Raw genomic sequence first — 56614 nt, 5'->3', positions numbered from 1 at the left:
GTCGAGCAGCCGCAACCGGGTGGCCTGGAGTCGGTCTGCGATCAGCGCCGCGCAGCGCAGCATCAGCTCGTATCCGAGCTCCGTATCGGCCATGCACAGCTCACGCACCTCGGCAGCGGGAAACTCCCACGTCCGCACGGCCCCCAAGGCGCGGGCGCCCAGATGCCAGCGGTACGGCGGGAAGATCCACGACCATCCGAGCTGCTGCCGCGACCCGAGGGTCTCCACCACCTGAGCCCGACGGCCGGGGACGTACACATCCAGGGCGACCTCACCGGAACGGATCAGCCAGAACCGGTCGGCGATGCCGCCCTCGTCGAACAGCGTGCTGCCCGCAGAGAAGTCCCGCTCGTCGGCGAGCGTGAACAGCCTGTCGCGCTGGACCCGCGGAAGGCTCTCCAGCAGCAGTGGCCACCCGGTCATCGTGGCTCGTCCTCAGCACGCCGGGTCCAGTCGTGCAGGGCCGCGGCCTCCTCGGTGATGTCGATGGCGACCGGACACCAGACGATGCACCGCCCGCAGCCCACACATCCCGAGGACCCGAACTGGTCGTACCAGGTGCCCAGTTTGTGGGTGAGCCACTGCCGGTAGCGGCTGCGCGGCGAGGCGCGTACGGGTCCGCCCGGCAGATAGGAGAAGTCCAGGTCGAAGCAGACGTCCCAGACCCGCCAGCGCTCGGCGTGGTCCCCCGTCAGGTCGGTGACATCCTCGGTGGTGGTGCAGAAGCAGGTCGGACACACCATGGTGCAGTTGCCGCAGGTCAGGCACCGAGAGGCGACATCGTCCCAACGGGGCGCTTCCAGCGTCTCCGCCATCAGCCGCTGCAGGTCGGTGTCCGGCATCGTGCGGCCCATCCGGTCGGCGGCGGACGCGACGGCGCCCGCGGCGGCCCGGCAGACGGCCTCGGAAGCCGGTTCGCCCGGCAGCTCCGCCAGGATCTCGGCCCCCTCGGAGCTGCCACTGCGGATCCAGAACCGGTGCCCCTCGTCGTCGACCAGCTCGGTCAGCACCAGGTCGTACCCGGGCCCGGCGGCCGGGCCCGTGCCCATTGAGACACAGAAGCAGGTCCCACCGGGCTCCGTACACTCCACCGCCACCAGAAACGCCCCGGACCTCCTGCCCCGATAGACCGGGTCGGAGTGCGGCCCGGCGGTGAGCACCCGGTCCTGGACGGCGATGGCCCGCAGATCGCAGGAGCGGACACCGAGGAACGCGAAGCGGGGAGGCGGGGTGACGTCCGGCTCGATGACCAGCTCTCCACCCGCTCGTTCGGCCGTCCACTGGCGGACCCTAGCGGGGTGCAGAAACGTCTTCCACGACTGCGGGCCGGCCGCATTGGCGAAGGCCGCACCATCCGTACGCGACCGCAGCCGGTACTGTCCAGCTTCCAGATCGACGCCCCATCCGTACGGCAGCTGAGCCGCGGATTCCAGCTCCTCCAGGACGATGGCACCGTCCCGCACCGTGGGGCCGACCACCGTGTATCCGCGCACCCGCAGAACATCGACCAGGGCGGCCAGACCAGCCTTGCCGATGATGGATCCCTCGGCCGAAGGAAGAGTCTCCGCGCTCACACAGCTCACCCCGGTCATCGGCCTGGCACTGGGCCCACTCTGTGCACACATCCGGTCGTGAGGGTGGGAATTCCGGCCCCGACACGGGGGTGGTCGACCGAATGCGCACACCCGCACCGCTGTGCGGGCGTATGCGGGCCGGACATCGCTGCCGGGCAGCGGGTACCTCTCCGGTCCGGGGACGTACCCGCGGATCGCACAGCGGAACTCGCGGCTGAGCTGGAGCCGCTGCCAGTCGCGCTGAAGGAGGCTCAGGCCGAGACGCGGCTCATCCCGCCGCCGTGCAAGGCCGGGCCCACTTCTCAAGGTGCTGACGCCGAGGAGCCGAGCCGATGAACGACAGACCGAGGGAGTCCCTCACGACGACGGGCGGAAGCGAGAGCGCTCCGCTCATCCTTGTGGACCATCCGCGCCAGGCGGCACCGAGGAGGCCGCCTGGGCAGAGTCATCAGGACGGCGGCAGCGGCCGTGGTCAGCGGCGTAGGCGGCGAAAACCTCCGTCGGTGTGCCCCCCGTATGGAGAAAACGCTGGTCAAGGGTAGTGGCGAGGTCTTCCAGCGCACGAGCGAGCAGGTCACCGGCCAGAGACGCGTCCGGACGCCGAGCTGCCTGCCCGCGCTCAGCGAGGGCAGCGGCATAGCCCACCATGGCCGCGAGAGACGCGTGGTCCTCCCCATCATGGAAGTAGTAGGCCTCGGCGTACTGGGTGAAGTCGATGCGGACGCGCACGATGTCAGTGGCCAGACTGTCCAGCAGCAGAGCCCCCACAGCGCAGTCGAGCTGCCCGGCCGTCGGGTTCGAGCCACGCAGTAGCGCCAGCCGGATGGCCAGGACCCTCCTGCGAGTCAGCGCCGGGTAGATCTCGAGCATCCAGGAGACCGTGGCGGTCAGGAGAACGAAGCCGATGAGCGCTTCCAACGGCGAAACCAGTCGAAGCCAGCCTTCGGTGGGCACGACGTCCCCCAGCCCCAGAGTAGCGATGGTGACAAGCGACAGGTACACGGAGTCGAGCAGCGCCGACTGCTGCGCCGCCTTGGAACCAGGCGTGAAGGTGAATGCCTCTGGCATGTAAGGCCAATAGACGATGGCCCATCCCAGGATGATGATGACGGCCCACATGCCAATCACCGTCACCATGGCGAGCGGCCCGACGAGCCCAACCACACGCCTGCGTGCCCGGACATGCCGCGCCAGCCTCCACAGGGCCGTCATGACGAGGCGGCTCAGACCGCCATGGCGGGTGGGGTGCCAGAGGGTGTGGAACAGGTCTCGCAGAGCAGCCATGACCAGCCCGACGCCAACCAGCGAGACCAACCACTCCATACATGGCTCCCATGGCCCTGTCGCCTGAGGCCATCTCGACGGCCTCAGGCAGCCTGGGCCACCGTCAGCAGCTCCTACCGACCACGCTGACCCAGCTCTCGAAGCCTAATCGGGCGACAGCACCCCACAGCGTCGAATCGCCGTGCCCAGATGCCGGTACGGTCACGATCCCTGTGGCAGAAGGCCGCCCACGGCTGAGCCTCCCGCTACCGATACGGGCCGTCGTGACGCCGGCGAGCATCCCTCTGACCACGTATGTCGGCGAGCGGCCGGACGCTCACGTCGGCGGCGGCCCACTTCGAAGTTGAGGCAGTCCTCAAGCAGAGCGCCCACGCCGGAGGCGCGGCACTCCATACGAGAGCGCCCACATCCCCCGCGAACTCCCCCTTGAGCGGCGGGTCCCACTAGACGGCCGGGCGGCTACCGCCTACCGAAAACGGGTCTTCCTGGGTGATTCCGCGCCTGAAACGGGGCGAAGAAGTCAATCGCGGGGAACAACCGCGACCGGGCAGGCCGCGTGGTGCACCACAGCCTGTCCGACAGGCCCCAGCCGGGGCCCGAAGCCCAGCTGGCGCCGACCCCGGCCAACAACGATCAGTGCCGCCCCTGCCGCGGCGCCCACCAGTCGCCGGGGCGGGCTGTCCGCCGTGACCTCCGCGAACACCCGCACATCGGGGAACTTGTGCCGCCACCGCGCCAGCACCTCGCCCAGCGCCCACTCCGCCCCCTCCCCCACGCCGCTCATCCCCACCTCGACCTCCCAGGGCACCGAGTCCCGGATGGCAAGGCATCTGCTGGCGTACACGGCCCGAAGCGCCGCGCCACGCCGGGTGGCAGCCTCGAATGCGAACGCCAGCACATGGTCGTATCGGCCCTCGAGCTGGACACCCGCAACCACATCACCGTGCCGAGTGGCGACGCCCTCTGCCCGGACCAAAGTGACAGGACAGGCGGCGCGGACAGCGACCTCCAGGCCGACGGAGCCGAGAAAAAACCCGGCGACCGGCCCGATCGCGTGGGAGCCGACCACCAACACTTGGGAGCTTTCCGCCTCGGCCAGCAGCACACGCGCGGGGTAGCCGGAAATCTGCGCGGTGAGAATCTCCAACTCCGGATCATCGGTGCCCAACTCGGCCCGCACAGCCCTCAGGGCTTGTTCGGCCCAGTACTGCCAGGCCACCTTCCGGCCCGGGGTCAGCGCCGGCTGATCGGGGCCCGGCCACGCGTTCACCATGCGCAGTGGCGCGTCGCGCAACCGCGCCTCACGGGCCGCCCAACCGGCCGCGACCAGGCTCTCGACTGAACCGTCGAGTCCCACGGTTACAGCTCGCACCATCGGTGCCTCCTCTGGCGCCGGGCGTCAGGCGACCGCACCGTATCCACGCTCTCCGGTACGCCGCCCTCACCCCATGGAGCACCAATCCACACCGGCGACCGAGTGGTCCATGGACGAACCGGTGCAGCACTGGCCGCGCGCCAGCCAGAGAGCCGGGCAATCGCCGAGTGCGACCCGTTATGCAGGTCGATCATGTCCTCGTTCTCGAGCCTGGGCTTCAGAGCGCAAGCCCCTCGGGGGAGCCCCGCCCATACGTCCCCGGGTAGTAGCCCGGACCTGCTTTCGGGCGCCTCGCCACACGGCGCGGTGCAGCCGTCGACCAGGGCGACAAAGCCTCCGCAGCCGCTCGACGACCGGGGTCGTGGCCGCTGACAGGTCCGGTCCCTGGTGGATGTCCGGCGCTCGCTTCCCAACCCACGATAAGAATCCCGTGCCGTCACCGCATGTCGTGGGCGTGTGGAGGACGAAACCGCGTCCCCCACCGCCCCTGCGACCGGGCCATCCGACGGGAGTCCGTCCTGCTTCGATGACCGAGGTCGCCCTGTCGACTGGCAGTTCCGCGAGGCCGCCGCGGCGGCTCAGCGGCGCACCCGTGGCATCCCCAGGCCGATCCAGGAGATGATCTCCCGCTGGATCTCGTTGTTGCCGCCGCCGAAGGTGAAGACGACGCTGCTGCGGTAGCCGCGCTCCAGCTCGCCGTGGAGGACCTCGCCCGCCGAGCCCTCCTTGAGCGGACCGGCGGCGCCGACGATCTCCATCAGCCAGGCGTAGGCGTCGCGGCGCGCCTCGGAGCCGTACACCTTGACGGCGGAGGCGTCCTGCGGGGTCAGGGTGTCGCGCTGGAGGGCGTCCACCATCTGCCAGTTGAGCAGCTTCATGGCGTCCAGCCGGGCGTGCGTACGGGCCAGCCGGCCGCGCACCCAGGCGAGGTCGATCACCCGGCGGCCGTCGGGGAGCTTGGTGTCGGCGGCCCACTGGCGGACGCCGCGCAGGGCGCGGATGGCCATGGTGCCGTGGGCGGCGAGGGTGACCCGCTCATAGTTGAGCTGGGTGGTGATCATGCGCCAGCCCTCGTTCTCGGGGCCGACGCGGCGGGTGGCCGGGACGCGGATGTTCTCGTAGTAGCTGGCGGTGGTGTCGTGGGAGGCGAGGGTCTTGATGAGGGTGGCGGAGTAGCCGGGGTCGTCGGTCGGGACCAGCAGGATGCTGATGCCCTTGTGGGGTTTGGCGTCGGGGTCGGTGCGGACCGCGAGCCAGACCCAGTCGGCGGTGTCGCCGTTGGTCGTCCAGGTCTTCTGGCCGTTCACGGTGTAGTAGCCGGAGGCGGTGTCGCCGTCGCGCACCGCGCGGGTCTTGAGGGAGGCGAGGTCGGTACCGGCGTCGGGCTCGCTGTAGCCGATCGCGAAGTCGATCTCGCCGGAGAGGACCTTGGGCAGGAAGTACGCCTTCTGCTCCTCGGTGCCGAACCGCATGATGGTGGGCCCGACCGTGTTGAGCGCCATCAGCGGCAGCGGCACGCCGGCCTGGGCCGCCTCGTCGAAGAAGATGAACTGCTCGGCCGGGCCGAGCCCGCGCCCGCCGTACTCCTGGGGCCAGCCGACCCCCAGCCAGCCGTCGGTGCCGAGCCGGCGGATGGTCTCGCGGTAGAACCGCTTCTGCCCGGTGGAGTCGGCGTAGCGGGCGTAGGCGTCGTCGGGGACCAGTTCGGCGAAGTACGCGCGCAGCTCATCGCGCAACCGCCGCTGATCAGGGGTGTATTCGAGGTCCACGGCCCCTCCTGGAGTCTCGCGTGCGCCGTGACGGCGGTCTGGGAGCGTCCTGGGATCGAGGGGCACGGTAGAACGTGTTCCAACAATACGGAAGGGCCATGGACCGGGCCCGTCGACCCGGTCCACGACCCGGGCCTCAGCTCGCCACCCGGGGCGGGCTGTCGTCGGTGCCGCGCCGTACGACCTGTACCGGCTGGCCCGGACGCCAGGTTCGCAGCACCATCTCCCCGTTCTCCAGGGCGGTGTGCACCACCTCGGTCAGCTCGGCGCGGTAGAGATGGAAGGGCTCGGGCGGCCGGACCTCCTCAGCGAAGCGGGCGACCGTCTCGGGGTCGGTCACCTCGACCGCCCGGCCGCTCACCCGCACATCGCCCTCGGTCAGCCCCTCGCCGGGACCCGGGTTGGCCTGCACCGAGAACCGCGGATCGCGGCGCAGGTCCAGCGCCTTGCGCGAGTCGGGCATCATGCCCAGCCACAACTCGCCGGAGAGGAAGTTGACTTCGAGCGGTGTCACCCGCGGGGAGCCGTCCTGGCGCAGGGTGGCCAGCACATGGTGGCGGTAGCGGCCGAAGCGGTCCTGGGCGTAGTCGGCGAAGGCGGGCTCGGCCGCCGCGAATCCGGCCCAGCTGGTGGTCGGGTAGGTCATCGTCATGGCGCCCATGCTCGGGCCGTTTCCGGACATCTCCTGTCGGGGTTTCCCCGCTTCCCACTCCCGTGCCTGATCCGGTGGCAGATACGCGTTCCACTCGGTGCCCGGCAGCGGATAGCCGACCCAGGTCCGGGCGTAGGACGGCGGCCGGGTCTGACCGCGGCGCAGCAGCAGCGCGGTGGGTTCACGGGCGGCGCGGCGCAGCAGCGTGGGCAGGGTGGTGGACCGGTTGTTGCCGCTGGTCTGCGCGGAGGAGCAGCCCGCGTGGTACGCGACGGGCAGGGCGCGGTCGCCGGTCACCAGACAGGGCGGCCGCAGCCCCAGCCGCTGCAGCCCCTGCGCGGCGGTGCGATAGCGCCCGGTGGTGTGGTCGGACTGCTCGGCGGTGTGGTTGAGGATGACGAACTGGCTGGCCAGATGGAGTGTGATGACCACCCCGAGGGCGACCGCCAGGTGCTGCGGTGAGCGCGCGGCCCGTACGGCGCGGAACACCAGCCCGGCGATCGGCAGCGCCAGCAGCGCGTAGGAGGGCATCAGGAAGCGCGGTGCGGAATAGCCGATGAGCAGCAGATACGGCAGGGCGAGGGTGGCCGCGCAGACAATGGGCAGCATGGTCAGCGGTACGGCGGGGAGCCGGGCGGCCGGTCTGCCCAGCCCCACCCGCACCCGGCGCAGCTCTTGGCGGTCGCGCAGCGCGCCATGGACGCACAGGAGGGTCAGCACGGGCAGCGCCAGCCACCATACGGTCAGCTCCGGGTGGCGCAGCGGCACCTCGCAGGGGCGGCACAGCTGAGGTCCGTTGAGGCTGCGCAGCGCGGCCCCCACGCTGAAGTGGAGGCCCATGCCGCCCTCGACGTCGCTGGAGACGTTCAGCCGCTCGCCGATGCCGCCGAAGCGGTCGTACGCCTCGCCGATCCACTGGGCGGCGCCGAGCAGCGGCCCGCCGATCAGCGCGGGGAGGGCGGGCCGCCAGGTGCGCACCCCGATCGCGCCGATCAGCAGCGGCAGGGTGAGCCATCCCCCGTCGGGGGTGCGCACCAGTGTGACGCCCGCGAGGACGGCGGCCAGCCACCAGCGGGCGTTGGGCTCGTGGGGCGCACGGAGGAACCAGCCGACGGCGGCGACGGCCCCGATCGCCACCCAGAGGTTGGGCATCACCGCGGGCCCGCTGATCTGGGTGATCCACAGTCCGGAGAAGAGCAGCGCGGCCAGGGCGACCTGGGCCGGGGGCAGCAGCCGGGTCCAGACCCGGAAGGCGGCGTAGAGCGCGCCCGCGGAGACCAGCATGAGCAGGATCCGCAGCGCCGGAATGGAGTCGGTCGCGGCGACGAGGGGCGCGACCAGGAGACTGACGCCGCGCGAGCGGGGTGCGCTGAAGTACGCGGGCGGGGTGCGCGGATCGACCTGGGAGACGTACACGGACTCGTCCCAGCCCAGCGCGTGGCCGGTGTGCGGGATCACCATGGCGAGCTGGACCACGGCGTATCCGATGGCCACCAGCCCGAGCCAGGGGGCCGGGCGACGGTACCGCCGCGGCTGGCGTGGCTGGGGGCGCGGGGGCAGGACGGCGGCCGCCGGTGCGGCAGTATTCTCCATGCGCGCACCATATGATATCTATGTACCTTTTTCGTCCTATTAGGCCATCCGGCTCAGTGTCCAAGGGGTGCCATGGACGCGACGGATCCGTAGGCTGTTGCAGCGGTGCACAGCCCCCATCCGGCGGAGGACGGACACACCCATGAAGATGCTCATCAACGTCCCCGAGACGGTGGTCGCCGACGCGCTGCGCGGAATGGCCGCCTGCCACCCCGAACTGATCGTCGACGTCGAGAACCGGGTGATCGTCCGGCGGGACGCGCCGGTCGAGGGCAAGGTGGGGCTGGTCTCCGGCGGCGGATCGGGACACGAGCCGCTGCACGGCAGTTTCGTGGGGAGCGGCATGCTCGACGCCGCCTGCCCCGGCGAGGTGTTCACCTCCCCCGTGCCGGATCAGATGGTGCGCGCCGCGGCGGCGGTGGACAGCGGCAACGGCGTGCTGTTCATCATCAAGAACTACACGGGCGATGTGCTCAACTTCGACATGGCCGCCGAGCTCGCCGAGGACGAGGGCATCCAGGTCGCGAAGGTCCTGGTCAACGACGATGTGGCGGTGACCGACAGCCTCTACACGGCGGGCCGGCGCGGCACCGGGGCCACCCTGTTCGTGGAGAAGATCGCGGGTGCGGCGGCCGCCGAGGGCGCACCACTGGAGCGGGTGGAGTCGATCGCCCGGCGGGTGAACGAGCTCTCGCGGAGCTTCGGCGTCGCGCTCAGCCCCTGTTCCACCCCGTCCAAGGGCGGCCCCACCTTCGAACTGCCCGCCGGGGAGCTGGAGTTGGGCGTGGGCATCCACGGCGAGCCGGGGCGTGAGCGGCGGGCGATGATGACCTCCCGCGAGATCGCCGACTACGCCGTGCAGGTGGTGGTCGAGGACCTGCGCCCGGAGAACCCGGTGCTGCTCCTGGTCAACGGCATGGGGGCGACCCCGCAGCTGGAGCTGTACGGCTTCGCCGCCGAGGTGCACCGGGTGCTCGGCGAGCGGCAGGTGGCGGTGGCGCGTACGCTCGTCGGCAACTACGTCACGTCACTCGACATGGCGGGCGCTTCGATCACGCTGTGCCAGGTCGACGAGGACCTCCTGCGGCTGTGGGACGCGCCCGTGCGGACCGCCGGGCTGCGCTGGGGTGCCTGAGGCCGGCCGGCCCCCGATACGTACGCTGTCGCCGTTGGCTACGACCGAGGAGGCGCCTGTGTCCAGCAGTGAACCCGCCGTCGATGACACGCTCGACACCCCCTTCTTCCTCCGATGGCTCACCGCCGCGGCCACGTCCGTGAGCCGTGAGGCGACCCGCCTCACCGACCTGGACTCCGCGATCGGCGACGCCGACCACGGCACCAATATGCAGCGCGGCTTCGCCGCCGTGGCCGAGGCGCTGGAGAAGGAGCCGCCGGGCTCGCCCGGGGCCACGCTCATCCTGGCCGGGCGCCAGCTGATCTCCAAGGTGGGCGGCGCCTCCGGACCGCTGTACGGAACGCTGCTGCGGCGGGCCGGCAAGGCGCTCGGCGACGCCGAGCAGATCACCCCGCAGCAGCTGGCGGACGCGCTGCGGGCCGGGGTGGACGCGGTGGCGCAGCTCGGCGGCGCCGCGCCCGGCGACAAGACGATGCTGGACGCGCTGCTCCCCGCCGTCGAGGCGCTGGGCGGGGCCACCGGGTCGTTCGCGGCCGCGGGCGAGGCCGCCGAGAAGGGCGCGCTGGCCACCGCGCCCATGCTGGCGCGCAAGGGCAGGGCCAGCTATCTGGGTGAGCGCAGCGTCGGCCATCAGGACCCGGGCGCCACCTCGTCGGCGCTGCTCATCGCGGCACTGGCGGAGGCGGCCCGATGACCGACGAGGGCGAGAAGAAGCTGGTCGGCATAGTGCTGGTGTCGCACAGCGCGGCGGTGGCGGACTCGGTGGCCGAGATGGCGAAGGGGCTGTCCGGCGGTGGCGCGGCGCCGGTCCGCGCGGCGGGCGGCACCGCGGACGGCGGGTTCGGCACCAGTCCGGAGCTCATAGCGGAGGCGGCCCACGCGGTCGACCGGGGCGCCGGAGTGGCGGTCCTGGTGGACCTGGGCAGCGCGGTCCTGGCCGTCAAGGCGCTGCTGGCCGAGGGCGATGAACTGCCGGAGGGCACCCGATTGGTGGACGCCCCGCTCGTGGAGGGGGCGGTCGCGGCGCTCGTCACCGCCTCCACCGGGGCGGATGTGGACGGGGTGCTCCAGGCGGCCTCGGAGGCGTACGACTACCGCAAGGTCTGACACCGCGAGGTCCGACCCCACAAGATCGGGCTCCACAAGGCTATTGAACGGGGCTCCGCCGGGGAAGGCGGAGCCTCGTTCGATCTTCAACGAACCCTCTGCCGCAATATTGCGCGGCCGCTTATTCCGCTGATACTCGCCGCGTACGGGGCGAGTTGCCCGTTTCGGACCGCACCCGGCGCGGCGAGACCTCCCCGGCCCCCCGCCGTCAAGTGATAGGCGCGATACCAGAACGGGCTTCCGAATCCGTCGATCTTGCGTCTAGACTGCTGATGTCCGAGTGGGGGGACCGGCGGCACTCAGGGGGAATAAATGGGCGTAATTGAGTGTGCCCGCGCACATCTGGCATCCATCGAACCGATGATGCCGACGCGGGTGTCGCACCGGCCGGGGCCCCATTGCGGGCTGGCTTGGATTCCACGCGCGGAAATGACCCGACCGCGCCGATCTCATGGTCCCCTGAGCGTCTGATCTTCGCGCCCGTCGCGGCGCGTTCGACCCATCGACCATGGGGCAGCGGTCACATCCCGCTTCTGCCTTCATGGTGCCGTACACAGCACACACGGCAATCCATCTTTTCCAGAGAAACAAGGGTTTCCGCGTGCCTGTTTTCTTCTCCTTAATCAACGGATTTCGACATTTCGACGTGGAGGAGTCAGTCGCATGACCACACCCACGCTCAGCCCCGGTCGCTTGGATGCGGATACCGTCCGCGAGTCGGTGGACGTCGTACTCGAAGACTTTCTGACAGCCAAGGCCCGCACCACTCCGCAACACCATCTGCCGTATCTCTCCGGACTGCTCAAGGATTTCCTGTCCGGCGGAAAGCGCATACGGCCCCTGTTGTGTGTCACCGGCTGGCAGGCCGTCGGCGGCGGTGAGGACACCGACGCGGTGTTCCGGGTGGCCGCCTGCCTGGAGATGTTCCACGCCTTCGCGCTGATCCACGACGACGTCATGGACGACAGCGACACCCGCCGCGGCCGGCCGACCATCCATCGCACCCTGGCCGCGCTGTGCGCCGCCGACCGCAGGCCGGATCAGATCGAGCGGTTCGGGGTCAGCGGGGCGGTGCTGCTCGGCGACCTCGCGCTCACCTGGTCGGACGAGCTGCTGCACTCGGCCGGTCTCACCCCCGCCCAGTTCGACGCCGTGCTGCCGCTGCTGTCGGAGATGCGCACCGAGGTGATGCTGGGCCAGTACCTCGATCTGCAGGCCACCGGGGAGCTGACGGACGACGTCGAGGCCACCCTCACCGTCAACCGGTACAAGACCGCCAAGTACACCATCGAGCGTCCGCTGCACGTCGGAGCCGCCATCGCGGGCGCCGCCCCGGAGGCCATGGAGGCGTTCACCGCCTACGCCCTGCCGCTCGGCGAGGCGTTCCAGCTCCGCGACGATCTGCTGGGCGTGTACGGCGATCCGGAGTCCACCGGCAAGTCCCAGCTGGACGATCTGCGGGCCGGGAAGAACACCACCCTGATCGCGCTCGCCCTGCGCGGCTCCGACAGCGCCCAGGCGGCGCGGTTGCGCAGCCTCATCGGCAATCCGCTGCTCGACGAGTCGGACGCCGTGACCATTCAGGAGATCTTCGCCGCCACCACCGCCCGGGAGGCCGTCGAGCAGATGATCGACGACCGCCGGACACAGGCCCTGCGGGCCCTCGACGACGCCCCATTCACCGCGGACGCGGTCAACGCGCTGAAGCTGATCGCCCGCATGGCCACTGTGAGGAACTCATGACGACAGGACTTTCCACGGCCGGGGCCCAGGACATCAGCCGGAGCAGCGTCCGCCCGTACCTGGAGGAGTGCACCGGGCGCTTCCAGGAGATGTTCGACCGCTATGTCGTCACCCGGCCCACCAAGGTCGAATTGACCGACGCCGAACTGCGCGAGGTCATAGACGACTGCAACGCGGCGGTGGCCCCCCTCGGTAAATCGGTTTCCGATGAGCGCTGGATCTCCTATATGGGGGTGGTGCTCTGGTCCCAGAGCCCCCGCCATATCAAGGACATGGAGGCGTTCAAGGCCGTCTGCGTCCTGAACTGCGTGACGTTCGTGTGGGACGACATGGATCCCGCACTGCACGACTTCGATCTCTTCCTGCCGCGGCTGCGCGCGATCTGCGAGAAGTACTACAGCCCCGAGGACGCGGAGGTCGCGTACGAGGCCGCGCGCGCCTTCGTCACCAGCGACCACATGTTCCGCGACTCGCCCATCAAGGCGGCGCTGTGCACCACGTCCCCGGAGCAGTATTTCCGTTTCCGGGTCACGGACATCGGCGTCGACTTCTGGATGAAGATGTCGTATCCGATCTACCGGCATCCGGAGTTCACCGAACACGCCAAGACAAGCCTGGCCGCGCGCATGACCACCCGCGGCCTCACCATCGTCAACGACTTCTACTCCTATGACCGCGAGGTCTCGCTGGGCCAGATCACCAACTGTTTCCGGCTCTGCGATGTGAGCGATGAGACGACGTTCAAGGAGTTCTTCCAGGCCCGGCTCGACGACATGATCGAGGACATCGAGTGCATCAAGGTGTTCGACCAGCTGACGCAGGACGTCTTCCTCGATCTGATCTACGGCAACTTCGTCTGGACCATCAGCAACAAGCGCTACAAGACGGCCGTCAACGACGTCAACTCGCGCATTCAGTAAGGGAACGGGGAACCGTGACTTCCACGAAGAGCTCCGCACAGCCGGAGCGCTCCTGGACCACCGGCACGGCGCCCGGCTCGGTGCCGCTGCTGGGGCACACTCTGGCGCTCTGGCGCCGTCCGCTGCAGTTCCTGGCCTCCCTGCCCGCCCACGGCGATCTGGTGGAGGTCAGGCTGGGGCCCAGCCGCGCTTATCTGGCCTGTCATCCCGAGCTGGTCCGCCATGTGCTGCTCAATCCCCGTGTGTTCGACAAGGGCGGGGTCTTCGACAAGGCGCGGCAGCTGCTCGGGAACAGCCTCTCGGTCTCCCGGGGCGAGGATCACCGCACTCAGCGGCGGATGATCCAGCCCGCGTTCCACACCCCGAAGATCGCCGACTACACCGCCGCGGTCGCCGATGACACCCGCGCCGCGATCGGCTCCTGGGAGCCGGGGCGGACCCTGGACCTCAGCGACACCATGCACGCCCTGCTGATGCGGGTCGCCGCGCGGACGCTGTTCTCCACCGGGATCGACGAGGCGACGATCGACGAGGCGCGCCACTGTCTGCGCATCGTCTCGCACGGCATCTACAAGCGCACCATGGCGCCTTTGGGGATCATGGAGAAGCTCCCCACCCCGGGCAACCGCCGCTATGACCGGGCCAATGCCCGGTTGCGGGAAATCGTGGAAGAGATGATCCGCGACCGCCGGCGCTCCGGCGCCGACCACGGCGATCTGCTCTCCACGCTGCTGCGCGCCGAACACCCCGAGACCGGCGAGGGGCTGGACGACGGCGAGGTCCTCGACCAGGTGGTCACCTTCCTGGTCGCCGGGAGCGAGACCACAGCCTCGACGCTCGCCTTCGTCTTCCATCTGCTGGGCGCCCACCCGGAGGTGGAGAAGCGGGTGCACGCCGAGATCGACGAGGCCCTCGAGGGCCGTTCGCCCACCTTCGAGGACCTGCCGTCCCTGGAGTACACCCGCGGGGTCATCACCGAGTCGCTGCGGCTGTATCCGCCGTCCTGGATGGCGATGCGGGTGACGGCGGCCGAGACGGACCTCGGCGGCCGCACCATCCCGGCGGGCACGATGATCCTGTACAGCGCCCAGGCGCTGCACCACAACCCCGAACTGTTCCCCGACCCCGAGCGGTTCGACCCAGAGCGCTGGCTCCCCGACCGTGCCAAGGAGGTGCCCCGCGGGGCCCTGCTCCCGTTCGGCGCGGGCAGCCACAAATGCATCGGCGACGTCTTGGCGCTGACCGAGACCGCCCTCATCGTGGCGACGATCGCGAGCCGGTGGCGTCTTCGCCCGGTGCCCGGGACGACGTTGCGCCCCGAGCCGAAGGCGACGCTCGAACCCGGCCCGCTGCCGATGGTGTGCGAGCCGCGCTGACGACGTCCGGTCCGGGGTCCGCCCCGGACCGGACGCCCATACCTTCCCTACCCCACCTCGCGAGCGAAGGACTTCTTCCGCATGAGGACCGCGCAGCAACCGGCGACGCGCCACTGGCGGCACGCCCTCGCCCCCGGCGGGCTTCCGCTGGCCGGCCATGCCCTGCTGATGGGCCGCAAGCCGCTTCAGTTCCTGGCTTCCCTGCCCGCCTACGGCGATCTGGTCGAGCTCCGGCTGGGGCCCCGGCCCGTCTTTCTGCCCTGTCATCCGGAGCTGGTCCAGCAGGTGCTGGTGAACGCGCGGATCTACGACACCGGCGGGCCGGTCAAGGAGAAGGCGAAGCCCATCCTGGGCAACGGCCTGATCACCTCCGACTGGGCGGACCACAGACGGCAGCGCCGGCTGGTACAGCCCGCCTTCCAGGCCGCCCGGATCGCCAGGTACGCCGAGGTGATGGAGCGGGAGTGCGAGGCCGAGTCGACGGCGTGGACGGCGGGCCGTCCCATCGACGTCAGCCATGAGATGCTCGCGCTCACCGCGCGGGTGACGGCCCGTGCGCTCTTCTCGACCGATATGGCGCCGCATGCCGTGGCCGAGATCCAGCACTGTCTGCCCATCGTCGTGGAGGGCGCCTACCGGCAGGCGATCGACCCCACCGGGCTGCTGGCCAAGCTTCCGCTCGCGGCGAACCGGCGCTTCGACGACGCGCTCACCCGGCTCAACCAGCTCATCGACCGCATGATCGACGACTACAAGGCGGCGGACGACGGCGACCGCGGCGATGTGCTGTCCGCTCTCTTCGCCGCACAGGACGACGAGACCGGCGGCACGATGTCGGACCAGGAGATCCACGACCAGGTCATGACCCTGCTGCTGGCCGGGATCGAGACCACCGCCTCCGCGCTGACCTGGGCCTGGTTCCTGCTCGGCCGCAATCCCCGGGCCGAGGCCGCGCTGCACGCCGAGGTCGACGAGGTGCTGGGCGGGCGGGCCCCGCGCTACGCCGACGTCCCCCGGCTCGCCTACACCCAGCGGGTGTTCAGCGAGGCGCTGCGGCTCTTCCCGCCCGCATGGCTGTTCACCCGGACCACCACCGAGTCCACCGAGCTCGGCGGGCGGCGGCTGCCCCCGGCGTCGGACGTGCTGATCAGCCCGTATGTGCTGCACCGCGATCCGGCCCTCTTCCCCGACCCGGAGTCCTTCGACCCCGACCGCTGGCTCCCCGAGCGGGCCAAGGATGTGGCGCGCGGTTCGTATCTGCCGTTCGGCGGTGGCAGCCGCAAGTGCATCGGCGATGTCTTCGGCATGACGGAGGCGACACTGGCCCTGGCCGCGATCGCGGGCCGCTGGCGGATGCGCCCGATTCCGGGGACGAAGATCCGGCCGAGGGCGCAGATGAGCCTCACCACCGGTCCGCTGCGCATGATTCCGGAACCACGCTGAACGCCCTGGCCCTCGGACCGCGGTGGGCGCTCACCGCGGTCCGTCGAGCGTGCCGGGCCGGGGCGGCCCGTCGAGCGTATCCGGCCGGGGCGGGCGGGGGCTCAGGCGTCCGGAGCCGGAGTTCAGGCGTCAGGAGTGGGCGTGAACCGTACCGGCAGCCGGCGCAGTCCGCGCAGCATCAGGCTGGGCCGCCAGGCGAGTTCGGCCGGATCGGCGTCCAGCGCGAGATCGGGGCAGCGCTCCAGCAGGGCCCGGAAGGCGACGGCTCCTTCGAGCCGGGCCAGCGGGGCGCCCAGGCAGTGGTGGACCCCGTGCCCGAAGGCGAGATGGCCGCGCGACGAGCGCCGGATGTCGAAGTGGTCCGGCTCGGCGAAGCGATGGGGGTCGCGCGACCCGGCGGCCAGGGCGACCGCGACCGGCTCCCCGGCCGGAATGGCGGTACCGGCGATCTCCACCGGCTCCTTGGTGAAGCGGAACGCGGCGCTCTCCACCGGGCCGTCGTAGCGCAGCATCTCCTCGATCGCGCCCTCCAGCAGCGACCAGTCGGCGCGCAGCGCGGCCAGCTGCTCGGGGTGGCGGAGCAGGGCGAGGGTGCCGCTGGAGATCAGGTTCGCGGAGGTCTCGTAACCGGCGACCAGCAGCACGAACGTCATGCCGAGCATTTCCTCGTCACAGAGGGCGTCACCGTCCTCGTCCATGGTGCGGACCAGGGCGCTGAGCAGATCGCCGCCGGGAGCGCCGCGCTTGGACTCGATGAGCTCCGCGAAGTACCCCGTAAGGGCCTGGGCGGCGGCACCGGCGGCCTCCGGGCGGGTCATGTCGGTGCTCTCGAGGTACCAGTCGTGGAACGCCTTGTGATCCGTCTCCGGGACGCCGAGCAGCTCGCATATGACGGCCAGGGGCAGCGGCAGCGCGTAGTCCTCGACGAGATCGGCCCGGCCCAACGGGACCATGGCGTCCAGGAGTTCGTCCGCGATCTGCCGCACCCGCGGGCGCAGTGCCTCGATCCGCCCCGGGGTGAACGCGCGGGCCACCAGCCCCCGCAGCCGGGTGTGGTGAGGCGGGTCGGTCTGTACCATGTTCCGCCCGATGGCGTTGCCGCCGTCGTCCTGCCACGCCGCCGAGTGCCGGACATCGTTGCTCAGCCGGGGATCGGTCAGCGCGGCGCGGGCCTCTTCATGGCCGACGACGAGCCAGAACTCACCGGAGGCGTCGGTGCGCACCCGGTGGACCGGGCCCCGTTCCCGCAGGCGTGCGTAGACCGGATACGGATTGACGACGAAATCCGCGCCGAGCGCGGACAGATCCTGGGGCATGCGATCCCCTCAGTCGGACGGCGGCTTCCCCCGAAGCCAGAATCGGGGACAGTTCCCCGCTCCTTCGATGATCTTAACACCTAACCGGAGAGATTCCCCCGGTTAGTGTTAGGGTTGCGGGCCATGGGCAGCCGTGTGGAGAAAGAGACACCGTTGCGCCGAGACGCACGGCGCAACCGCGAGATGCTGATAGCTGCCGCCCGGGAGATCTACACGGATCAGGGTGTGGACGCCCCGCTCGACGACATCGCCCGTCGGGCCGGAGTCGGCAGTGCCACTCTCTACCGGCGGTTCGCCGGCCGGGCGGAACTCATCGAGGCGGTATTCGGCGAATCCCTACGGGAAATCCTGCGGGCCGCCGAAGAAGCCCGCTCGGCGCCGGACGCCTGGGGCGGCCTGACAGCCTATCTGGAGCGCATATTCGGACTGCTCGCCGCCGACCGGGGCACCAACGACCTGATGACCACCGGCATCCAGGGCGTCCCCTCGCTCGACGCGCTCCGTAAGGAGAACCACAAGACGCTCGACGTCCTTCTGCGCCGCGCTCAGGAGCAGGGCGCGGCCCGGAAGGACACCACGGCGGAGGACCTGCTGTTCCTGCTGGCCGCGCTCGGCCGCGCGGTCCCGGGCTCGACCGTCGCCGCACCGCTGGCCTGGCGCCGCTATCTGGCCCTGCTGCTCGACGGGCTGCGCCCCGAGGGGTCCCACCCGCTCCCGGCCCCCTCGCTCACCGGGGACCAGCTCGGCGCCGCCATGCTCCAGCTCGGCAAGGTGCGGCGGCCTCGTACGGGGCGGGCCGACTAGGGGGCATTCGGGGCGAGAGGCGCCGACCCGGGGCATGTTGGACGGGGCCGTGCCGACTCGGGGGCACCCTGGGCGGGGCGCGTCACCACAGTGGCCGGGCGAAGTGTGTCGCCCGCCTACATATCCGAGCCGAAGTGCGCATTTCTACGGTGTGGCAACACAAAATCGTCCCCGCACCCCGCTCGGAAGTGGTGACCCATGACCACCCCGGATTCTCCGGCCTCCGCTCCCCCGACCCCGCCCGGCTCACTGCGCCGCATCGTCGCCGCGAGCCTCATCGGCACCACCATCGAGTGGTACGACTTCTTCCTCTACGGCTCGGCCGCCGCCCTGGTCTTCAACAAGCTCTTCTTCCCGGACTCCGATCCGCTCGTCGGCACGCTGCTGTCGTTCCTGACCTACGCGGTCGGCTTCGCCGCCCGGCCGGTCGGCGCCCTGGTCTTCGGCCATTACGGCGACCGGCTCGGCCGTAAGAAGCTGCTGATCCTGAGTCTGCTGCTGATGGGCGGCGCGACCTGCGCCATCGGGCTGCTGCCCACCCACGCCACGGTCGGTTCGGCGGCGCCCGTACTGCTCACCGCGCTGCGTCTGATCCAGGGGTTCGCGCTCGGCGGCGAATGGGGCGGGGCGGTGCTGCTGGTGTCGGAGCACGGGGACCCGCGGCGGCGCGGGTTCTGGGCGTCCTGGCCGCAGACCGGCGCCCCGGCCGGGCAGCTGCTGGCCACGGGGGTGCTCTCCGCGCTCACCGCCCTGCTCTCCGACAACGCCTTCGAGGCGTGGGGATGGCGGGTGCCGTTCCTGCTCTCGGGGGTGCTGGTACTGGTCGGCTTGTGGATTCGTCTCTCTGTCGATGAATCGCCGGTGTTCAAGGCGGCGCAGGCCCGGGCCGAGGCCCGTAAGGCGGCCGCGGGCGAGGCGGCCACCGAGAAGATGCCGCTGGTGGCGGTCCTGCGCCACCACTGGCGGGATGTGCTGATCGCGATGGGCGCGCGGATGGCCGAGAACATCAGCTACTACGTCATCACCGCCTTCGTCCTCGTCTACGCGACCTCCGACCATGTGGACCTCGGCAAGCAGACCGCGCTCAACGCCGTACTGATCGCCTCGGCCGTGCACTTCGCGGTCATCCCGGCATGGGGCGCGCTGTCGGACCGGATCGGGCGCCGCCCGGTGTATCTCCTGGGCGCGGTCGGCGTGGGCGCGTGGGCCTTCCCCTTCTTCCTCCTCATCGACACCAAGAGCTTCCCGGCGCTGCTGCTCGCCGTGACGGTCGGGCTGATCTTCCACGGCGCGATGTACGCACCCCAGGCGGCTTTCTTCTCCGAGATGTTCGCCACCCGGATGCGGTATTCGGGGGCGTCGATCGGCGCGCAGTTCTCGTCCGTCGCGGCCGGTGCGCCCGCCCCGCTGATCGCCACCGCGCTCCTGGCCGACTACGACAGCGCCACCCCGATCGCGCTCTATGTGATCGCGGCGGCCCTGCTCACCCTGGTGGCCGTGGGCGTCGCCAAGGAGACCCGGGACCGCGATCTGGCCGCCGTCGAACCGACCTCGGCCCCGTCCCCGCGCCCCGCACCGGATGCGGCGGAGCGAACGGCCCGTTCGGCCTCGGCTCAGTAGCCCACGGCCGAGGCCAGGCGGTGCAGCCGCAGGGCGAGCTGGATCTCCAGGGAGCGGGCGGGCGACTGCCAGTCGGGGCCGAGCAGCCGCCCGACCCGCTCCAGCCGCTGCGCCACCGTATTGACGTGTACGTGGAGGGCGTCCTTCGTACGGGCCGGGCTCATCCCGCCCGCGAAGTACGCGTCGAGGGTGCGGATCAGTTCGGTGCCGCGCCGCTCGTCGTAGTCGATGACCGCGCCCACGGTGCGGGTCACGAAGTCCTGGACGCCGGTGCCGTCCGGGGCGCTCTCGCGGGTACCGGCCAGCAGCAGGCCGAGAAAGCCGAAGTCCTCGGCGGCGGCGCCCTGTCCGGCCCGGCCCAGCACCCGCAGGGCGGCCAGACAGCGCCGCGCCTCGGCATAGCCCGCGGCGACCTCCCCGGGCCGTGCGGCGGGCGCGGGGACGGGTGCGGAGGCGCCGACGGTGACCGCGGCGTGTACGGCGGTGCCCAGCTGCCGGGCGGTGCGGCGGGCGAGGGCGTCGGCCGTGTCGCCGTCGGCCAGCGGCAGCAGCAGAACCGTGCCGCCGTCGCGGGCGGCGGCCAGACCGTGCCGGGTGACCGCCAGATGGGAGGCGGCGGACCACAGCCGCCGACGGCCCTCGGCGTCCTCGGCGGGCGCGCTACCGGAGCCGCCGCCGGGTGCGCCGCCTGACCTGCTTCCGGGTGTGGCGCCGGGGCCGCTTCCGGGTGTGCCGCCGGGACCGGCGGCGGGGGTGCCGGTGTCCGGAGCCTCGATGCCCGCGGCGAGCACCACATGGGGCGTGTCCAGGTCCGCCCGGAGCCGCGCGGCGCGCTCGCGCAGCAGCCGGGGCTCGCGGTCGGGGGTATCGAGGAGGTCGTCCAGGAGCTCACCGCGCACCCGCTGTTCGGCCTCGCCCGCCGAGCGGCGGGCGAGCTGCAGCAGTGAGGTGACCATCGCGGCGCGCTCCAGGGTGCGCTGGTCCATGGGGTCGAGCCGGGGGTGGCCGCGCAGTACGAGCGCGCCGAGCAGCTCACCACCCGCAGAGACGGCGGCGACCCAGTCCTCCTCGCCGTCGCGCACCGCGTGGCCGTCGACCCGGGACCGGTCGACGGCCGCCGCGGACGCCTCGTCGACCTCGAGGAACTCCACGGAGCCGCTGAGCACCTCGGCCACGGCATCGGCCACGTCGTGCACCCCGCCACCGCGCAGCACCAGCTCGGTGAGCCGGTCGTGGACCTCGGAGGCGCGCTCGATGACCCGGCTGCGGTCCCGGATGATCTCGTTGGCCGCCTCCAGCTCGGCGAGCGCCGTACGGGTCTCGGCGAGCAGATGGGCGGTGTCGATGGCCACGGCCGCGTGGGCGGCGAACGAACCGAGCAGGGCCGTCTGCTCGCGTTCGAACACCCGGGCCCGGCGGTCGGCCGCGAACAGCACACCGATGACCCCGCTGCCGAGCAGCAGCGGCACCCCGAGGATAGCGACGAGTCCCTCGTCCCTGACCCCCGCGTCGATGGTGTGGGTGTGCTGGAATCGCGGATCGTGGAAGTAGCTCTCGGTCACATAGGGGCGGGCGGTCTGGGCCACCAGACCGCCGAGCCCCTCCCCCATGCCGAGCCGAAGCTGCTGGAAACGGGCCGAGACCGAACCGTCGGTGACCCTCATATAGGTGTCACCGGCCGTCGGATCGTTCAGCGTCAAATAGGCGACCTCGGTGCCCAGCAGGGAGCGGGCGCGCTGCACGATGGCCTGGAGCACCGCGTCCAGATCGCGCAGCCCCGCCAGGTCGTGGGCGGTCTCGTAGAGGGCGGACAGCTCGGCCTCGCGCCGCCGTCGCCCCTCCAGCTCACCGCGCACCCGCAGCGCGAGCAGCTTGGCGCGCTCCAGGGCCGCCAGCCGGTCGGCCGGGGCCTTGTCGGCGCGGGCGCGCAGCACCGGGCGCTCGTACGCCTCGGCGGGCGCGCCGCGTACGAGCAGTTCCAGGTAGGGGGCCTCCGGCCGGTCGTCGGACATGGGCACAGGCATACTCCCGCCGGGCCCGGCGGCGCCAGCCGTAAGGCGGCCCAGTGCTCCTTCGACGGGGCGGCCGGGCAGTACGCGGTCCAGTGGCTGAGCCAATGGGCCACCGTCCGTCGATGGCTGCGCCAATCCGTCCGCCAGTGGCTGAGCCAATCGGCCACTGTCCGCCGACGGCTGAGCCAATCCGTTTTCGTGGCCCGGTGGCTGATCCGATCGGCCGTCGTCGCCCGGTGACCGATCCGATGGGCCGCTCAGTGGGCGGTCCATCCGCCGTCCATGCTGAGTGAGGCACCGGTGACGAAGGACGTGTGCGGACCGCAGAGATACGCGACGGCCTCGGCGACCTCCTCGGGTTCGACCAGCCGCTTGACCGCCGTATCGGCCAGCATCACCTCGGCGACGACCCGCTCCGGCGAGATCCCGTGGGCCTCGGCCTGGTCGGCGATCTGCCGTTCGACGAGCGGGGTGCGCACATAGCCGGGGTTGACGCAGTTGGAGGTCACCCCGTGCGCCGCGCCCTCCAGGGCGGCGACCTTGGAGAGCCCCTCCAGACCGTGTTTGGCGGCCACATAGGCCGACTTGTACGGGGAGGCGCGCAGTCCGTGCACGGAGGAGATGTTGACGATCCGGCCCCAGCCCCGCGCGTACATATGCGGCAGCGCGCCGCGCACCAGCCGGAACGGGGCCTCGAGCATCACGGTGAGCACCCGGGAGAAGACCTCGGGCGGAAAGTCCTCGATGGGCCGGACGAGTTGGAGCCCGGCGTTGTTGACCAGGATGTCGACGCCGGCGGCGGCCCGTTCGGCGGCGTCGAGGTCGGTGAGGTCGAGGGGTGGGCCTCGACCGGGCCGGGCAGTCCAGCGGCCGCGGCGAGCAGGTCGGTGAGGCCCTCGGCGTCCAGATCGACGGCCCGCACCCGCGCCCCGGCGGCGGCCAGCCGCAGCGTGCAGGCCCGGCCGATGCCCCCGGCGGCGCCCGTGACGAGTGCGGTACGGCGGGACAGATCGAGGCCGTCGGACGGCCGGGGGCCCGGGCCTGGTGTGGTGGACGCGCTCATGAGGGGCACACTAGGCAGCCGCCGGGCCCGGTCCGATGTGGGGGCGGCACATACTTCACTCCGCGACGGTGGGCTCGAACCATGTCGGGCCGTCCTGGAGCGCCTGCTTGATCCGGGACAGGGAGAAGTCCTCCATCTCGGGCAGCGCGTCGAGCGGGAACCAGCCGACGTCCAGTGACTCGTCGTCGTTCACCCGCGCCTCGCCACCCACCGCACGGCAGCGGAAGCAGACGTCCACGAACTGGCACCGGTCGTCGTTGGGGTAGGTCACCGGCGCCAGGGTCCGTACGAGCACGATGCGTTCGGGGACACAGCGCACCGCGGTCTCCTCCTCCACCTCGCGGACCACCGCCGTGGCCGGCTGCTCACCGGGTTCGGGGATGCCGCAGATGATCGTCCAGCGGCCGTTGTCGGCCCGGCGGCCCAGCAGCACCCGTCCCTGGTCGTCGAAGACCACGGCGCTCACGCCCGGCAGATAGAGCAGCTGGTGACCGATGGAGGCCCTGAGGTCACGGATGAAGTCGGGGGTCGGCATGGGCCGAGGGTATCGGGCGGAAAAGGGGGCGCGCACGGCGGCCGAACGGCGCCCTCCACGGCGGGCGTTTCACGACCGACTCATCGTTTCTGCGCACCATATACACATTCCTTACGACAAGCGCTACGGTTTCGGGTGTCATGGCCCGCACGACGGCCGTAAGGCGTGTCGGTGCGGTGCCCGTCACGACGGGGGGTCGGCGGGATGACGTCATCAGTGGTGGAGCCTGTCGTGCAGGACCACGGCAGACCGGCCGACGGAGGCGCCGGCGCGTCCGATATCGCGGGGGTCCTGATCCTGGCCGGCTGCGCCGTCTGGGCCCTGATCGCGGCCATGGGGCGGCCGGCCCGCCCCGAGGGGGTGCTGCTCGCGGTACTGGCGGTGGCCGCCGGTTACGCCTGCGGCCGGATCGCCGGATCGCTGCTGCCGGTCGCCGCGACGGCGGCAGCCGGGCTCGCGGGGTTCGGCCTGGCCTGCGCCTCGCCGTACGGGCTCACCGGTCATGAGGGGGCGGGCGCGGGCCAGCTCACCCTGGCCACGGGCGCGATCTGCTGTGCGGCCTGGGCCGCCCCGCGGGCGCTGCGCCCGGCGCTGTGGCTGCTGGCCACGGCGATCACGCTGACAGCCGTGGTGGCCGGCCCGACGGCGGGCTCGGTCGCGAGCGGCGCCGTCCTGGTGTGCTCGCTCACCGCCGCCCGGCACCGGCACCGGCTGCCAGCGCTCGCCGCGTGCGCGCTGATCGCGGCGGTCGCGGTCGGCGGCACCTGGGCGGTGGCCAAGGACGCGGTCCCGGGCGGGCTCCAGCCGGCCCTGCGCGCCCATCTCACCGAGCACCGGATCCGGCTGTGGCAGGACGCGGCCCGCATCGGGGAGACGGACCCGCTGCGCGGTGCGGGCCCGGACCGCTTCGGCGAGCTGAGCCCCGCGGCGGCCCAGCCGCAGGGCCCGGAGGCCAAACCCCATTCGGCGCCGCTGCAGCAGGCGGCCGGTCAGGGGCTGCCGGGGGTGGTCCTGCTGGGCGCCGCCTTCGGCTGGATGCTCCACGCCCTGTGGCGCTCTCCGCGCCCGACTCCGGTGGTCCTTACGGCGGCCGCGACGCTCACGGCCCTGGCCGTCGTGTCCTGTCTGGACAACGCCCTGAGCTTCTCCCAGATCACCGCGGGAGCGGGCCTCCTCGCCGGACTGGCGACCGCCCGCCTGAACGACGGCCCGGGAGCGGTGCCATGAGACCCGGCACGGCGGGCGCCCTCAGACGCGTCCGACGACAGAGAAGATGCGGGCCCCTGATGGCCGCGGCGGACAGCGCGTCCCCCGAAAGTCATCCGCGTCCCCCGAAAGAGGGGGACGGGGACCGGCTAGACCTGGGAGGTGCGCGCCGCGATCAGCCGCACCCGGTCACGGATGACCCGGACCGCCGCCTCCGCGTCGTCGACCGTGACCGTGAAGACGCGCCCGTCCCCGAGGCGGACCACCACGCCCTCGCCTCGGCGCACCACCACCGCCGTGCCCTTGTCGGGACGCCAGCGGTAGCCCCAGCCGCCCCACTGGCAGGGGGTGACCTTGCGGGCCACATCGGCGTGGACCACGTCGCTGAGCGGGATGCGGCGGCGCGGGAGCCCCATATGGCCGCAGCGGATCTCCAGCACTTCGTCGTCGACCCGCACCGCCACATGGACAAAGGCGAGGGTGCCGAAGAGCATCAGCAGCCCGGCGGTGACACAGCCGATGACGGACATCAGCAGCGGGGCGAGGCCCGAGCCCCATGGTGAGTCGACGGCGAGGTCGACACCGAGCGCCAGGCACGCGGCGCCCGCCACGGCCAGCACCCACTGCACGCGGTTGTGGGCTCGTCCGGTCCAGACCGCGGGCGGCTGCCCGTGGGCGCTCGGCGTTCCGTGGTCGTGGTGCCTCATGGTTGGCAGCGTACCCACGTTCCGGCCACACGGCAGCGGGGACAGTGATTCCGCTGGTGAACAGCGTTGCGGTCAGCTCACCGCACGAGGCGCCGCTGTCAACCGCGCGCCGGGGCGACGGGTGCCAGCAGCACTCCTTCGGCGTAGGTCAGGGCGACCTCCGGCAAGGGGGCCTCGCACCCGCCGAGGATGACGGTCAGACCCCCGGGGGCGGCCACGCCGTCCGGCGGAAAGGGGTCGGCGCCGATCCGGCGCAGGGCCTGGGCGGCGACGGCCCCGGCCGAGCCATGGAGGGCGATCGGCGGCGCGTCCGGCTGCTGCACGGCGGCCCGGATGCGGTCGGCGACCAGTTCGTAATGGGTGCAGCCCAGGACGACGGTTGTTACCTCGCGCGGGGTGCGGGCCGCCGCGGCGGCCACCGCGGCGTCGATCCCCTCGGTGTCGGCATGCTGCACCGCGTCCGCGAGCCCCGGGCACGGCACCTCGGTCACCTCGACGCCGTCCGCGAAGTCGCGGATCAGTCCGCGCTGGTACGGGCTGCCGGTGGTGGCCGGAGTGGCCCAGATCGCGATCGGCCCTCCCCCGGCCGCCGCGGGCTTGATGGCGGGTACGGTCCCGACGACCGGCAGCACGGGCTCCAGCTCGGCCCGCAGCGCGGGCAGGGCGTGGACGGAGGCGGTGTTGCAGGCGACGATCAGCGCGTCGGGGCGGTGCGCGGCGGCGGCCCGAGCGCAGCCCAGGGCGAGCTGGGTGACCTCCTCGGGCGTGCGCGGTCCCCACGGCATGGTGGCGGGGTCGGAGGAGAGAAGGAGATCGGCGTCCGGCCGCAGTCGGCGCATCGCGGCGGCGGTGGGCAAGAGCCCGATTCCGGAGTCCATAAGCGCGATCTTCACCCGGTCACTTTAATGGATCGGTCCGGTGCGCCCGACGGCCGGGCACACCTTCGGGCAGACTTCGGCGGGTGAGCGCGCTGATGTGGATCGCCGCCGGGTCGTTGGCCGCATGGCTGTGGCTGCTGCTGGGCCAGGGCTTCTTCTGGCGTACGGACGTCCGGCTGCCCCGGAGGGGCCCGGACGGCTCCGGGCCGCCGGAGCCCGCGGCATGGCCCTCGGTGGCCGTCGTGGTGCCCGCCCGGGACGAGTCCGGCGTGCTTCCGGCCAGCCTGCCCTCGCTGCTCGCCCAGGACTATCCGGGACCGGCGGAGATCTTCCTGATCGACGACGGCAGCTCGGACGGCACCGGAAAGCTCGCCCGTGAACTGGCCGAGGAGTACGGAGGGCTGCCGCTGACCGTCGACTCCCCCGGCGAACCCGGCCCCGGCTGGACCGGCAAGCTGTGGGCGGTGCGGCACGGCATGGCGCTCGCGACGACCCGTATCGCCGCGGACCGTGAGGGCGAGGGCGACCGTAAGGACGACGTCGGCGTCGACTACCTGCTGCTGACGGACGCGGATATCGCACATGAACCGGACTCCCTGCGGGAGTTGGTGCGCGCGGCCGAGGCGAACGGACTGGACCTCGTCTCCCAGATGGCGCGGCTGCGGGTGGCGACCTGCTGGGAGCGGCTGATCGTGCCCGCCTTCGTCTACTTCTTCGCCCAGCTGTACCCCTTTCGGTGGGTCAACCGGCCCCGGGGGCGCACCGCGGCGGCCGCGGGCGGCTGTGTGCTGCTGCGCCGGGAGGCGGCCGAGCGGGCCGGGATCCCGGAGACGATCCGGCAGTCGGTCATCGACGACGTGGCGCTGGCCCGCACGGTGAAACGGTCCGGCGGGCGGATCTGGCTGGGGCTGGCCGACCGGGTCGACAGCGTGCGGCCGTATCCGCGGCTGGGCGAGCTGTGGCGGATGGTCTCGCGCAGCGCGTACACCCAGCTGCGCCACAATCCCCTGCTGTTGCTGATGACGGTCGCGGGGCTGGCGGTGGTGTATCTCGTGCCGCCCACGGCCGTGGGCGCCGGGGTGTTGACGGGGCGTCCCGCACTACTGTCGCTGGGCGCCGCCGCCTGGGTCCTGATGGCGGGCAGCTACATCCCGATGCTGCGCTATTACCGGCAGACCCTGTGGCTGGCGCCGCTGCTGCCCCTGACGGCCCTTCTCTACCTCCTGATGACCGTGGACTCGGCGGTGCGGCACCACCTCGGACAGGGCGCGGCCTGGAAGGGACGCACCTACGCCCGCCCCAGCGCCGCGCCCTGACGGCCGCGCCCCGTGCACCGGGTCTTCACTTGCGGCCGGGTGTCCAGTTCATGCCCCAGCCGTAGGCGTGGTCGAGGGTGCGCTGCGGGCTGACGCCGCGCTGCGGCACCAGATAGCGGGCCTCGCGCTGTACGACGAGATCGCTGCCGGTGTTGGTGATGAGCGCGAGCGCGCAGACCGGGGACGGGACGGTGCACTCGTCGAGCGAGAAGTCGATCGGGGCGCCGAACTGCGGCTGCAGGGTGACCGTGGCGTGGAGGTTGGCGAAGCTGCGGGCGCCCTCGTAAATGGTCACGAAGACCAGGATCCGGCGGAACGACCGCAGGTGGTCGAGGTTGATGGAGAGGTTCTCACCGGCCGCCCGGGCACCGGTCCGGTCGTCGGCGTCCAGGTGAATGAAGGGCGGCTGGTGCAGCGAGCCGAACGAGTTGCCGAGCGCCTGGACCACGCCCTTGCTGCCGTCGGAGAGTTCGAACAGCGCCCCCAGGTCGAGATCGAGCTCGTTGTGCATGGCCATGGCCTTGCCCAGCTTGGAGGCCCACCCCGAGAACTGCTTGTGCACCTGCCAGTTGAGGTTGACCCGCATGGTGCCGGAGGTGCCGCCCTGCTTGGTGAGCGAGACCGCGGGCGCCTCCTTCGTCAGAGTGACCTTGCTGAGGCTCACCGGCGCCGAGGCGGCCGCGGGGGCCGGGGCGGTGGGCGGGGGCGGCGGAAGGGGTGTGGAGGCGACGGTGGGCGGCGGAGGCGGGTACGCCCCGGCCGGAGGGCCGGACGGCGGCGCGGGGGCGGCGTACGGGTTCTGCGCGGCCGCGTACGGGGTCTGCGCCGCGTACGGGTTCTGCCCGGCGTTCGGCGGCGCGGCAGGGGCAGGAACGGGGGCGGCGGGCCGAGCGGGCGTCTGCTGCGGTTCGTCGACGCTGATGCCGAAGTCCGTGGCGAGCCCCGCCAGCCCGCTCTCGTACCCCTGGCCCACCGCGCGGAACTTCCAGGCGCCCTGCCTGCGGTACAGCTCGCCGAGGACGAAGGCGGTCTCGACGGTGGCGTCCTCGCTGTCGAAGCGGGCGATCTCCGCGCCGCCCGCGGCGTCCAGCACCCGGATGTGCAGACCGGGGACCTGACCGAACGTTCCGCCATCGACCGAGCCCGCGAGGACCACGGTGTCGATGGCGGGCTCCACGCGGGCGAGGTCCACCGAAAGGGTGTCGGTCACGGTGTCACCCGTGGTCCGCTTCCCGTCGTGGCGCACCGCGCCGGAGGAGTGCGCCGCCTGGTTGTAGAACACGAAGTCCCCGTCGGATCTGACCTTTCCGGACATCAGCAGCAGTGCCGAGGCGTCCACGTCCGGTGCCCCCGGTCCGGCGCGCCAGCCGAGCTCGATCCGTACCGCGCTTGCCGGTACTGGCGTGTTACCGCCCTTGCGCATCGCCATTTCCGTCCCCCTGCCTCTCTGTTCGCTCGGTCACCGGGCCGCTCGGCCGCCGCATACCGCGGACCACCGGTGGTTACCCGCTGAAAACGCGCTCTTTACACGATCTCAACGTACCCTGACGACCGATTTTCCCGGGTTCGCTCGGATTGGGGATCCACGGCCACTCCGAACACTGAAAACAACCCTCCTACCGGACTCCCCAATCAGCACATGGTGGGCTTAACTTATGGTCTATGACCTCCCCCCGCAGCACTTACGGTGGCGGCTACTACTCCTCGCCGTCCTTCCCGGACACCCCCATCTACGACAGCCTTGTCGCCGAGCGGGGCACACCACAGATCGCACCCATCAGGGTGCCGTCCGCCTACGACACCGGAAGTCATCTTCCGGCCCTGCCCTCAGCGCTTCCCGCGCTGCCGGCCGCGCCCTCGCCGCAGCCCATGTACCAGGGCTACCAGCAGCAGCCGCAGCCCACCGGGCTGCAGCAGGCGCACGCGCCCTACATCCCGCCGCAGCCGACCGGCCCGCGGGGCTACCCGGGCGCTCAGCAGCCGCAGATGCAGCGCCCCGGCCCGGCCGCGCCGATGGGGTACGAGGCGATGCGCCCGGCCATGGCGCGTCCGGCCGCGCCGCGTCCGGCGGCCCCCGCGCCGTCTCCCTACGAGGACCCTTACGGGCGCCAGCAGTACCCGGGCGGCCGGTCGCCGCAGCCGGGAGGCGGCTACTGACACGTGTCGGGAGGTGATGCGACCGGGCCGGTGCCCGGTCGCGGGAAGGATCGGGCCGGATGGGGCATCCCCGTCCGGCCCCTGATTTTTGTGCGGGCCGTCCGGTCTCTGGATTTCCGGGGGCCGGGACGGTCCTGTCTCTCGAGGGGCCGTTCGGCCCCTCCCGGGCGGCGGAACGCATCGCGATGCTGGACCGAGCAATTCCGCGAGCCATCTCCATCACGGGGGCGGACCGGGCTCTCACTCCACTGCGGTGAAGGGCATCTCGGCCGGTCCGCCTCGTTCGGTGTGGGGCGCGGGGCCGGCAGGGGAGCCGGTCTCGCGCTCCATGCGAAGCGCGCGCCCGGCCCACCGTAAGGACGTCACCAGGACCACCGTAGGGGCGTCATCCGGCCCGCCGTAAGGACGTCATCGGCTCCTGGCCGTACCGCTCACGGGCTCACTGACCCGTTTCGCGCTCCTTGATCCGCTCGGCGATCACCGCGGCCTGAATGCGCCGCCCCACGCCCAGCTTGGACAGGATCGCGGAGATGCGGTTCTTGACGGTCTTCTCGGCCAGGAACAGCCGCTCGGCGATCTGCCGGTTGGTCAGCCCGTCGCCGATGAGCTGGAGGATCTCCCGCTCCCGCGGTGACAGGTTCTCCAGCTCCACGGGCCCGCTGGGCGCGGGGCCGCGCAGCCGGGCCATCACCCGGGCGGTGGCGCCGGGGTCGAGCATGGAGCGGCCGTCGGCCACGGTACGCACCGCCGACACCAGGTCGGACCCGTTGATCTGCTTGAGCACATAGCCCGCGGCCCCGGCCATGATGGCGTCGAACAGCGCCTCGTCGTCGTCGAAGGACGTCAGCATCAGACAGGCGAGGCCGGGGAGGCGGGCCCGCAACTCCCGGCAGACCTCGATCCCTTCGTGGTCCCCGCCGCTGCCCGAGGAGCCGAGCCGTACGTCGAGCACCGCGACCCGTGGCCGTACGGCGGGGGCGCGGGCGATGGCCTCGCGGGCGTTGGCCGCCTCGCCGACCACCTTCAGATCGGACTCGGCGTCGAGCAGGTCACGCAGTCCGCGCCGCACCACCTCGTGGTCGTCGAGCAGAAAGACCCTGATGGGGCCGTCGGGGTCGGCTGTCTGGGGCACGGCCTCTCCATCCATGGCGCACGGGTCGCCGGTCGCGATCCGGCTGCCCAGCTTTACGTTCTGCCGCAGGGCAGCGTAAGGGGCCATTCGGCCCCCGGGCCGCTCTCCGCGCCCTCCGGCCCGATCATGGCGAGATCCCGCCCGCGTACGGCCCGTACAGATCCAGCAGCCGGGTGCGGGCGCTCTGCAGCCGGCCCCCGATCACCTGGGCGCAGGCCAGCGCGAGGGCATAGCCGAGCTCCGGGTCCTCGTCGCACAGCCGGCGCACCGCCGCCGCGTTGAATTCGTGCGCGCGCACCGGGCTGAGCGCCTCCGCGCCCAGATGCCAGGTGTCCGGCGGGAAGAGCCAGGACCAGCCGATGAGCTCTCCGGGGCCGAGGGTCTCGATCACCGCGGCCCGCCGCCCCGGGACATGCAGATCGAGGGTGACCGCGCCGGTGCGGATGATCCAGAAGCGATCGGCCTTACGGCCCTCCTCGAAGATGCGGCCGCCCGCGGGGAAGGACACATCGTGGGCAAGCGCCATCACCCGCTCACGATGTTCGGTCTTCAGCGCGCTCAGAAGTCCCATCATGACCTCACTCTGCCGTTTCCTCTCCCCCCTCGCCCCTCGGCGGTCACTGTGCTTACGAGACGACGAGAGGCAGCGATCCAAAGCGATACGCCGACGATCGGGTACCGCTTAACCCTTACCCATTTCCGGTCACGTTTCCGATATGACACGTCATTCGTGGTCGTGATGACCGATGAGGCCCCGCTCCCCGTACCCTCGGCTGCTTCACCGACCCTGCGATGTCGCTCGTACTCGTCACCAAACGGGAGGCACTGGTGCTAGCCGACCCTCGTCGGTCCGCCGATCGAGCCGGAGAACACCTGCTCCACCGCCATTTCACCGCCGACGAGCTGCCCCGGCTGCGGGTGCAGATCGAGGAGTGCGCGGCCTGGGCCGGGCTCTGCGAGGCCCGCCGCGGGGACTTCGTGCTGGCCGTGGACGAGATCGCCAACAACGCCATCGAGCATGCGGGCGGCACCGGCTCCCTGCTGCTGCGGCGGGTCGGCGACGAGTTGGAGTGCCGGATCAGCGACTCCGGCCCCGGCTTCTCCGAGGACGTCATCCCCCGGATCCTGCCGGGGCTGGACGGCGCCACCAGCGGCCGCGGACTGTGGCTGACCCAGCTGGTCACCGACCGGCTGGTGATCAGCGCGGGGGCGGTGGGCGCCGTGGTGACGCTGGCCATGCGACTGCGCTGAGTGAGCCGCCGGACTCCCTCGGCGACCGCTTCGGCGGGACAATGGGAGGGGACACACCCATGTGCCGGCAGGAGAGGCGGTGGGCACGGTGGAGCTTCCCGTGGTCGTCGGGGTCGACGGTTCGGACGCCGCCTCGGACGCACTGGACTGGGCGGCCGAGCTGGCCGGGCGCCGCGGGTTGCCGCTGCGCGTCGTCCACGCCTCCCTGTGGGAGCGGTACGAGGGCTACGTCGCCGGAACAGCCGCCGACCGCCCCGCCGAGCGGCTCCACAGCGAGGCGGTGCTGGCCACCGCGGCCGAGCGGGCCGGGCGGCGGGTGCCCGCCCTGAAGGTGATGACCGACCTGGCGGCCGACGACGCGGTCACCGCCCTGCTGCGCGCCGGGCAGAGCGCCGAGGCGCTGGTCGTCGGCTCGTGCGGCCGCGGCGAGTTCGCCTCCCTGCTGCTCGGCTCGGTCGGACTGGGCATCGCGGCCCGCGCCCAGTGCCCGGTGGTCGTGGTGCGCGGCCGCCCGGAGAACGTGCACGGCGGGATGAACCGGGTGGTGGTGGGAATCGCCGAGCGCGAGCGCCCGAGCGAGCGGGAGCCCGCGCCACCCTCCCCGGCCGTCGCGTTCGCCCTGCGCGAGGCGCGGCTGCGCGGCGGGGAACTGGAGGCGGTGCACGCATGGCGCTGCGCGGGCCCCGAGGACCACGGAACGCGCGAGAGCCACGGGGCACACGAGAACCACAGGGCACGCGAGAACCACGGAGGACATGAGAGCCACGGAGCGCGCCAGGACCACGCACGGCGCGCCGCCGAGCTCCTGGACGAGACGCTGGGCGGCGCCACGGCGGCCGGGCTGCCGCCGGTGCCGGTGGCACACCGCCCGGTCGAGGGCTCGGCTCGCAAGGCGCTGCTGGTCGCCTCCGCGCACGCCGATCTGCTGGTGGTGGGGGCCCGGCGACGGCAGGGGCACTTCGGCATGCAGCTCGGGCTTGTCAACCACGCCGTACTGCATCACGCCAAGTGCCCGGTCGCCGTGGTGCCGGTTTCCTAGGCTCTCGTCCCTCAGCGGCTCCTGACCCTGGCCGAGTTCCTTCCATCGCCGCCACCACCGGCCCCTGCCCCGGCTACCCTGCTGGTGAGAGGCTCATGGGGGGACGGTGGCCAGGTGTCGGGCAGTGCGGATCAGGGACGCCATCCGGCCCTCCCCCAACTCCGGCTCGACCAGCTTCTCGATGAGCTCCAGGCGCGGTTGGACGCCGCCCGGTCCACCCAGGACCGGATGCACAACCTGCTGGAGGCCGTGCTCAGCGTGGGCCGCGAGCTGGATCTGGAGCAGGTGCTGCGCCGGATCGTGGAGTCCGCGGTGGTACTTGCCGACGCGGAGTACGGCGCGCTGGGCGTGATCGACCGGCATCGGCTCTCGCAGTTTCTGCCGGTGGGCATATCCGAGGAACGAGCCCACCGCATCGGCCCGTTGCCCAGTGGTCACGGACTGCTCGGCGAACTGATCCGCCATCCTCAGTCACTGCGTCTCACCGATCTGTCGGAGCATCCGGCGAGCTATGGCTTCCCCGAGCACCATCCGCCGATGCGCTCGTTCCTCGGCGTGCCGATCCGGGTCCGTGACGAGGTCTTCGGGAATCTCTATCTGACCGAGAAGCGCGGCGGCGCCCAGTTCGACGCCGATGACGAGGCGGTGCTGACCACCCTGTCGGTCGCCGCCGGGGTGGCCATCGACAACGCCCGGCTGTACCACGAGAGCCGGCGCCGCGAGCAGTGGCTGGAGGCGCTCGGCGTCATCACCCGTACGCTGCTGGCGGGCACCGCGGCGGGCGAGGCGCTGAGCCTGATCGCCCGGCTCGCCCTGCAGGTGGCCCTCGCCGACTCGGCGGCGATCCTGCTGCCGGCCACGGGCACCGACTCCCTGGTGGTCGAGGTGGCCGAGGGGCATGACGCGGAGACCATCGGCGGGCTCGTGGTGCCCTCCGACGGCTCGCTGGCCGGGCTCGCCGCCCGCACCGGGCGCCCCGCGGTCGCCTCGGACGTACGGGTGGACTCCCGGGCCCGGTCCTGGCCGCTGCCGGCTCCGGAGAGCGAGTTCGGCCCGGTGGTGGCCGTACCGCTGGTCGCGGGCGCGCGGGCCTCCGGTGCGCTGCGGCTGTGCCGGCTCGCCGGGCGGCAGCCCTTCGACGACCATGAGGTGGAGCTGCTCTCGGGGTTCGCGGCGCAGGCGGCGCTCGCGCTGGAACTGGCCCGGCACCGCGCCGAGTCCGAGCACATGGCGTTGCTCCAGGACCGTGACCGGATCGCCCGGGACCTCCATGATCTGGCCATTCAGCGGCTCTTCGCGACCGGTCTCACCCTGCAGAGCGCGGGCCGGCTGATCGAACGCCCGGAGGCGGCCGAACGGGTGGGGCGGGCCGTCGACGACCTGGACGAGACCATCAAGATCATCCGTTCCACCATCTTCGCCCTGCGCACGGTCGGGGACGACGGCGGCGAGCCCGCCACGCTGCGGCGCCGGCTGGTCAAGGCCGTCCGGTCGGCCTCCGACACCCTGGGCTTCGCACCGTCGCTGCTGATGGACGGCCCGGTGGACACCGATGTGCCGGACACGACCGGTGACCATGTGCTGGCGGTGCTCGCCGAGGCACTCAGCAACACCGTGCGGCACGCCCATGCCCAGCGGGTGGAGGTGCGGCTGACCGTCGGCGCCGACATCACCTTGGTGGTCGCGGACAACGGGGTGGGCATCGGGGGCGCCGCCCCCAGCGGAGGGCTGGTCAACATGCGGTCAAGGGCCGAACTCCTGGGCGGCACATTGGACATCGAGGCGCCCGAGGCGGGCGGCACCCGGCTGGTCTGGTGTGTCCCTCTGAACCGCCGACGGCCCGCCGGAACAGCGAAAGGGCTGGCCCCGTGATATTGCTCTCTCTTCACCGAATCCGCGCATATCCGGCCCGCCATGCGGTACCCACGAACGGGGAAGGGGGTATGTGATCCATGCGAATGATCTGGGGGCTGTGGCGCTGGCGGCGTAATCCGCTGCGCCGTAAGACCGACGTCGTGGAGGCGTGCGCGGCGATGATCGCCGCGGCGCTCATCCTGCTCGTCGCCCCCGTCGCCGGCTGGGCATCGGGGTCCTTGGCGCACGGGGCGCTGGTGAGGGCCGCGCACGAACAGCGGGCCGAGCGTCATCCACTCTCGGCCACCGTGCTGAAGGTGCTGCCGCATCCGCCCATCGACTCCGATCCCGAGACCGCTTCCGCGACAGACGCGCACCGTCGCGTCCTCGCGCGCTGGACGGGGCCGGACGGCAGCAGACACCAGGGCACGCTGGGGGCCCATCCCGGTGCCGATCCCGGTGAGCGGTTCCGGATCTGGACCGACGGCCACGGCCGCCCGGTGGGCCGCCCGCTGGACGCCGCGACGGCCACCACCCACGCCGTGCTGGCCGGGATCGGCGCGGCCGGGGCGACGGCGGTCCTGGTGGACGGCGCCCGGCGGCTGGTCGTATGGCGGCTCATGCGCCGGCGCTACACACAGTGGGACATCGCCTGGGAGCGAGCCGGTCAGGACTGGGGCCGGGCGGACGCCGACAGCTAGCCCCGGCGAGTGGGCCATTGGCCCCTGCGAGTGGGCCGTGCACGGGCGGGAGTTGTCATATGAACGCCAACTCCGCCCGTGCTCCACAGGCAGGTCATCTCATGGCGCCGTGCGCACGCTACGGTGGGGCATTCCATATGCGCAGCGACAGTCAGCAGCGGCAGTCAGGCGCGCGCACACCGGCAACGCACGAGGTGGGGGCACAGCAGCACCATGGCACAGGGCTCGGTCGTCCAGGTGACGCACAGCGGAACGTCGCGGTGGCGGCGCCGCACCGGAGAGTACGCCTCCCTCACGGCGGCCCTGGAGGCCGCCGGGGACGGTGATGTGCTCTCCATCTCGCCCGGCACCTACCGCGAGAATCTGGTGGTGGTCCGGGCCGTCACACTGCGCGGCCCCGAGGGCTCGGCACGCGGTTCGGTGCGCATCGCGCCGGTGGACGGAGTCGCGCTGACGATACGTGCCTCCGCCGTGGTCCAGGATCTGCACGTCGAGGGCCAGGACTCGGCCGCCCCCGCGCTGCTGATCGAGGACGCCACCCCGGAGGTGTCCGACGTACGGGTCGCCACGCGCTCGGCGGTCGGCATCGAGGTGCGCGGCGGCGCCCGTCCGACCGTGCGGCGCTGCACCGTGGACAACCCCGCGGGCGTCGGGCTCAGCGTGCTGGACGGCGCGGGCGGGGTGTTCGAGGAGTGCGAGGTGGTGGCCGCCGGGCAGTCCGGGGTGGCGGTGCGCGGCGGTGCCCGTCCGCGTCTGGACCGCTGCCGGGTCCACCATGCGTCCGGGGCGGGCTTCTCGCTGACCGGCGAGGGCTCCTCGCTGGAGGCCGTCGGCTGCGAGGTGTACGAGATCAGGGGCGCCGGGGTGCAGGTATCCGGGCGCGCGACCGGGCATCTCACCGACTGCCGAGTGCACCGTACGACGTCCGACGGGGTCAACCTGGACACGGACGCGGTGCTCACGCTCGCCGACTGCGAGATCCACGACATCCCGGAGAACGCGATCGACCTGAGGTCGCGTTCGGTGCTGACGCTGACCCGCTCCACGGTGCGCCGGTTCGGGCGCAACGGCCTGTCGGTGTGGGACCCGGGCACCCGGGTGGACGCCAACCAGTGCGAGCTGCACGAGAGCACCGGCGACTATCCGGCGGTGTGGGTGAGCGACGGGGCGACCGCCGTGCTCGACTCGTGCCGGGTGCGCGAGGTGCCGGACGCCCTGTTCGTCCTGGACCGCGGGTCGCGGGTCGATGTGGTCGACAGCGATCTGTCGCAGGTGCGCTCCACCGCGGTCTCGGTCAGCGACGGGGCCATCGTCCAGCTGGACGACTGCCGCATCCGGGAGGCGGCCACCGGGGCGTGGTTCCGCGACCACGGCAGCGGCGGCACGCTCGCCAACTGCACGATAGACGGGGCCGCCACCGGAGTGATCGTCACCAAGGGCGCCGATCCGACGGTCGAGCGCACCACGGTCTCCGGGCCGACGGAGGCCGGGTTCTATGTGTCCGCCGAGGGCCGGGGCACGTTCACCGGCTGCCGGGTGACCGGCAGCGGGGGCTACGGCTTCCACATCATCGACGGCTGCCGCACCACCTTGACCCGGTGCCGTACGGAGCGGTGTGCGCGCGGCGGGTACGAGTTCTCCGAGGCGGGGCCGCTCGTCGAGGACTGCACCAGCGACGAGAGCGCCACCACGGCGCTGGGCTCCCCGACCACGCCCGGCCGGCCCCCGCTCACCGCGCCCGCCGTGGAGACCGCCACCTCGACGGGCGGGCTGCTGGGCGGCGTCCCGTCGCAGCGGTCCGGCCAGACCTCCGCGCCCGCCGTCGAGCCCCCGGTCTCCGTCCGGCCCTCCTCGGCGGTGCTGGGCGAACTCGACACACTGGTCGGGCTGGAGAGCGTCAAGCGCGAGGTGCGCGCTCTTACCGACATGATCGAGGTGGGCCGACGGCGTCAGGAGGCCGGGCTCAAGGCCGCCTCCGCCCGCCGCCATCTGGTCTTCACCGGCTCCCCGGGCACCGGTAAGACGACGGTCGCCCGGCTCTACGGGGAGATCCTGGCCTCCCTCGGGGTGCTGGAGCGCGGCCATCTGGTGGAGGTCTCCCGGGTGGACCTGGTGGGTGAGCACATCGGCTCCACGGCCATACGCACCCAGGAGGCGTTCGACCGGGCGCGCGGCGGGGTGCTGTTCATCGACGAGGCGTACGCCCTCTCGCCGGAGGACTCCGGCCGGGACTTCGGCCGGGAGGCGATAGACACCCTGGTCAAGCTGATGGAGGACCACCGGGAAGCGGTCGTGGTCATCGTCGCGGGATACACCGCCGAGATGGAGCGCTTTCTGTCCGTCAACCCCGGTGTGGCCTCCCGCTTCTCGCGCACCATCACCTTCGGCGACTACGCCCCGGAGGAGCTGCTGCGGATCGTGGAGCAGCAGGCCGAGGAGCATGAGTACCGGATCGGCGAGGGGGCGGCGGAGGCGCTGCTGAAGTACTTCACGGCCATTCCCAAGGGCCCGGCGTTCGGCAACGGGCGCACCGCCCGGCAGACCTTCGAGGCGATGGTGGAGCGGCATGCGGGTCGGGTCGCCCAGCTGAGTGACCCGACCACGGACGACCTCACGCTGCTCTACCCCGAGGATCTGCCGGAGCTCATCTGACCGGCGGCCCCCTCCTGCGGAGGCGGCGGCGTCTGCTCCGGGAGCCGGGCCAGCAGCCCGGCCCGCTCCCGGTCGAAGACGGGGTCGGCCTGGTAGTCCCCATGCCCCAGGATCGGCGCGGGCAGCGGGTGTTCGGGCGTACGGCCATAGACCAGCGGGTCCTTGAGCGCGTCGCAGTCGACCTCGGGCCCGCTGCCGTCGGGCAGCCGGATGGGGCCGCCGATCGGGTCGGTGTAGCGCCACAGATTGCGCCAGTAGCGCACCTCGCCGTGGAGCGAGAGCAGCTGCGTGGGGCCGAAGTAGGCGGGGAACCAGCGCCCGTAGAGCCGCTCCAGCGGTGAGCCGTAGGTGAGCAGCGCGACCTGGCCGCGGGTGCGGTGGTCCAGCTGCCAGACCGACGCGGCGGCCAGCACACTGCCCTGGGAGTGGCCGGAGATGACCAGCCGGCCACCGTACCGGCGGGTCCAGGTCTCCATCCGCCAGGTCAGATCGGGCACTGCCCGCTCGGCGTAGCACGGAGGCGCGAAGGGGTGGGCGGCGCGCGGCCAGAAGGTGCCCACGTCCCACAGGATGCCGATGGTGCGGCGGGCGGAGGGGCTGCGGTAGGCGCGGCGGGCCCAGGTGACCAGCATCAGGAAGGCCAGGCCCATCAGCCAGGAGCCCAGCGCCTGCGCGGTCTGGGCGGCGGCGTCCACGGCCCCGGGCGCGTCGTCGGCGGCCCGCCCCGGCACCTGGTCCGTGACCCAGGCCCCGGTGACGGCGGCGGCGCCGAACAGCAGGGTCAGCAGCGCGACGGGGCCGACGATCCACGGAGCGGAGTCGGTAAGTCCGGCGCGGGCGATCGTGCGCGCGATCCGCCGGGTGCGCACCCGGTCGGGCCGCTCCCCCGGATAGCCGTCCATGATGGTCGGCAGCAGCTGATTGCGCACCCGCCACACTCTTACGGTGAAGATCAGCAGCAGCCCGACCAGGGCGAGCAGCAGCGCGGGGATGGCCGTGGCCAGCCAGGTCAGCAGAACCGGCGGGGCGATGCCCGGCCCCTCACCGGGGGTGGCGCCGCCGTCCAGCCAGTCGGCGAAGCGCTGGGCGATACCGCCCGCGAGCACCGCGCCGAGCCCGCAGGCGAGCACGGCGACGGCGGGTCCGGCGAGCCCGTACAGCGGCGTGCGGCCGGGAGCGGAGCGGTGGAGGACCAGGGCGCACACCGCCATGGTCACGATCAGGGCGCCCTCCCCTATGGCGATGGCGCAGAACGCCTGGTTGCCCGGCAGCTTGCCGGTGGAGGCCCAGCCGGGGCGGGACCACCCGGCATACAGCACGGAGAGCGCCAGCACCGCGAGGGCCGCGCCGGGCAGCGCGGTGACGGTGATGCGATCCAGCTCCCCGTCGACCTTGGTCTCACTGCGGCCGCGGTAGCACACCACCGCCACCACCGCGACCGCGCCCGCGGCGAGCAGCGTCAGCAGCGCCCAGCCCGCGGCGTCCTGCGGCCCGCCGCCGCCCGGCTTGCGGTCGTAGGTGGTGGTGGGCAGGGTCAGGCCCGCCGCGATGGTGAGGAAGCCGGCGGCGGTGTGCGCGGCGCGCAGCCGGGCGACGATCCTGCGGCCGTACCAGAAGCCGGGCAGGCACAGCGCGGGGCGGTTGCCCGCCTCGGGGGCGGACTCGTCGACCGGGCGCTCCAGCGGCGGGGAGGACTCGTACGCGCTCCAGGTGCGGTTGGACAGGTACCACAGCAGTCCGGTGAGCGCGCCGGGCAGCACCGCGGCGAGCGCGAGCCTGCGGCCGGGCTGGCTCCACCAGCCGTGGTTCTCCGGGGACAGGAAGCCCAGCCAGGACTTGCCCCCGGCGCAGTCGGCCGAACCGGCACACTGCCAGGCGATCAGGTCCAGGGCCACCTCGCAGGCCCCGGCGATCAGCAGCACGGTCAAGGTGAGCGCCACGAGCCGGACGAACAGGCCGTAGGTGCGCACGGTCCGCTCGCGCCGGTCGGCCGGGGGCCGCATCCAGTGGGCGAGGTTGGCGACCATGAACGGCAGTAAAAGCAGCCACAGGGCGCGTGAGCTGTTGCCCGAGGTGAGGTTGCACCATACGTATGCCTCGCGGATCGGGCCCTCACGGTCCGGGCCCTCCCGGTCCTCCGGCGGGCGCTGCTCGGCGTCGACCTCGTCCGCCCTGCGGTAGACGGCCGCGGTCTCGTCGCCGGTGACCCGGCAGGTGCGCGGATCGCGCAGCATCTCCTCGGGGGTGGTGCCGCCCACTCCGTGGACGAGGAGTTCGAGATCGGGCGGCGGCGCTCCGCCCTTATGGGCTGCCGTCGCCCGTTGCGCCCCGTCGGCCGGCGTGTCCGTAGGCATGGTCGCTGGCACCGTGTCCCCCGATTCCGGTGTGGTGCGGTCGTTCTGCTCCAGGATTGTGCCCATCGGCCACCTCCCCCGATCCTGACAGGGCGGGCGTGGCGAAATCGTAACCCCGGGTGCTGTGGCGACCGGCTGTCCTCACCTCATGCGAAGATGAACGCGCGGGCGACGAGGGCCGACCGGAGGGAGACGAGGCAGGGTGAGCGACAACCAGAACCTCCTCGCGGAGCAGCGGCGCGCCCTGATCCTCGACGAGGTCAGACGGCGCGGTGGGGTGCGGGTCAACGAGCTGACGCGCAAGCTCAATGTCTCGGACATGACGGTTCGTCGCGATCTGGACGCGCTGGCCCGGCTGGGCGTGGTGGAGAAGGTGCACGGCGGGGCCGTGCCGGTGGCCGAGGCGAGCACGTACGAGCCCGGGTTCGAGGCCAAGTCGGGCCTCGAGCTGAGCGCCAAGGAGGACATCGCGAAGGCGGCGGCCGCGATGGCCACGCCGGGCACCGCGATCGGTCTGGCCGGGGGCACCACGGCCTTCGCGCTGGCCCAGCAGCTGCTGGAGGTGCCGGATCTGACCGTGGTGACGAACTCGGTCCGGGTGGCCGATGTGTTCTACAACGCCCAGCGGTCGGCGGCGCTCGGCGGGGTGGGCCCGCGCCCGGGTGCGGCCACCGTCGTACTCACCGGCGGGGTGCGCACGCCGTCGGACACGCTGGTGGGGCCGGTCGCGGACGCGGCGGTGCGCTCGCTCCACTTCGATGTGCTCTTCCTCGGAGTGCACGGCATATCGGTGGAGGCGGGTCTGTCGACGCCGAATCTCGCGGAGGCGGAGACCAACCGCCACTTCGTCAGGGCCGCGCGACGGGTCGTGGTGGTCGCGGACCACACCAAGTGGGGCACGGTGGGGCTGAGTTCCTTCGCCTCGCTGGATCAGGTGAACGCGCTGGTCACGGACCCGGGGCTGCCGGAGGAGGCGCGGGCGGAGATCTCCGAGTATCTGCCGGAGCTGGTGGTGGCGGGCGAGCCGTCCCGCACCGCAGACATCTGACACCCCGGCAGTTATCGTGTGTCCATGACACACCGGTTGCGTGCCGTCGGACTGGAGTACGTCGAGACCGCACCATTGCGGCTCGCCTTCGTCGCCGAGGTCTCGGCCTCCCCTGAGGCGGTGTTCGAGGCGTTCACCGATGTCGAGGGCTGGCCGCGGTGGTTCCGGGCGGTGAAGGAAGCCCGCTCCACGGACGGCGGCAAGCGCAGGGCGATCCGCCTCGTGGGCGGCGGCCGCTTCCGCGAGACGGTCATGGCGGTCGATCCGCACGAGCGCTATGCCTACCGCGTCGACGAGACCAACGCACCGGGGCTGCGGGCGCTGTTGGAGGAGTGGACGCTGCGGCCCTCGGACGGCGGCGGGACCGTGGTGCGCTATGTGTTCGCGGTGGACGGCACGGTACTGCTGCGCGCTGTCGTGCGGGCGATGCGGCCGGGTCTGCGGCGCGCGTTCCACCAGGCGGTGCGGAACCTGGACCGGATGGTGGCGGCGGCCTGACGGCCGTACGGGCGCAAATCGGCCGGTCCGGCCGTGAGCGCCGTCAGTCGGTCCAGTTGCCCGTGGTGAGGAAGATGTCGAGCGTCTGCACATACGGCTCGATGTCCAGCCCCTGCTCCTCGAGCCACGCGTCCGAGTAGTACTTGTCCAGATACCGCTCCCCCGGATCGCACAGCAGCGTCACCACGCTCCCGGTCCGCCCCGCGGCGACCATCTCCGCGACGATCCGCAGCGCGCTCCACAGCCCCGTCCCGGTGGAGCCGCCCGCCTTACGGCCGATGGCCCGCTCCAGGGCGCGGACGGCCGCGACGCTCGCCGCGTCCGGGACCTTCATCATCCGGTCGATCGCGCCCGGTACGAAGCTGGGTTCCATCCGGGGGCGGCCGATGCCTTCGATGCGTGAACCGTGGTCGCTGGAGGCGTCGTCGTCATGGTGGACCCAGCCGTCGAAGAAGCAGGAGTTCTCCGGGTCGGCGACGCACACCCGGGTGTCGTACTGCATGTAGTGGACATAGCGGGCGAGGGTCGCCGAGGTGCCTCCGGTGCCCGCCGTGGCGACGACCCATGCCGGTTCGGGATAGCGCTCCAGACGCATCTGCTGATAGATCGACTCGGCGATGTTGTTGTTGCCCCGCCAGTCCGTGGCCCGCTCGGCGTAAGTGAACTGGTCCATGTAGTGACCCCCGGACTCCGCCGCGAGGGCGGCGGACTCCTCGTACATGGTCCGCGGGTCGTCCACGAAATGGCACTGGCCGCCATGGAATTCGATCAGGCGGCACTTCTCCCGGCTGGTCGTGCGGGGCATCACCGCGATGAAGGGCACCCCGATCAGCTTGGCGAAGTACGCCTCGGAAACGGCGGTCGAGCCGCTGGACGCCTCGATCACGGGCTTGCCCGGCCGGATCCAGCCGTTGCACAGCCCATAGAGGAACAGCGAGCGTGCCAGACGGTGCTTGAGACTCCCTGTGGGGTGGGTGGACTCGTCCTTGAGGTAGAGGTCGATCCCCCAGCGCTCGGGCAGCGGGAAGCTCAGCAGATGGGTGTCCGCGGACCGCTGGGCGTCCGCTTGCACCTTTCGGACGGCCTCCTTCAGCCACCCGCGATAGCCGTGGTCGCTGCGGTCCACGTCGATCGTCTTGATGATCCCGCGCGCCGTGCCGTCCAACGCCCACTCCTCCTGCTCGCGCCCACGCCCAGCCCAAGTGGCATACTCGTGCCGTTTCGATCCTCATTGTCCCCCAGTGCGCCCTGGTGCCCGGGGCCGGTCCCGGGCACACTGCGCAGCAGGGAAAATGAGAGACGGCGACAGAAGCGCCAGTCGGAGCCATCGGGGAGGCGGTTGTGATGGCCGATAACGAGTTCAACGCCAGGGGAGTGCGGATCGAGCGGTTCCTGCGCTCGGTCACCCGCGCCGGACAGGTCTTGATCAAGGACGGCAGGCTGGAGTTGCTCACCAGCTACGGTCGCGAGATCGACAGCGCGCCGGTGCAGTCGGTGCGCGCCAGCAAGCCCTGGTTCGTCGACGGGGATCAGGCCATGGCCACCGTGAACGGCACTCGCTACCGTCTCACCCTTGGCTCGCAGGACACCAAGTCCACCTCGGCCAAGTCCGGCTCGGGGGCCGCCAGCCGCTTCCTCGACGCCGTCCGGTCCGCTCGGGGGCACTCCCAGAAGCGGTGAAGTGGCCGAGTTGCGCGTGCGCGCGGTGGGACCGACCCTGGACGAGTATCAGTATCACTGAGGGTCAACAAGCGGTGACGCTGAGAACCGTCCCACCGGTCGCGCCCAGCAGCCACCACTGCTGAACGTGTTCGTCGCCCGCATCTGAATCAGGCTAGCCCCAACTTCTTCAGGGAGTCGCAGCCGTGATCAGTCGTCCTAGCAGGCAGTGCACGGTGGAGCTGCAGGCCCTGCCGTCGCGGATCGGACAGGTCCGCAGAATCGTGTCGGCGCAGTTGCGCTACTGGCATCTGGATCCGCTCATCGACCCGGCGGCGCTCGGCGTCACCGAACTGCTCACCAATGTGCATCGGCACGCCGAGCCGGACAAGCAGTGCGCGGTGGAGATCGTTCTCATGCTGGACCGGTTGACTGTTTCGGTCCGCGACCAGGATCCGCGACTGCCCCGCCTTCGGGCATGCGATCCCGTCGCCACGCATGGCAGGGGGCTCGCGCTGGTCGCGGCCGTCAGCCAGAGCTGGGGGATGCACGCGCGGGACGACGGCAGCGGGAAGGTCGTCTGGTTCACGCTGGCCGTGCCGCGACCCACCGCCACCGCCAAGTCGCCCCTCACGGCGCATGGAGCGGGCCGCACCGCACCGCCCCATCGCACGGACGCCTCCCGCCCGGCACCGGCGCCCACCACGCCCATCACCGGCCCCGCGTCCACACCCGGACCCGTCACCGCCCCGGCACCGGTCGCGCCGGCGCCCACCCCCGTACCCGTCACCCCGGCTCCGGCCCCCGCGCCCGTCGCCCAGGCCCCGGCACCGGCCGCTGCCGCAGCCCCGGCGCCTGCGGTGCGCGAGCGGGCTCCCGCGGCCGCCCGGTCGGCAGCCGCCCGCTGAGCACGTAGGCGTCCCGCCTCCCGCGAGGCGGGACGGTCCGGACGGCCCCGACCGCCCTGACAGTCCGGACAGCCCCGACCGCTCTGACGGCCTGAGCGCCCCGCGTCAGCGCCCCCACACCGTCAGCGGTCAGAGGGCCCCGCCCTTCGCATGGCGTCCGAACTGCTCGTCCAGGACGGACAGTCGGCGCCAGTACTCGTCCTCGTCGATCTCACCGGCCGCGAAGCGACGGCCCAGCACCGCGATCGGCGATCGCTCGCCGAAGTCCACGGGCCCCTGCCGCCAGGGGGCGCGTCCGCGCCGCCCGGCGCGCCTCAACAGGAAGACCGCACCGCCGACGACCAGCGCCCACATCAGCGGGAAGAGCGGAATCCACGGTCCGGGGCCGTCGCCGTCGGCGAAGCCGTGCGCCAGGGTGTTCATGATGATCGCGCTCCTCGGGAGTGGTTGTCTCATGGCCACTTCTCATGGCCCTTTCTCATGGCCACTTCGAGGATCACTCCCTTACGGTGCCCCGGTCGTCGTACGGCCGACGACACTCCCGGTACCTCCCGGGGAGTACGCGCGCCGGGGGCGACCCGTTCTGTACCTACTAGTGTGTACGATCGAATCGAAGCAGCGAACGGACACGAACGCACGCCCCGCCGACAGGAGTTCACCGATGCTCGTCATGCAGTACCGGATCACCCTGCCCGCCGACTACGACATGAGGATCATCCGGGACCGGGTGGCGACGAAGGGGCCGCTGCTCGACGACCTCTCGGGGCTGGGCCTCAAGGCGTACGGCATCCGGGAGCGGGGGGTGGACGGCTCGCCGGTCCATCAGTACGCCCCGTTCTATCTGTGGACCGCGCCCGAGGCCATGAACCGCTTTCTGTGGGGCCCCGGATTCCAGGGCGTCGTCCGGGACTTCGGCAGGCCCACGGTCGAGCACTGGCAGGGGCTCGCCTTCGAACGGGGCCCGGCCGCGGGCGCCGTGCCGCGCGCCGCCACCCGCCACGCCGCGCCGGTCCCGGCCGCCGCCGATCCCGCCTCCGTTGTCGAGGACGCGCTGGCGCGGCTGGCCGAGCGCGCCCGTACGGACGGCGTCCACGCGACGGCCCTCGGCATCGACCCGCGCGGCTGGGAGCTGGTCCACTTCACGCTCTGGGAGGACTCCGCACCGCCCTCGGAGCCCGGCGACCGCTACCAGGTGCTCCATCTGTCGACCCCGGACCTGGACGCGCTCCCCCGGGGCCGCCAGTGGTGACCGCCGTAAGGACCGCGCGGTGGTCAGCTCACGCCCAGGGCCGCCAAGGGGTCGTCCAGCACCGGCTGCCACGCCAACTCCGCCGCACCCACCAGGCTGTTGTGGTCCAGCGTGCACGGCAGAATCGGCACGCCACCGCTCCGGCCCCACAGGCTCCGCTCCGCCACCACCGCGCGCAGCCGCTCCGGGTCGGCCTCCAGGAGTTCGCGGTGCAGCCCGCCGAGGATGATGCGGTCCGGATTGAGGATGTTGACCAGCCCGGCGAGCCCGAGACCGAGGCGGTCGATGAGCTGGCAGGTGGCGGCCCGTACGGACGGCTCCGTGGCGTACTCCTCGCGCAGCAGATCGCGGGCCTGCTGCAGCAGGGACACCTCCGGGCCCGGGTCGCGCCCGGCCGCCGTGAGGAAGGCGAGCGGATCGGCCTCGATGTCCAGACAGCCGCGGCTGCCGCAGTGGCAGGGCGGGCCCTCGGGGTTGACGGTCAGATGGCCCACCTCGAGGGCGAGCCCCGCGCTGCCCGTGTGCAGCCTTCCGTCGAGCACCAGCGCACCACCGACGCCCCGGTGCCCGGTGGCGACACAGAGCAGATGCTGGGCGCCGCCGCCCGCGCCATGGCGGTGCTCGGCGAGCGCGGCCAGGTTGACGTCATTGCCCGCGAAACCCGTGACCGGCTCCCCGTCGTCGCCGCGGATACCGGCCGCGGCCAGGCTGCGGTTGAACAGCTCGCGCACCGGAGCGCCCGCGGGCCAGGCGACGTGCAGCGGGTTCAGGGCGGTGCCCTCCGGTTCGGCGACCGCGGACGGGACGGCGAGCCCCGCGCCGACACAGCGGCGGCCGGTCTCCCGTAGCAGCCGGGCACCGGCCTCCACGACCGCGTCGATGACATGCGCCGGGTCCGCGGGCACGGTCATGCTGCCCGGGGCGGTGGCCACGGTCCGGCCGCCGAGCCCGACGAGCGCCGCGCGGAAGCCGTCGGCGTGCACCTGGGCGGCGAGCGCGACCGGCCCTCGGGGGGCGATCGACAGCCGGTGCGAGGGACGGCCCTGCGCCCCGGCGGCCCCGAGCGGCCGCGAGTCGACCTGGATCAGGCCGAGCGCCTCCAGCTCGGCGGCGACGGCGCCCGCGGTCGCGCGGGTCACCCCGAGCTCGGCCGTGAGCACCGCGCGGGTGGGCGCGCGGCCGGTGTGGACGAGTGCCAGTGCCGGGCCAAGAGCGCTTCGGCCGCGCTCGAGCCTTGTCCGTGTCTGGGTCACGCCCCTATTCTCACTTTGTGCCGACTCCAAACAAAACACGGACGGCCATCCTGGGCGCGCGCCGCTCCGTCACCGCGGATCGCGACCTCGCCCGACTCCGCGCCGCCATCACCGCGTTCTTCTTCCTCGACGGCTTCGTGTTCGCCGGATGGGTCGCCCGGATCCCCGCGATCAAGGACCAGACGAGCGCCTCGGAGGGCGCGCTGGGGCTGGCCCTGCTCGGCGTGTCCGCGGGCGGGACGGCCACGATGATGGCCACCGGACGTCTGTGCCGCCGCTTCGGCAACCACCCGACGACGGTGGCCGCCGGTGTGCTGTTCGCGGGCTCCGTCGCGCTGCCGCCGCTGACCCACTCCGCGCTCGCCCTCGGCCTGGTGCTGCTGGTCTTCGGCACCGGGTTCGGCGCGCTCAACGTGGCCATGAACAGCGCGGCGGTCGACCTCATCGCCGCCCTGCGCCGCCCGGTCATGCCAGGTTTCCACGCCGCCTTCAGCCTGGGCGGGATGGCCGGGGCCGGGCTGGGCGGGCTGATCGCCGACCACCTCTCCCCCACTCGCCATCTGTCGCTGCTCGCGGTCTTCGGGCTGCTGCTCGCGGCGGCCGCCGGCCGGACGCTGATCTCGCTGCCGGTGCCCGCGCCGCGGGACGGCGCCGAGCCCGCGGCCGAGTCCGAGAACGCCGCCGCCGTCCCCGAGCCGTCCCCCGGCGCAGAGCGGCCGGGCCGCGCCCGGTGGCTCGTCGCCGTCTTCGGCCTGATCGCGCTCTGCACGGCGTACGGCGAGGGCGCGATGGCCGACTGGGCAGCCCTCCATCTGCACCAGGACCTCGACGCGTCCGCCGGACTCGCCGCCGCGGGCTACTCCGTCTTCGCCCTGATGATGGCCGTCGGCCGGCTGACCGGCACCGCGCTGCTCGAACGGCTCGGCCAGACCAGGGCGTTGATCGCGGGCGGCACCACGGCCGCGGCCGGCATGCTGCTGGGCTCGCTCGCGCCCACGGTCTGGCTCGCGCTCCTGGGCTTCGCGGTCACCGGGCTGGGGCTGGCCAACCTCTTCCCCGTCGCCATCGCGCGGGCGGGCGCGCTGACGGGGCCGGGCGGGGTCGCCGCGGCCTCCACGCTCGGCTACGGCGGCATGCTGCTGGGCCCGCCCACGATCGGCTTCCTCGCCGACTGGTACTCGCTGCCGATCGCGCTCACCACGGTCGCGGCGCTGGCGGCCGTGGCGGCGGTGGTCGCGTACGGCACGCGGAACGCCGTGCGCCCGGCCGGAACCTGACGCCCTCGCCGCCCCGGCCCCGGCGGATGTCGGAGGCGGCTGGCATGATTCCGCCATGGATACTGCCGAGTTGATCGAAATCGTAAACCGCGAGGGCCAGTTGCTGGCCACCGCCGCGGCCGAGGCCGGAGTGGACGCCCCGGTGCCCACCTGCCCCGACTGGCGCGTCCGTGACCTGTTGTCCCACATCGGCCAGGTGCACGGCTGGGTCGCCCGGATCGTCGGCGAGGGCCTGACGGACCCGGTCCGGCCGACGCTCGAGCCGGCACCGGCCGACGCCGAGCTCGTGTCCTGGTACCGCGAGGTCCATGGACGGCTGGTCGACGCCCTCACCGATGCCGACCCCGAGCTGAAGTACTTCACCTTCCTGCCCTCGGAGTTCCCGCTGGGCTTCTGGGCGCGCCGCCAGGCTCATGAGACGGCCATCCATCGGGTCGACGCGGAGTCGGCACGCGGCGGGGACCTCTCCCCGTTCACCCCGGAGTTCGCGGCCGACGGGGTCGATGAGCTGCTGGCCGGTTTCCACAGCCTGGACCGGTCCCGGGTGCGCACGGACACCCCGCGCACGCTCCGGGTGAGGGCCACGGACCATGACGCGGTGTGGACGATGCGGCTGTCACAGGACGTTCCGCGGACCGTGCGCGACGGCGAGGGGGCGGCCGACTGCGAGCTGAGCGGCCCGGCCGGCGACCTCTATCTCGCGCTCTGGAACCGGCTGCCGATCACCGCGCTGCACACGGAGGGGGACGAGAAGCTGGCCGAGCTGTGGCGGGAGCGCTCGGGCATCTGATACGCCGAGCCCTTTGAGTTACCAGCGAGTAATATCACGTGCTAGCTTCCTGACATGTCACGTCGATCGATGTCCGCGCGCCGCCTGCGCCGCGCGATGAACTGGTGGCCGCCCTATCTCTTCGCCGGAGTGCGGGTGGTCCACCTCGCGGAGGACTGGAACAGTGTCCGGGTCAGGCTGCGGCTGCACCGCTTCAACTCCAACTACGTGGGGACCCATTTCGGCGGTTCGCTGTTCGCGATGAGCGACCCGTTCTGGATGCTGCTGGTGATGAACCGGCTCGGCCGGGACTACATCGTCTGGGACAAGGCCGGCGAGATCGACTTCGTCTCACCCGGCCGCGGCGACGTGTTCGCCGACTTCAAGCTCACCGAGGAGCGGCTGGAGGAGATCCGCGAGGCCACGGCGGACGGCGGCAAGGCACTGCCGTGGTTCGAGAACGACGTGGTCGCCGCGGACGGTACGGTCGTGGCACGCGTACGGAAGCAGCTCTATGTGCGCCACAAGCAGCGTGACGGGCAGCGCGAGCCGGGGAGGACCGACTCGGCGGCAGCCACCGGACAGCAGGCGGAGGACTGATTCGAGATGGCCGGACCCCGTCCCCAGGACGAGCGGGACACGCTCACCGTCGAGATAGTGTTCGCCCTGGTCACGGCCGGTCTGCTGGCGGCCGTGCTCTATGTCGCGGTCGCGAGCCCCGCGCTTTTCGGCGATCTGGGCCGGGCCCAGGAGACGGCCTGGAAGGGCGCCGCCTTCGTGGTGGCCACCGTCGGATTCGCCGTCCGCCTGGTGCGGGCGCTGTGGCTCTTCTCCCGGCAGCGTCGCTGATGGCCCAGGGCCCGCGGCCGGCACGGTGGCAGTGCGCGGGATCGCGCTGGGGCCACCGCGGGCCCGCGCTCGTCTGGCGCCATCCGGCCCAGGGTGAACGGCTCTCCCCGCTGACGCCGGACCGCCCGCTCTCCTTCACCACCGGGCCACGGCGCGACTGCGTCGGCGTCCGCAGGGGCGCCCGGCACACCCCGTGCCCGGCCGGGGCCGAGGTACCGGCCACCGCCGTATCGGCGCAGTGCCCGGACTGCGCCCGACTGGACCGCTCGTACTCCGTGGCCGCCGACACCCGTACGGACGACCCGCGCCCTTACGACGTCTATCTCGCCTGGTTCGGTCCGGATCTGCTCAAGGTCGGGATCACCGCGGCCGAGCGGGAGGGGGTACGGCTGCTGGAGCAGGCCGCGCTCTCCTACTGCCTGCTGGGCCGTGGCCCGCTGATGGCCGCGCGCCGCGCCGAGGCCGTGCTGGGCACAGCGCTCGGCGTCCCGGACCGCTTCCCCTACGCCGCCAAGCGCACCGCCCGCGAGGCCGCGCCGCGCCCGGAGCGGCGGGCCGCCGACCTCGCCGCGCTCCACCAGCGGGCGCGCGGCCTGGCCGGTCTGCCGGAGTCGCTGGCCCTGGCGCCGTTCGAGCCGGTGCACCATGACGCGGCGTTCCATCTGGACCGGGTGCGCCCCGCGCTGGGGCTGATCCAGCTCGTCCCCGAGACCACCGTGGCCGGTCGGATCGACGCCGTGGCGGGCCCGGACATCCACCTGACCTCGACGGACGGCCGGATCCTGCTGCTGGACACCCGCCAACTGGCGGGCTGGCCGCTGACGGCGGCCGCGGCGGATGCCCCGACGACGGCGCCGGTTGCGGCGCGGGCGCGGGAAGCGGAGGCCCCGGAGGGGCTGTTCTGAGCGGGCCCCGAAGCGCCGGGCACCGGGCACGGCTCCCTCGCCACCCCTCCCGAACGCGGGGCACCCTCGCCACCACCCCCCGAGCACGGGGCACCCTCGCCACCACCCCCGAGCACGGGGCCTTCCTCAGCCCAGCCAGCCGGGCCGGACCAGGCCCGACTCATAGGCGAGCACGACGAGTTGGGCGCGGTCCCGGACGCCCAGTTTGACCATCGTGCGGCTCACATGGGTCTTGGCGGTGAGCGGGCTGACCACGAGCCGCCGGGCGATCTCCTGGTTCGACAGCCCCATGCCGACCAGGGCCATCACCTCCCGCTCCCGCTCGGTCAGCTCCGCCAGCGCCGCCGCGGGCGCGGGTTCCCTGGAACGGGCCGCGAACTCGGCGATGAGGCGGCGGGTCACCCCTGGCGACAGCAGCGCATCGCCGCCGACGACCGCGCGCACCGCCCGCAGCAGCTCTTCCGGTTCGGTGTCCTTGACCAGGAAGCCGGAGGCGCCGGAGCGGATCGCCTCGAAGACGTACTCATCGAGTTCGAAAGTGGTCAGCATGACCACCTTCACCTCGCCGAGGGCCGGGTCCCCGGTGATCCGGCGGGTGGCGGCGAGGCCGTCGAGCACCGGCATGCGGATGTCCATGAGGACGACGTCGGGGTGTTGCTCCCGCACGAGCGCCAGCGCCTGCTCCCCGTCGGCCGCCTCGCCGACCACCTCGATATCCGGCTGTGCGGCCAGCAGGGCGCGGAAGCCCGCGCGGACGAGGATCTGGTCATCGGCGAGCGCGACACGGATCACGGCATCTTCCCTGTCCCCCTCACTCATGGCGTCTCCCTCCCGCCCCTGAACGGGATCCGGGCCCGGACGCGGAAACCGCCGTCCGAACGGGGGCCCGCCGCCACCGTGCCGCCGAGCGCGGCGGCCCGTTCGCGCATGCCGACCAGACCGTTGCCACCGCCCGTCACCTCGCCCCCGGCCGCCGGACCGTCGTCGTCCACCCGCAGCTCCAACTCACCGGGGGCGTAGCACAACAGGACATGGGCGTTCCGGGAGCTGGAGTGGCGGACGATGTTGGTCAGGGCCTCCTGCACGATACGGAACGCCGCGAGGTCGGCGCCGGGCGGCAGGGCCGTCCGTACGCCCTCCACCTCCACCCGCACCGCGAGGCCCGCGTCCGCCGCCTGCCCGGTCAGCTCCTCCAGGCGGTCCAGGCCGGGCGCGGGCGAGCGCGGCGCGGCGCCGGACGCGCCGGAGGTCCGCAGCGTGTCGAGGACCTGGCGGACCTCGCCCAGCGCCTCCTTGCTGGCCGCCTTGATGGTGGTCAGCGCGGTGCGGGCCTCCTCGGGGTCCTGGTCGAGGAGGGCGAGGCCGACGCCCGCCTGGACGTTGATGACCGAGATGCTGTGGGCGAGGACGTCATGCAGTTCGCGGGCGATCCGCAGCCGCTCCTCATCCGCCCGGCGCCGCGCCGCCGCCTCCCGTTCGGCCCGTTCGCGGACCCACCGCTCACGCCGTACGCGGACGAGTTCGGACGCGGCGACGATCGCCAGCGCCCAGGCGGTGATCCCCAGCTCCTGCCCCCATCCGACGGGCCCGTCACCGCCCGGCGGCAGTCGGCGGTAGAGCCAGTGGCCGATGAGCAGATGGCTGCCCCACAGCAGCCCGAGCGCGCTCCACGCGGCGATCCGCCGCCCGGCGGCGACGGCCGCCACACAGGCGACGACGACGCTGAGGAAGACGGGCCCGTACGGATATCCGGCGGCGATGTAGACCACGGTCACCGCCGACGTGCCGACCACGACGGTCCCGGGGTGGCGATGGCGCAGGAGCAGCAGCGCGGGCCCGGCGAGCAGCAGCGCACCGGCCCCGGGCCCGAGGCCCACCCGGGCGGGCTGGTCATGCGCGGCGAACCCGGTGCCCATCAGCTGGACGACGGCGATGGCGAGTGAGGAGGGCCAGGGTACGGCCGAGCGCGGTGGGCCGAAGGGCATCTCGCGCCGGCGTCCGCCCGGCCGGTGCCAGGGCCCGGGCTCCCCCGTGAATCCGTGCATACGGCAACGCTAAACCGGCCGGGCGGGCCCGGCGTCCCCCTTACGCGGTGCCCGCGCGTACTCCCGGCGGAGTACGTCGCGCCGGCCGAGCCCGGATCGCCGGGATGCGCCCGGTCTTCCGCGTCATTGGCGAGGCCGCGCGACGCATCACCGGCCGAAGGCTCGGGACCGCCGCGCGACGCATCACCGGCGAAGGCTCGGGACCGTCGCGCAACGCATCACCGGCGAAGGCTCGGGACCGTCGCGCAACGCACTACCGACGAAGACGCGGGACCGCCGCGCGACGCATCACCGCCGCGCGGCGCCCGAGAGAAAGCGGCTAGCCCCGGTCCATCGCCGCCAGGGCCCGGCGGGCGGCCGGGTGAGTGCGGACGAGGTCGCCCAGGGTGGTGGTACCGCGGGTGATCTTCGTAAAAGTACGCCACGCCGGGCGGAAGCCGGTGAGAGCCGCGTGGAACATCCCGGGGCGGCGGGCGAAGATCGTGTACAGACGGCGGCCGACGCCCATCTCCACGCCGAGCCCCGCCTTGATCGCGAAGGCGTAGTTCAGGGCCTGGCGACGGGCGTCCACCGCGTCATGCGCCTCCGCGACGCGCACCGCCCACTCGCCCGCGAGCCGGCCCGAGCGCAGCGCGTAGGAGATGCCCTCGCGCGTCCACGGCTCCAGCAGCCCGGCCGCGTCCCCGCACACCAGGACCCGGCCGCGCGACAGCGGCGAGTCGTCGGCGCGGCAGCGGGTCAGATGGCCGGAGGAGATGCTCGGCTCGAATCCGGCGAGGCCGAGCCGAGCGATGAAGTCCTCCAGATAGCGCTTGGTCCCGGCGCCCTCGCCGCGCGCCGAGATGACGCCGACGGTCAGGGTGTCGCCCTTGGGGAAGACCCAGCCGTAACTCCCCGGCATCGGGCCCCAGTCGATGAGCACCCGGCCCGCCCAGTCCTCCGCGACGGTCTCCGGAACGGGAATTTCGGCCTCCAGGCCGAGATCCACCTGGTCCAGCTTCACGCCGACATGCGCGCCTATGCGGCTCGCGCTGCCGTCCGCGCCGACCACGGCCCGCGCCAGCACCGTCTCACCGTCGGCGAGCACCACGGCGACCGTGCGCCGGTCGGGCACGGCCGGGCCGTGCTGTTCGACGCGGGTGACCGCGACGCCCGTACGGACCTCGGCGCCCGCGTCCTTGGCGGCCTCGACCAGGGCCGCGTCGAACTCCGGCCGGTTGATCAGCCCGAAGAGCGCGTGCTTGGAGCGGCGGGTGCGGGCCAGCTTGCCGTTGAGCGAGAAGGTCACCGCGTGCACCCGCTCCCGCAGCGGCAGTTCGAAGCCCGGCGGGAGTGCGTCGCGCGAGGGACCGATGATGCCGCCGCCGCACGTCTTGTAGCGCGGCAGTTCGGCCTTCTCCAACAACAGCACCCGGCGTCCGGCGCAGGCGGCGGCATGGGCCGCGGAGGCACCCGCAGGGCCCGCGCCCACCACGACGACGTCCCATACCGTCTCATTGTCCGGGGCTGCGTTGTCGCTGCTCACGTGTGGATCCGCTCCCAATCGACCGACCTGATGCGCCTTCCCGGCATCCTACGGCTCCCCGACGGATGACCCCGCTGTGGGATGATCGGCCACGCGGCATCAAGCCGTACATACGTGCCCATCGCGGCGCATCCCGCCGCCTGCCCGTCGCACCCCAGGAGTGACCCCCATGGAGAAGGCGCCTCTCGCCGCTACCGTAGCCGCCCTGCAGCCGCGCGCGAGGACCGAGCTGGCCGAGCTGGTGGCCTTCAAGTCGGTCGCGGACCCGGCGCAGTTCCCGCGCGACGAATGCGAGGCCGCCGCCCGGTGGGTCGCCGACGCCCTGCGCGCCGAGGGGTTCGAGGACGTGGCGCTGCTGGACACCCCCGACGGCACCCAGTCCGTCTACGGCTTTCTGCCCGGTCCGGCCGGTGCCCCGACCGTGCTGCTCTACGCGCATTACGACGTGCAGCCCCCGCTGGACGAGGCCGCCTGGCACACCCCGCCCTTCGAGCTGACCGAGCGCGACGGCCGCTGGTACGGGCGGGGCGCCGCGGACTGCAAGGGTGGCGTGATCATGCATCTCACCGCCCTGCGGGCGCTCAAGGAGCAGGGCGGGGTCCCGGTCAACGTCAAGATGATCGTGGAGGGTTCGGAGGAGCAGGGCACGGGCGGCCTGGAGCGCTATGCCGAGGCCCATCCGGAGCTGCTGACCGCCGACACGATCGTGATCGGCGACGCGGGCAACTTCCGGGTCGGGCTGCCGACGGTCACGGCCACGCTGCGCGGTATGACGCTGCTGCGGGTCTCGGTGGAGACCCTGGAGGGCAATCTGCACTCCGGCCAGTTCGGCGGGGCGGCCCCGGACGCGCTCGCCGCGCTGATCCGCGTCCTGGACTCGCTGCGCGCCGAGGACGGCTCGACCACCGTCAAGGGCCTCGAGGCGGACGCGGAGTGGGACGGGCTGCAGTATCCGGAGGAGGCGTTCCGCAAGGACGCCAAGGTGCTCGACGGGGTCGGGCTGGTCGGCTCTGGTACGGTCGCCGACCGCATCTGGGCGCGCCCCGCGGTCACCGTGATCGGCATCGACTGCCCGCCGGTGGTCGGCGCCACCCCGTCCGTCCAGTCGAGCGCGCGGGCGCTGATCAGCCTGCGGGTGCCGCCGGGCGTGGACGCGGCCGAGGCCAACCGGCTGCTCGCCGAGCACCTCCGGTCCTCGGTGCCGTGGGGCGCGCGGCTCTCGCTGGAGCAGGTCGGCCAGGGCCAGCCGTTCCGCGCGGACACCACGAGCCCGGCGTACGCGGCGATGCGGGAGGCGATGCGCCTGGCGTACGACGGCCAGGAGATGGCGATCGCCGGGCAGGGCGGCTCGATCCCGCTGTGCAACACGCTGGCCTCGCTCTACCCGGAGGCGGAGATCCTGCTGATCGGGCTGAGCGAGCCGGATGCGCAGATCCACGCGGTCAACGAGAGCGTCTCACCGCAGGAGTTGGAGAAGCTCTCGCTGACCGAGGCGCTGTTCCTGGGGATGTACGCGGCGGGCAAGGGCTGAGCTTCCCCCCTCCTGCCATCGCCCCGCGGCCGGTTCCGGACCGTGGGGCGACGGCCCGGTCCCGCTATGGGACGCGGCAGGCCGGTGGGGCACGGGTGGGTGGACGAGGTACGAGCGGGCCGGTGGGTCAGCCGGTCGGGACGCCCGCTTCGAGATAGAGCGGGCGGCCCTGCTCGCGGGCGCGCAGCGCCCAGCGCAGTCGGCTCAGCCGCACCGGCGGCAGCAGCGCGGCCGCCTCGCTCTCGGTGACGAAGCGCCAGCCGCGCAGTTCGGAGCCGGGCAGCAGCACCTCCCGGGCGGCCGCGCTGGAGAGCTTGCCGCCGTCAAAGAGCAGCCGCAGGCCCCCGTAGCCGGGCGGCTGGGGGCGTTCCCAGTCGGCGACCAGCAGCCGCAGCGGTTCGTCGAGCCGTACGCCCAGCTCCTCGGTGACCTCGCGCACCCCGGCGCACATCGGGGGTTCGCCCGGTTCGACGACGCCGCCGGGGAACTCCCAGCCGGGTTTGTAGGTGGGGTCGACGAGCAGCACGCGG

At 72.3% G+C, this 56614-nt stretch carries 50 protein-coding genes and 1 pseudogene (2 of these 51 running past the window's edge); 28 read left to right on the top strand and 23 right to left on the bottom strand.

Annotated elements, in window-relative coordinates:
- The 6 genes from CGL27_RS44345 to CGL27_RS44320 all read right to left on the bottom strand — a co-directional run.
- Positions 1 to 423, bottom strand: the 5' portion of a protein-coding gene (locus CGL27_RS44345; RefSeq protein WP_119993269.1) for a cyclic nucleotide-binding domain-containing protein. It extends 33 nt beyond the left edge of the window; the window shows 423 of its 456 coding nt (coding positions 1-423); it begins with the start codon at positions 421 to 423; its stop codon lies beyond the left edge, outside the window.
- Positions 420 to 1592 (bottom strand): 4Fe-4S dicluster domain-containing protein, encoded by a 1173-nt coding sequence (locus tag CGL27_RS44340; RefSeq protein WP_119993267.1) that lies wholly within the window; start codon positions 1590 to 1592, stop codon positions 420 to 422. The genes CGL27_RS44345 and CGL27_RS44340 overlap by 4 nt, the downstream gene beginning before the upstream one ends.
- Before the next feature lie 372 nt (positions 1593 to 1964).
- A complete protein-coding gene (locus CGL27_RS44335; RefSeq protein ID WP_119993265.1) occupies positions 1965 to 2897 on the bottom strand; it encodes a potassium channel family protein in 933 nt (310 codons plus the stop codon).
- 481 nt (positions 2898 to 3378) lie between these two features.
- Entirely contained in the window at positions 3379 to 4233 is an 855-nt protein-coding gene (locus tag CGL27_RS44330) for a universal stress protein (protein ID WP_119993263.1), read from the bottom strand.
- A gap of 578 nt (positions 4234 to 4811) precedes the next feature.
- Positions 4812 to 6002, bottom strand: coding sequence for an acyl-CoA dehydrogenase family protein (locus CGL27_RS44325; RefSeq protein ID WP_078645756.1), 1191 nt, complete (start codon positions 6000 to 6002; stop codon positions 4812 to 4814).
- A 136-nt stretch (positions 6003 to 6138) separates the two neighbouring features.
- A complete protein-coding gene (locus tag CGL27_RS44320; RefSeq protein ID WP_119993262.1) occupies positions 6139 to 8247 on the bottom strand; it encodes a pyridoxamine 5'-phosphate oxidase family protein in 2109 nt (702 codons plus the stop codon).
- Between the two features lie 142 nt (positions 8248 to 8389).
- Here CGL27_RS44320 and dhaK point away from each other — a divergent pair, with 142 nt between their 5' ends.
- The 7 genes from dhaK to CGL27_RS44285 all read left to right on the top strand — a co-directional run bounded on the left by dhaK (position 8390) and on the right by CGL27_RS44285 (position 15971).
- On the top strand, positions 8390 to 9382 hold the full coding sequence (dhaK, locus tag CGL27_RS44315) for a dihydroxyacetone kinase subunit DhaK (RefSeq protein ID WP_119993261.1): 993 nt from the start codon (positions 8390 to 8392) through the stop codon (positions 9380 to 9382).
- Positions 9383 to 9440: 58 nt separating this feature from the next.
- Positions 9441 to 10076, top strand: a complete 636-nt coding sequence (gene dhaL, locus CGL27_RS44310; RefSeq protein ID WP_119993259.1) for a dihydroxyacetone kinase subunit DhaL — start codon at positions 9441 to 9443, stop codon at positions 10074 to 10076.
- Positions 10073 to 10489 carry a PTS fructose transporter subunit IIA gene (locus tag CGL27_RS44305; protein ID WP_119993257.1) on the top strand — a complete coding sequence of 139 codons (417 nt, stop codon included), beginning with the start codon at positions 10073 to 10075 and terminating at the stop codon, positions 10487 to 10489. Before dhaL ends, CGL27_RS44305 begins: the two co-directional genes overlap by 4 nt.
- A 663-nt stretch (positions 10490 to 11152) precedes the next feature.
- Positions 11153 to 12232, top strand: coding sequence for a polyprenyl synthetase family protein (locus tag CGL27_RS44300; protein WP_078645747.1), 1080 nt, complete (start codon positions 11153 to 11155; stop codon positions 12230 to 12232).
- A complete protein-coding gene (locus tag CGL27_RS44295; protein WP_078645745.1) occupies positions 12229 to 13152 on the top strand; it encodes a terpene synthase family protein in 924 nt (307 codons plus the stop codon). The genes CGL27_RS44300 and CGL27_RS44295 overlap by 4 nt, the downstream gene beginning before the upstream one ends.
- Before the next feature lie 14 nt (positions 13153 to 13166).
- Complete coding sequence (locus tag CGL27_RS44290; protein ID WP_119993255.1) at positions 13167 to 14528, top strand: cytochrome P450; 1362 nt, start codon at positions 13167 to 13169, stop codon at positions 14526 to 14528.
- 81 nt (positions 14529 to 14609) lie between these two features.
- The gene (locus CGL27_RS44285) at positions 14610 to 15971 is read left to right on the top strand and encodes a cytochrome P450 (RefSeq protein ID WP_078645741.1); all 1362 of its coding nucleotides are present in this window, start codon (positions 14610 to 14612) and stop codon (positions 15969 to 15971) included.
- Positions 15972 to 16093: 122 nt separating this feature from the next.
- Here the strand turns inward: CGL27_RS44285 and CGL27_RS44280 are convergent, their stop codons facing one another.
- The gene (locus CGL27_RS44280; protein WP_119993254.1) at positions 16094 to 17287 is read right to left on the bottom strand and encodes a cytochrome P450; all 1194 of its coding nucleotides are present in this window, start codon (positions 17285 to 17287) and stop codon (positions 16094 to 16096) included.
- A 123-nt stretch (positions 17288 to 17410) separates the two neighbouring features.
- On the opposite strand from CGL27_RS44280, the gene CGL27_RS44275 reads away from it, so the two are divergent.
- Both CGL27_RS44275 and CGL27_RS44270 read left to right on the top strand, forming a co-directional pair.
- Positions 17411 to 18091 (top strand): TetR/AcrR family transcriptional regulator, encoded by a 681-nt coding sequence (locus CGL27_RS44275; protein WP_078645737.1) that lies wholly within the window; start codon positions 17411 to 17413, stop codon positions 18089 to 18091.
- A gap of 198 nt (positions 18092 to 18289) precedes the next feature.
- Positions 18290 to 19711: an MFS transporter gene (locus tag CGL27_RS44270; RefSeq protein WP_078645735.1), complete on the top strand. Its 1422-nt coding sequence runs from the start codon at positions 18290 to 18292 to the stop codon at positions 19709 to 19711.
- Here CGL27_RS44270 and CGL27_RS44265 read toward each other — a convergent pair.
- The 3 genes and pseudogenes from CGL27_RS44265 to CGL27_RS44255 form a co-directional block, all read right to left on the bottom strand.
- A complete protein-coding gene (locus CGL27_RS44265) occupies positions 19705 to 21723 on the bottom strand; it encodes a GAF domain-containing protein (protein WP_240450850.1) in 2019 nt (672 codons plus the stop codon). The genes CGL27_RS44270 and CGL27_RS44265 overlap by 7 nt on opposite strands.
- Positions 21724 to 21980: 257 nt before the next feature.
- Positions 21981 to 22786: pseudogene (locus CGL27_RS44260) on the bottom strand (3-hydroxybutyrate dehydrogenase).
- A 55-nt stretch (positions 22787 to 22841) separates the two neighbouring features.
- Positions 22842 to 23321 carry an NUDIX domain-containing protein gene (locus CGL27_RS44255; RefSeq protein ID WP_078645729.1) on the bottom strand — a complete coding sequence of 160 codons (480 nt, stop codon included), beginning with the start codon at positions 23319 to 23321 and terminating at the stop codon, positions 22842 to 22844.
- Positions 23322 to 23525: 204 nt separating this feature from the next.
- Between CGL27_RS44255 and CGL27_RS44250 the strand changes: the two genes are divergently transcribed.
- A complete protein-coding gene (locus tag CGL27_RS44250; RefSeq protein WP_240450849.1) occupies positions 23526 to 24548 on the top strand; it encodes an O-antigen ligase family protein in 1023 nt (340 codons plus the stop codon).
- 128 nt (positions 24549 to 24676) lie between these two features.
- On the opposite strand, the gene CGL27_RS44245 is transcribed toward CGL27_RS44250, so the two are convergent.
- Together CGL27_RS44245 and CGL27_RS44240 are read right to left on the bottom strand one after the other, a co-directional pair.
- Positions 24677 to 25234, bottom strand: coding sequence for a hypothetical protein (locus tag CGL27_RS44245; protein WP_078645727.1), 558 nt, complete (start codon positions 25232 to 25234; stop codon positions 24677 to 24679).
- A 98-nt stretch (positions 25235 to 25332) separates the two neighbouring features.
- The gene (locus tag CGL27_RS44240) at positions 25333 to 26127 is read right to left on the bottom strand and encodes an aspartate/glutamate racemase family protein (protein WP_119993249.1); all 795 of its coding nucleotides are present in this window, start codon (positions 26125 to 26127) and stop codon (positions 25333 to 25335) included.
- Positions 26128 to 26207: 80 nt separating this feature from the next.
- On the opposite strand from CGL27_RS44240, the gene CGL27_RS44235 reads away from it, so the two are divergent.
- Positions 26208 to 27428 carry a glycosyltransferase gene (locus CGL27_RS44235; protein ID WP_205587969.1) on the top strand — a complete coding sequence of 407 codons (1221 nt, stop codon included), beginning with the start codon at positions 26208 to 26210 and terminating at the stop codon, positions 27426 to 27428.
- A gap of 25 nt (positions 27429 to 27453) precedes the next feature.
- Here the strand turns inward: CGL27_RS44235 and CGL27_RS44230 are convergent, their stop codons facing one another.
- Positions 27454 to 28851 carry a TerD family protein gene (locus CGL27_RS44230; RefSeq protein WP_119993245.1) on the bottom strand — a complete coding sequence of 466 codons (1398 nt, stop codon included), beginning with the start codon at positions 28849 to 28851 and terminating at the stop codon, positions 27454 to 27456.
- A 239-nt stretch (positions 28852 to 29090) separates the two neighbouring features.
- On the opposite strand from CGL27_RS44230, the gene CGL27_RS44225 reads away from it, so the two are divergent.
- On the top strand, positions 29091 to 29585 hold the full coding sequence (locus CGL27_RS44225; RefSeq protein WP_078645721.1) for a DUF6643 family protein: 495 nt from the start codon (positions 29091 to 29093) through the stop codon (positions 29583 to 29585).
- A gap of 439 nt (positions 29586 to 30024) precedes the next feature.
- Here the strand turns inward: CGL27_RS44225 and CGL27_RS44220 are convergent, their stop codons facing one another.
- Positions 30025 to 30732 carry a response regulator transcription factor gene (locus tag CGL27_RS44220; RefSeq protein WP_119994850.1) on the bottom strand — a complete coding sequence of 236 codons (708 nt, stop codon included), beginning with the start codon at positions 30730 to 30732 and terminating at the stop codon, positions 30025 to 30027.
- A 109-nt stretch (positions 30733 to 30841) separates the two neighbouring features.
- Positions 30842 to 31291 carry a cyclic nucleotide-binding domain-containing protein gene (locus CGL27_RS44215; RefSeq protein WP_078645719.1) on the bottom strand — a complete coding sequence of 150 codons (450 nt, stop codon included), beginning with the start codon at positions 31289 to 31291 and terminating at the stop codon, positions 30842 to 30844.
- 218 nt (positions 31292 to 31509) lie between these two features.
- On the opposite strand from CGL27_RS44215, the gene CGL27_RS44210 reads away from it, so the two are divergent.
- The 5 genes from CGL27_RS44210 to CGL27_RS44190 all read left to right on the top strand — a co-directional run bounded on the left by CGL27_RS44210 (position 31510) and on the right by CGL27_RS44190 (position 38214).
- The gene (locus CGL27_RS44210; protein WP_078645717.1) at positions 31510 to 31968 is read left to right on the top strand and encodes an ATP-binding protein; all 459 of its coding nucleotides are present in this window, start codon (positions 31510 to 31512) and stop codon (positions 31966 to 31968) included.
- Positions 31969 to 32047: 79 nt separating this feature from the next.
- Positions 32048 to 33007, top strand: coding sequence for a universal stress protein (locus CGL27_RS44205; protein WP_119993243.1), 960 nt, complete (start codon positions 32048 to 32050; stop codon positions 33005 to 33007).
- 114 nt (positions 33008 to 33121) lie between these two features.
- Positions 33122 to 34879 carry a GAF domain-containing sensor histidine kinase gene (locus tag CGL27_RS44200; protein ID WP_078645714.1) on the top strand — a complete coding sequence of 586 codons (1758 nt, stop codon included), beginning with the start codon at positions 33122 to 33124 and terminating at the stop codon, positions 34877 to 34879.
- A gap of 80 nt (positions 34880 to 34959) precedes the next feature.
- Positions 34960 to 35562 (top strand): hypothetical protein, encoded by a 603-nt coding sequence (locus CGL27_RS44195; RefSeq protein WP_119993242.1) that lies wholly within the window; start codon positions 34960 to 34962, stop codon positions 35560 to 35562.
- Positions 35563 to 35775: 213 nt separating this feature from the next.
- Positions 35776 to 38214 (top strand): right-handed parallel beta-helix repeat-containing protein, encoded by a 2439-nt coding sequence (locus CGL27_RS44190; RefSeq protein WP_078645710.1) that lies wholly within the window; start codon positions 35776 to 35778, stop codon positions 38212 to 38214.
- On the opposite strand, the gene CGL27_RS44185 is transcribed toward CGL27_RS44190, so the two are convergent.
- Positions 38184 to 40634 (bottom strand): hypothetical protein, encoded by a 2451-nt coding sequence (locus CGL27_RS44185; RefSeq protein ID WP_119993240.1) that lies wholly within the window; start codon positions 40632 to 40634, stop codon positions 38184 to 38186. The two genes, CGL27_RS44190 and CGL27_RS44185, sit on opposite strands and share 31 nt — an antisense overlap.
- A 136-nt stretch (positions 40635 to 40770) precedes the next feature.
- Between CGL27_RS44185 and CGL27_RS44180 the strand changes: the two genes are divergently transcribed.
- Both CGL27_RS44180 and CGL27_RS44175 read left to right on the top strand, forming a co-directional pair.
- Positions 40771 to 41616, top strand: coding sequence for a DeoR/GlpR family DNA-binding transcription regulator (locus tag CGL27_RS44180; RefSeq protein WP_014058797.1), 846 nt, complete (start codon positions 40771 to 40773; stop codon positions 41614 to 41616).
- Between the two features lie 24 nt (positions 41617 to 41640).
- Positions 41641 to 42114, top strand: coding sequence for an SRPBCC family protein (locus CGL27_RS44175; protein WP_119993239.1), 474 nt, complete (start codon positions 41641 to 41643; stop codon positions 42112 to 42114).
- Between the two features lie 43 nt (positions 42115 to 42157).
- Here CGL27_RS44175 and CGL27_RS44170 read toward each other — a convergent pair whose 3' ends face one another.
- Positions 42158 to 43279, bottom strand: a complete 1122-nt coding sequence (locus tag CGL27_RS44170) for a PLP-dependent cysteine synthase family protein (protein WP_078645706.1) — start codon at positions 43277 to 43279, stop codon at positions 42158 to 42160.
- A 179-nt stretch (positions 43280 to 43458) separates the two neighbouring features.
- On the opposite strand from CGL27_RS44170, the gene CGL27_RS44165 reads away from it, so the two are divergent.
- Together CGL27_RS44165 and CGL27_RS44160 are read left to right on the top strand one after the other, a co-directional pair.
- Entirely contained in the window at positions 43459 to 43794 is a 336-nt protein-coding gene (locus tag CGL27_RS44165; protein WP_059145517.1) for a hypothetical protein, read from the top strand.
- A 185-nt stretch (positions 43795 to 43979) separates the two neighbouring features.
- Entirely contained in the window at positions 43980 to 44681 is a 702-nt protein-coding gene (locus CGL27_RS44160) for an ATP-binding protein (RefSeq protein WP_240450848.1), read from the top strand.
- A 129-nt stretch (positions 44682 to 44810) separates the two neighbouring features.
- Here CGL27_RS44160 and CGL27_RS44155 read toward each other — a convergent pair whose 3' ends face one another.
- On the bottom strand, positions 44811 to 45104 hold the full coding sequence (locus CGL27_RS44155) for an SHOCT domain-containing protein (RefSeq protein ID WP_119993235.1): 294 nt from the start codon (positions 45102 to 45104) through the stop codon (positions 44811 to 44813).
- Between the two features lie 238 nt (positions 45105 to 45342).
- On the opposite strand from CGL27_RS44155, the gene CGL27_RS44150 reads away from it, so the two are divergent.
- Positions 45343 to 45930, top strand: coding sequence for a DUF4865 family protein (locus CGL27_RS44150; RefSeq protein ID WP_119993233.1), 588 nt, complete (start codon positions 45343 to 45345; stop codon positions 45928 to 45930).
- A 23-nt stretch (positions 45931 to 45953) separates the two neighbouring features.
- On the opposite strand, the gene CGL27_RS44145 is transcribed toward CGL27_RS44150, so the two are convergent.
- Positions 45954 to 47183: an ROK family protein gene (locus CGL27_RS44145; protein ID WP_078645699.1), complete on the bottom strand. Its 1230-nt coding sequence runs from the start codon at positions 47181 to 47183 to the stop codon at positions 45954 to 45956.
- Between the two features lie 50 nt (positions 47184 to 47233).
- Here CGL27_RS44145 and CGL27_RS44140 point away from each other — a divergent pair, with 50 nt between their 5' ends.
- From CGL27_RS44140 to CGL27_RS44120, 5 genes are read left to right on the top strand one after another with little or no spacing between them, the layout of a single operon-like run.
- Positions 47234 to 48460, top strand: a complete 1227-nt coding sequence (locus CGL27_RS44140; RefSeq protein WP_240451059.1) for an MFS transporter — start codon at positions 47234 to 47236, stop codon at positions 48458 to 48460.
- Between the two features lie 55 nt (positions 48461 to 48515).
- A complete protein-coding gene (locus CGL27_RS44135; protein WP_119993230.1) occupies positions 48516 to 49250 on the top strand; it encodes a maleylpyruvate isomerase family mycothiol-dependent enzyme in 735 nt (244 codons plus the stop codon).
- Positions 49251 to 49304: 54 nt separating this feature from the next.
- Positions 49305 to 49829: a DUF4442 domain-containing protein gene (locus CGL27_RS44130; protein WP_240450847.1), complete on the top strand. Its 525-nt coding sequence runs from the start codon at positions 49305 to 49307 to the stop codon at positions 49827 to 49829.
- Between the two features lie 6 nt (positions 49830 to 49835).
- A complete protein-coding gene (locus tag CGL27_RS44125; RefSeq protein WP_119993227.1) occupies positions 49836 to 50078 on the top strand; it encodes a DUF6332 family protein in 243 nt (80 codons plus the stop codon).
- Positions 50051 to 50983, top strand: a complete 933-nt coding sequence (locus CGL27_RS44120) for a DUF2797 domain-containing protein (RefSeq protein ID WP_240450846.1) — start codon at positions 50051 to 50053, stop codon at positions 50981 to 50983. Before CGL27_RS44125 ends, CGL27_RS44120 begins: the two co-directional genes overlap by 28 nt.
- A 126-nt stretch (positions 50984 to 51109) precedes the next feature.
- Here the strand turns inward: CGL27_RS44120 and CGL27_RS44115 are convergent, their stop codons facing one another.
- The 3 genes from CGL27_RS44115 to CGL27_RS44105 form a co-directional block, all read right to left on the bottom strand.
- Entirely contained in the window at positions 51110 to 51775 is a 666-nt protein-coding gene (locus tag CGL27_RS44115; RefSeq protein WP_043239878.1) for a response regulator transcription factor, read from the bottom strand.
- Positions 51776 to 51798: 23 nt separating this feature from the next.
- Positions 51799 to 52968: a sensor histidine kinase gene (locus tag CGL27_RS44110; RefSeq protein WP_240451058.1), complete on the bottom strand. Its 1170-nt coding sequence runs from the start codon at positions 52966 to 52968 to the stop codon at positions 51799 to 51801.
- Between the two features lie 379 nt (positions 52969 to 53347).
- Positions 53348 to 54553, bottom strand: a complete 1206-nt coding sequence (locus CGL27_RS44105; RefSeq protein WP_078645684.1) for a geranylgeranyl reductase family protein — start codon at positions 54551 to 54553, stop codon at positions 53348 to 53350.
- 169 nt (positions 54554 to 54722) lie between these two features.
- On the opposite strand from CGL27_RS44105, the gene CGL27_RS44100 reads away from it, so the two are divergent.
- Positions 54723 to 56084 (top strand): dipeptidase, encoded by a 1362-nt coding sequence (locus CGL27_RS44100; RefSeq protein ID WP_078645683.1) that lies wholly within the window; start codon positions 54723 to 54725, stop codon positions 56082 to 56084.
- A 127-nt stretch (positions 56085 to 56211) separates the two neighbouring features.
- On the opposite strand, the gene CGL27_RS44095 is transcribed toward CGL27_RS44100, so the two are convergent.
- On the bottom strand, positions 56212 to 56614 hold the 3' portion of the coding sequence (locus tag CGL27_RS44095; protein ID WP_078645681.1) for an NUDIX hydrolase. The gene runs 632 nt beyond the window's last position; 403 of the gene's 1035 nt are visible here — the last part of the coding sequence; its start codon lies off the right edge, out of view; its stop codon occupies positions 56212 to 56214.

The sequence above is a fragment of the Streptomyces sp. 11-1-2 genome (assembly GCF_003595545.1).
GTDB classification, from domain to species: domain Bacteria; phylum Actinomycetota; class Actinomycetes; order Streptomycetales; family Streptomycetaceae; genus Streptomyces; species Streptomyces hygroscopicus_B.
The sequence above is the reverse complement of the archived record's forward strand: the minus strand, read 5'-3'. Positions and strand labels throughout refer to the sequence as shown.

What these genes read in the sequence shown, in the direction of transcription:
- CGL27_RS44340 (WP_119993267.1), bottom strand. Translation starts at nt 1,592, where the DNA reads ATGACCGGGGTGAGCTGTGTGAGCGCGGAGACTCTTCCTTCGGCCGAG.
- CGL27_RS44335 (WP_119993265.1), bottom strand. Translation starts at nt 2,897, where the DNA reads ATGGAGTGGTTGGTCTCGCTGGTTGGCGTCGGGCTGGTCATGGCTGCT.
- CGL27_RS44330 (WP_119993263.1), bottom strand. Translation starts at nt 4,233, where the DNA reads ATGGTGCGAGCTGTAACCGTGGGACTCGACGGTTCAGTCGAGAGCCTG.
- CGL27_RS44320 (WP_119993262.1), bottom strand. Translation starts at nt 8,247, where the DNA reads ATGGAGAATACTGCCGCACCGGCGGCCGCCGTCCTGCCCCCGCGCCCC.
- dhaK (WP_119993261.1), top strand. Translation starts at nt 8,390, where the DNA reads ATGAAGATGCTCATCAACGTCCCCGAGACGGTGGTCGCCGACGCGCTG.
- CGL27_RS44305 (WP_119993257.1), top strand. Translation starts at nt 10,073, where the DNA reads ATGACCGACGAGGGCGAGAAGAAGCTGGTCGGCATAGTGCTGGTGTCG.
- CGL27_RS44300 (WP_078645747.1), top strand. Translation starts at nt 11,153, where the DNA reads ATGACCACACCCACGCTCAGCCCCGGTCGCTTGGATGCGGATACCGTC.
- CGL27_RS44295 (WP_078645745.1), top strand. Translation starts at nt 12,229, where the DNA reads ATGACGACAGGACTTTCCACGGCCGGGGCCCAGGACATCAGCCGGAGC.
- CGL27_RS44285 (WP_078645741.1), top strand. Translation starts at nt 14,610, where the DNA reads ATGAGGACCGCGCAGCAACCGGCGACGCGCCACTGGCGGCACGCCCTC.
- CGL27_RS44280 (WP_119993254.1), bottom strand. Translation starts at nt 17,287, where the DNA reads ATGCCCCAGGATCTGTCCGCGCTCGGCGCGGATTTCGTCGTCAATCCG.
- CGL27_RS44275 (WP_078645737.1), top strand. Translation starts at nt 17,411, where the DNA reads ATGGGCAGCCGTGTGGAGAAAGAGACACCGTTGCGCCGAGACGCACGG.
- CGL27_RS44270 (WP_078645735.1), top strand. Translation starts at nt 18,290, where the DNA reads ATGACCACCCCGGATTCTCCGGCCTCCGCTCCCCCGACCCCGCCCGGC.
- CGL27_RS44265 (WP_240450850.1), bottom strand. Translation starts at nt 21,723, where the DNA reads ATGTCCGACGACCGGCCGGAGGCCCCCTACCTGGAACTGCTCGTACGC.
- CGL27_RS44255 (WP_078645729.1), bottom strand. Translation starts at nt 23,321, where the DNA reads ATGCCGACCCCCGACTTCATCCGTGACCTCAGGGCCTCCATCGGTCAC.
- CGL27_RS44250 (WP_240450849.1), top strand. Translation starts at nt 23,526, where the DNA reads ATGACGTCATCAGTGGTGGAGCCTGTCGTGCAGGACCACGGCAGACCG.
- CGL27_RS44245 (WP_078645727.1), bottom strand. Translation starts at nt 25,234, where the DNA reads ATGAGGCACCACGACCACGGAACGCCGAGCGCCCACGGGCAGCCGCCC.
- CGL27_RS44235 (WP_205587969.1), top strand. Translation starts at nt 26,208, where the DNA reads ATGTGGATCGCCGCCGGGTCGTTGGCCGCATGGCTGTGGCTGCTGCTG.
- CGL27_RS44230 (WP_119993245.1), bottom strand. Translation starts at nt 28,851, where the DNA reads ATGCGCAAGGGCGGTAACACGCCAGTACCGGCAAGCGCGGTACGGATC.
- CGL27_RS44225 (WP_078645721.1), top strand. Translation starts at nt 29,091, where the DNA reads ATGACCTCCCCCCGCAGCACTTACGGTGGCGGCTACTACTCCTCGCCG.
- CGL27_RS44220 (WP_119994850.1), bottom strand. Translation starts at nt 30,732, where the DNA reads ATGGATGGAGAGGCCGTGCCCCAGACAGCCGACCCCGACGGCCCCATC.
- CGL27_RS44215 (WP_078645719.1), bottom strand. Translation starts at nt 31,291, where the DNA reads ATGATGGGACTTCTGAGCGCGCTGAAGACCGAACATCGTGAGCGGGTG.
- CGL27_RS44210 (WP_078645717.1), top strand. Translation starts at nt 31,510, where the DNA reads ATGTCGCTCGTACTCGTCACCAAACGGGAGGCACTGGTGCTAGCCGAC.
- CGL27_RS44195 (WP_119993242.1), top strand. Translation starts at nt 34,960, where the DNA reads ATGCGAATGATCTGGGGGCTGTGGCGCTGGCGGCGTAATCCGCTGCGC.
- CGL27_RS44190 (WP_078645710.1), top strand. Translation starts at nt 35,776, where the DNA reads ATGGCACAGGGCTCGGTCGTCCAGGTGACGCACAGCGGAACGTCGCGG.
- CGL27_RS44185 (WP_119993240.1), bottom strand. Translation starts at nt 40,634, where the DNA reads ATGGGCACAATCCTGGAGCAGAACGACCGCACCACACCGGAATCGGGG.
- CGL27_RS44175 (WP_119993239.1), top strand. Translation starts at nt 41,641, where the DNA reads ATGACACACCGGTTGCGTGCCGTCGGACTGGAGTACGTCGAGACCGCA.
- CGL27_RS44165 (WP_059145517.1), top strand. Translation starts at nt 43,459, where the DNA reads ATGGCCGATAACGAGTTCAACGCCAGGGGAGTGCGGATCGAGCGGTTC.
- CGL27_RS44155 (WP_119993235.1), bottom strand. Translation starts at nt 45,104, where the DNA reads ATGAACACCCTGGCGCACGGCTTCGCCGACGGCGACGGCCCCGGACCG.
- CGL27_RS44150 (WP_119993233.1), top strand. Translation starts at nt 45,343, where the DNA reads ATGCTCGTCATGCAGTACCGGATCACCCTGCCCGCCGACTACGACATG.
- CGL27_RS44135 (WP_119993230.1), top strand. Translation starts at nt 48,516, where the DNA reads ATGGATACTGCCGAGTTGATCGAAATCGTAAACCGCGAGGGCCAGTTG.
- CGL27_RS44130 (WP_240450847.1), top strand. Translation starts at nt 49,305, where the DNA reads ATGTCACGTCGATCGATGTCCGCGCGCCGCCTGCGCCGCGCGATGAAC.
- CGL27_RS44125 (WP_119993227.1), top strand. Translation starts at nt 49,836, where the DNA reads ATGGCCGGACCCCGTCCCCAGGACGAGCGGGACACGCTCACCGTCGAG.
- CGL27_RS44110 (WP_240451058.1), bottom strand. Translation starts at nt 52,968, where the DNA reads ATGCCCTTCGGCCCACCGCGCTCGGCCGTACCCTGGCCCTCCTCACTC.
- CGL27_RS44100 (WP_078645683.1), top strand. Translation starts at nt 54,723, where the DNA reads ATGGAGAAGGCGCCTCTCGCCGCTACCGTAGCCGCCCTGCAGCCGCGC.